This window comes from Alcanivorax sp., from assembly GCF_002733835.1.
Lineage (GTDB): Bacteria > Pseudomonadota > Gammaproteobacteria > Pseudomonadales > Alcanivoracaceae > Alcanivorax.
Map to the genome: position 1 here is coordinate 1 of NZ_NVWY01000019.1, position 49,527 is coordinate 49,527.

General features: G+C 57.8%; 50 protein-coding genes. 32 read left to right on the plus strand and 18 right to left on the minus strand.

Annotated elements, in window-relative coordinates; translation table 11 throughout:
* Positions 1-302 precede the first annotated feature (302 nt).
* The 4 genes from COA55_RS09860 to COA55_RS09875 form a co-directional block, all read right to left on the minus strand.
* Positions 303-1,955, minus strand: coding sequence for a DEAD/DEAH box helicase (locus COA55_RS09860; RefSeq protein ID WP_290501916.1), 1,653 nt, complete (start codon positions 1,953-1,955; stop codon positions 303-305).
* A gap of 249 nt (positions 1,956-2,204) precedes the next feature.
* Positions 2,205-3,017 carry a DUF4198 domain-containing protein gene (locus COA55_RS09865; protein WP_290501918.1) on the minus strand — a complete coding sequence of 271 codons (813 nt, stop codon included), beginning with the start codon at positions 3,015-3,017 and terminating at the stop codon, positions 2,205-2,207.
* A 25-nt stretch (positions 3,018-3,042) separates the two neighbouring features.
* Positions 3,043-3,534 (minus strand): DUF2271 domain-containing protein, encoded by a 492-nt coding sequence (locus COA55_RS09870; protein WP_063520469.1) that lies wholly within the window; start codon positions 3,532-3,534, stop codon positions 3,043-3,045.
* Between the two features lie 33 nt (positions 3,535-3,567).
* Positions 3,568-4,173 carry a PepSY-associated TM helix domain-containing protein gene (locus COA55_RS09875; RefSeq protein ID WP_290501921.1) on the minus strand — a complete coding sequence of 202 codons (606 nt, stop codon included), beginning with the start codon at positions 4,171-4,173 and terminating at the stop codon, positions 3,568-3,570.
* A 159-nt stretch (positions 4,174-4,332) separates the two neighbouring features.
* Between COA55_RS09875 and COA55_RS09880 the strand changes: the two genes are divergently transcribed.
* The 3 genes from COA55_RS09880 to COA55_RS09890 all read left to right on the plus strand — a co-directional run bounded on the left by COA55_RS09880 (position 4,333) and on the right by COA55_RS09890 (position 8,557).
* The gene (locus COA55_RS09880; RefSeq protein WP_063520471.1) at positions 4,333-5,049 is read left to right on the plus strand and encodes a response regulator transcription factor; all 717 of its coding nucleotides are present in this window, start codon (positions 4,333-4,335) and stop codon (positions 5,047-5,049) included.
* On the plus strand, positions 5,049-6,398 hold the full coding sequence (locus COA55_RS09885) for a sensor histidine kinase (protein ID WP_290501923.1): 1,350 nt from the start codon (positions 5,049-5,051) through the stop codon (positions 6,396-6,398). The genes COA55_RS09880 and COA55_RS09885 overlap by 1 nt, the downstream gene beginning before the upstream one ends.
* Before the next feature lie 212 nt (positions 6,399-6,610).
* The gene (locus COA55_RS09890; protein WP_290501973.1) at positions 6,611-8,557 is read left to right on the plus strand and encodes a ligand-gated channel protein; all 1,947 of its coding nucleotides are present in this window, start codon (positions 6,611-6,613) and stop codon (positions 8,555-8,557) included.
* Between the two features lie 80 nt (positions 8,558-8,637).
* On the opposite strand, the gene COA55_RS09895 is transcribed toward COA55_RS09890, so the two are convergent.
* Positions 8,638-9,054: a DUF4168 domain-containing protein gene (locus tag COA55_RS09895; protein WP_063520474.1), complete on the minus strand. Its 417-nt coding sequence runs from the start codon at positions 9,052-9,054 to the stop codon at positions 8,638-8,640.
* 295 nt (positions 9,055-9,349) lie between these two features.
* On the opposite strand from COA55_RS09895, the gene COA55_RS09900 reads away from it, so the two are divergent.
* Both COA55_RS09900 and COA55_RS09905 read left to right on the plus strand, forming a co-directional pair.
* Positions 9,350-9,877, plus strand: a complete 528-nt coding sequence (locus COA55_RS09900) for an outer membrane beta-barrel protein (RefSeq protein ID WP_063520475.1) — start codon at positions 9,350-9,352, stop codon at positions 9,875-9,877.
* A gap of 157 nt (positions 9,878-10,034) precedes the next feature.
* The gene (locus COA55_RS09905) at positions 10,035-10,745 is read left to right on the plus strand and encodes a phosphoadenylyl-sulfate reductase (RefSeq protein WP_290501926.1); all 711 of its coding nucleotides are present in this window, start codon (positions 10,035-10,037) and stop codon (positions 10,743-10,745) included.
* 230 nt (positions 10,746-10,975) lie between these two features.
* Here COA55_RS09905 and COA55_RS09910 read toward each other — a convergent pair whose 3' ends face one another.
* On the minus strand, positions 10,976-11,824 hold the full coding sequence (locus COA55_RS09910) for a metal-dependent hydrolase (protein ID WP_063520477.1): 849 nt from the start codon (positions 11,822-11,824) through the stop codon (positions 10,976-10,978).
* 149 nt (positions 11,825-11,973) lie between these two features.
* Between COA55_RS09910 and COA55_RS09915 the strand changes: the two genes are divergently transcribed.
* On the plus strand, positions 11,974-12,378 hold the full coding sequence (locus COA55_RS09915; protein ID WP_290501928.1) for a hypothetical protein: 405 nt from the start codon (positions 11,974-11,976) through the stop codon (positions 12,376-12,378).
* Between the two features lie 162 nt (positions 12,379-12,540).
* Here COA55_RS09915 and COA55_RS09920 read toward each other — a convergent pair whose 3' ends face one another.
* Both COA55_RS09920 and COA55_RS09925 read right to left on the minus strand, forming a co-directional pair.
* Complete coding sequence (locus COA55_RS09920) at positions 12,541-14,103, minus strand: MFS transporter (protein ID WP_290501930.1); 1,563 nt, start codon at positions 14,101-14,103, stop codon at positions 12,541-12,543.
* A 331-nt stretch (positions 14,104-14,434) separates the two neighbouring features.
* Positions 14,435-15,403, minus strand: coding sequence for a triacylglycerol lipase (locus tag COA55_RS09925; RefSeq protein WP_290501932.1), 969 nt, complete (start codon positions 15,401-15,403; stop codon positions 14,435-14,437).
* Positions 15,404-15,679: 276 nt separating this feature from the next.
* On the opposite strand from COA55_RS09925, the gene COA55_RS09930 reads away from it, so the two are divergent.
* Entirely contained in the window at positions 15,680-16,351 is a 672-nt protein-coding gene (locus COA55_RS09930; RefSeq protein ID WP_063519045.1) for a TetR/AcrR family transcriptional regulator, read from the plus strand.
* A gap of 357 nt (positions 16,352-16,708) precedes the next feature.
* Positions 16,709-17,728, plus strand: coding sequence for a lipase secretion chaperone (locus COA55_RS09935; RefSeq protein WP_290501933.1), 1,020 nt, complete (start codon positions 16,709-16,711; stop codon positions 17,726-17,728).
* A 78-nt stretch (positions 17,729-17,806) separates the two neighbouring features.
* Here COA55_RS09935 and COA55_RS09940 read toward each other — a convergent pair whose 3' ends face one another.
* Positions 17,807-18,319, minus strand: a complete 513-nt coding sequence (locus COA55_RS09940; RefSeq protein WP_063519043.1) for an outer membrane beta-barrel protein — start codon at positions 18,317-18,319, stop codon at positions 17,807-17,809.
* 187 nt (positions 18,320-18,506) lie between these two features.
* Here COA55_RS09940 and COA55_RS09945 point away from each other — a divergent pair, with 187 nt between their 5' ends.
* Positions 18,507-19,493: a hypothetical protein gene (locus COA55_RS09945; protein ID WP_290501934.1), complete on the plus strand. Its 987-nt coding sequence runs from the start codon at positions 18,507-18,509 to the stop codon at positions 19,491-19,493.
* A gap of 37 nt (positions 19,494-19,530) precedes the next feature.
* Positions 19,531-20,130 (plus strand): HAD family hydrolase, encoded by a 600-nt coding sequence (locus COA55_RS09950; protein WP_290501974.1) that lies wholly within the window; start codon positions 19,531-19,533, stop codon positions 20,128-20,130.
* Positions 20,131-20,163: 33 nt separating this feature from the next.
* On the opposite strand, the gene COA55_RS09955 is transcribed toward COA55_RS09950, so the two are convergent.
* The 3 genes from COA55_RS09955 to COA55_RS09965 are packed head-to-tail and all read right to left on the minus strand — an operon-like array spanning position 20,164 to position 22,259.
* Complete coding sequence (locus tag COA55_RS09955) at positions 20,164-21,519, minus strand: dihydroorotase (RefSeq protein ID WP_290501936.1); 1,356 nt, start codon at positions 21,517-21,519, stop codon at positions 20,164-20,166.
* On the minus strand, positions 21,509-22,039 hold the full coding sequence (locus COA55_RS09960; RefSeq protein WP_290501938.1) for a carbonate dehydratase: 531 nt from the start codon (positions 22,037-22,039) through the stop codon (positions 21,509-21,511). The genes COA55_RS09955 and COA55_RS09960 overlap by 11 nt, the downstream gene beginning before the upstream one ends.
* Positions 22,020-22,259: a hypothetical protein gene (locus tag COA55_RS09965; RefSeq protein ID WP_063521123.1), complete on the minus strand. Its 240-nt coding sequence runs from the start codon at positions 22,257-22,259 to the stop codon at positions 22,020-22,022. Before COA55_RS09965 ends, COA55_RS09960 begins: the two co-directional genes overlap by 20 nt.
* A 69-nt stretch (positions 22,260-22,328) precedes the next feature.
* Here COA55_RS09965 and COA55_RS09970 point away from each other — a divergent pair, with 69 nt between their 5' ends.
* The 15 genes from COA55_RS09970 (at position 22,329) to COA55_RS10040 (ending at position 35,272) form a co-directional block, all read left to right on the plus strand.
* Entirely contained in the window at positions 22,329-22,751 is a 423-nt protein-coding gene (locus tag COA55_RS09970; protein ID WP_063521122.1) for a TraR/DksA C4-type zinc finger protein, read from the plus strand.
* Between the two features lie 4 nt (positions 22,752-22,755).
* A complete protein-coding gene (gene zigA / locus COA55_RS09975) occupies positions 22,756-23,979 on the plus strand; it encodes a zinc metallochaperone GTPase ZigA (RefSeq protein ID WP_063521121.1) in 1,224 nt (407 codons plus the stop codon).
* Complete coding sequence (locus COA55_RS09980; RefSeq protein ID WP_063521120.1) at positions 23,979-24,599, plus strand: DUF1826 domain-containing protein; 621 nt, start codon at positions 23,979-23,981, stop codon at positions 24,597-24,599. The genes zigA and COA55_RS09980 overlap by 1 nt, the downstream gene beginning before the upstream one ends.
* A 9-nt stretch (positions 24,600-24,608) precedes the next feature.
* A complete protein-coding gene (locus COA55_RS09985) occupies positions 24,609-25,073 on the plus strand; it encodes a transcriptional repressor (RefSeq protein WP_063521119.1) in 465 nt (154 codons plus the stop codon).
* 28 nt (positions 25,074-25,101) lie between these two features.
* The gene (locus COA55_RS09990) at positions 25,102-25,506 is read left to right on the plus strand and encodes a MerC domain-containing protein (protein WP_063521118.1); all 405 of its coding nucleotides are present in this window, start codon (positions 25,102-25,104) and stop codon (positions 25,504-25,506) included.
* A complete protein-coding gene (locus COA55_RS09995) occupies positions 25,484-26,026 on the plus strand; it encodes a DUF2796 domain-containing protein (protein WP_082872508.1) in 543 nt (180 codons plus the stop codon). Before COA55_RS09990 ends, COA55_RS09995 begins: the two co-directional genes overlap by 23 nt.
* Positions 26,001-26,741, plus strand: coding sequence for an ATP-binding cassette domain-containing protein (locus COA55_RS10000; RefSeq protein WP_290501943.1), 741 nt, complete (start codon positions 26,001-26,003; stop codon positions 26,739-26,741). The genes COA55_RS09995 and COA55_RS10000 overlap by 26 nt, the downstream gene beginning before the upstream one ends.
* Entirely contained in the window at positions 26,731-27,969 is a 1,239-nt protein-coding gene (locus tag COA55_RS10005) for an ABC transporter permease (RefSeq protein WP_082872507.1), read from the plus strand. The genes COA55_RS10000 and COA55_RS10005 overlap by 11 nt, the downstream gene beginning before the upstream one ends.
* Positions 27,970-27,971: 2 nt before the next feature.
* The gene (locus COA55_RS10010) at positions 27,972-28,514 is read left to right on the plus strand and encodes a DUF3299 domain-containing protein (protein ID WP_063521448.1); all 543 of its coding nucleotides are present in this window, start codon (positions 27,972-27,974) and stop codon (positions 28,512-28,514) included.
* Between the two features lie 187 nt (positions 28,515-28,701).
* Entirely contained in the window at positions 28,702-29,580 is an 879-nt protein-coding gene (locus COA55_RS10015) for a branched-chain amino acid ABC transporter permease (protein ID WP_063521447.1), read from the plus strand.
* Between the two features lie 3 nt (positions 29,581-29,583).
* Positions 29,584-30,681, plus strand: a complete 1,098-nt coding sequence (locus tag COA55_RS10020; protein ID WP_063521446.1) for a branched-chain amino acid ABC transporter permease — start codon at positions 29,584-29,586, stop codon at positions 30,679-30,681.
* Positions 30,678-31,448 carry an ABC transporter ATP-binding protein gene (locus COA55_RS10025; RefSeq protein ID WP_290501945.1) on the plus strand — a complete coding sequence of 257 codons (771 nt, stop codon included), beginning with the start codon at positions 30,678-30,680 and terminating at the stop codon, positions 31,446-31,448. The genes COA55_RS10020 and COA55_RS10025 overlap by 4 nt, the downstream gene beginning before the upstream one ends.
* Complete coding sequence (locus tag COA55_RS10030; RefSeq protein ID WP_063539057.1) at positions 31,445-32,245, plus strand: ABC transporter ATP-binding protein; 801 nt, start codon at positions 31,445-31,447, stop codon at positions 32,243-32,245. Before COA55_RS10025 ends, COA55_RS10030 begins: the two co-directional genes overlap by 4 nt.
* Positions 32,218-34,059, plus strand: coding sequence for a long-chain fatty acid--CoA ligase (locus COA55_RS10035; protein ID WP_290501946.1), 1,842 nt, complete (start codon positions 32,218-32,220; stop codon positions 34,057-34,059). The genes COA55_RS10030 and COA55_RS10035 overlap by 28 nt, the downstream gene beginning before the upstream one ends.
* 22 nt (positions 34,060-34,081) lie before the next feature.
* Positions 34,082-35,272, plus strand: coding sequence for an ABC transporter substrate-binding protein (locus COA55_RS10040; protein ID WP_290501948.1), 1,191 nt, complete (start codon positions 34,082-34,084; stop codon positions 35,270-35,272).
* A 183-nt stretch (positions 35,273-35,455) separates the two neighbouring features.
* On the opposite strand, the gene COA55_RS10045 is transcribed toward COA55_RS10040, so the two are convergent.
* From COA55_RS10045 to COA55_RS10055, 3 genes are all read right to left on the minus strand, one after another.
* Positions 35,456-36,070: a GNAT family N-acetyltransferase gene (locus COA55_RS10045; protein WP_290501950.1), complete on the minus strand. Its 615-nt coding sequence runs from the start codon at positions 36,068-36,070 to the stop codon at positions 35,456-35,458.
* Positions 36,071-36,489: 419 nt separating this feature from the next.
* Positions 36,490-37,689, minus strand: a complete 1,200-nt coding sequence (locus COA55_RS10050; RefSeq protein ID WP_063520197.1) for an acyl-CoA desaturase — start codon at positions 37,687-37,689, stop codon at positions 36,490-36,492.
* A 10-nt stretch (positions 37,690-37,699) separates the two neighbouring features.
* Positions 37,700-38,818, minus strand: coding sequence for a ferredoxin reductase (locus COA55_RS10055; RefSeq protein WP_290501953.1), 1,119 nt, complete (start codon positions 38,816-38,818; stop codon positions 37,700-37,702).
* 769 nt (positions 38,819-39,587) lie between these two features.
* On the opposite strand from COA55_RS10055, the gene COA55_RS10060 reads away from it, so the two are divergent.
* Positions 39,588-40,010 carry a hypothetical protein gene (locus tag COA55_RS10060; protein ID WP_290501955.1) on the plus strand — a complete coding sequence of 141 codons (423 nt, stop codon included), beginning with the start codon at positions 39,588-39,590 and terminating at the stop codon, positions 40,008-40,010.
* A gap of 107 nt (positions 40,011-40,117) precedes the next feature.
* Positions 40,118-41,182: an NAD-dependent epimerase/dehydratase family protein gene (locus COA55_RS10065; RefSeq protein WP_290501957.1), complete on the plus strand. Its 1,065-nt coding sequence runs from the start codon at positions 40,118-40,120 to the stop codon at positions 41,180-41,182.
* Between the two features lie 86 nt (positions 41,183-41,268).
* On the opposite strand, the gene COA55_RS10070 is transcribed toward COA55_RS10065, so the two are convergent.
* Positions 41,269-41,976: an NAD(P)H-dependent oxidoreductase gene (locus COA55_RS10070; RefSeq protein ID WP_290501959.1), complete on the minus strand. Its 708-nt coding sequence runs from the start codon at positions 41,974-41,976 to the stop codon at positions 41,269-41,271.
* 121 nt (positions 41,977-42,097) lie between these two features.
* Here COA55_RS10070 and COA55_RS10075 point away from each other — a divergent pair, with 121 nt between their 5' ends.
* On the plus strand, positions 42,098-43,003 hold the full coding sequence (locus COA55_RS10075; RefSeq protein ID WP_290501961.1) for a LysR substrate-binding domain-containing protein: 906 nt from the start codon (positions 42,098-42,100) through the stop codon (positions 43,001-43,003).
* Between the two features lie 68 nt (positions 43,004-43,071).
* Here the strand turns inward: COA55_RS10075 and COA55_RS10080 are convergent, their stop codons facing one another.
* Positions 43,072-44,013, minus strand: a complete 942-nt coding sequence (locus COA55_RS10080; protein WP_063520441.1) for a hypothetical protein — start codon at positions 44,011-44,013, stop codon at positions 43,072-43,074.
* Between the two features lie 130 nt (positions 44,014-44,143).
* On the opposite strand from COA55_RS10080, the gene COA55_RS10085 reads away from it, so the two are divergent.
* Positions 44,144-44,773, plus strand: coding sequence for a TetR/AcrR family transcriptional regulator (locus COA55_RS10085; protein ID WP_290501963.1), 630 nt, complete (start codon positions 44,144-44,146; stop codon positions 44,771-44,773).
* A 102-nt stretch (positions 44,774-44,875) separates the two neighbouring features.
* Here COA55_RS10085 and COA55_RS10090 read toward each other — a convergent pair whose 3' ends face one another.
* Positions 44,876-45,295 (minus strand): CBS domain-containing protein, encoded by a 420-nt coding sequence (locus COA55_RS10090; protein WP_290501965.1) that lies wholly within the window; start codon positions 45,293-45,295, stop codon positions 44,876-44,878.
* A gap of 245 nt (positions 45,296-45,540) precedes the next feature.
* On the opposite strand from COA55_RS10090, the gene COA55_RS10095 reads away from it, so the two are divergent.
* The 3 genes from COA55_RS10095 (at position 45,541) to COA55_RS10105 (ending at position 49,445) form a co-directional block, all read left to right on the plus strand.
* Positions 45,541-46,389 carry a class I SAM-dependent methyltransferase gene (locus COA55_RS10095; RefSeq protein WP_290501967.1) on the plus strand — a complete coding sequence of 283 codons (849 nt, stop codon included), beginning with the start codon at positions 45,541-45,543 and terminating at the stop codon, positions 46,387-46,389.
* Between the two features lie 266 nt (positions 46,390-46,655).
* Entirely contained in the window at positions 46,656-47,363 is a 708-nt protein-coding gene (locus COA55_RS10100) for a DUF2726 domain-containing protein (RefSeq protein ID WP_290501969.1), read from the plus strand.
* Positions 47,364-47,534: 171 nt separating this feature from the next.
* Entirely contained in the window at positions 47,535-49,445 is a 1,911-nt protein-coding gene (locus COA55_RS10105) for a hypothetical protein (protein ID WP_290501971.1), read from the plus strand.
* The last annotated feature ends 82 nt before the right edge of the window (positions 49,446-49,527 follow it).

The following is a 49,527-nucleotide window of genomic DNA, read 5'->3' on the forward strand; positions in this document are numbered from 1 at the left end:
CTCCTACCGTCTGTACCCTTGGGTCAGATGCTCCTTTGGTCCCTCCACCCCGGCAAGTCCTGCATGGTTGCAGGAAGAGCATTCAAACATACAAGCACCGTTTAGGGTGCGAACCGAGCGAAGCGAGGACATCGTCCGGAGGACGATCAAAGCTAGAAGCTAGAAGCTGGAAGCCACAAAAAAACCGCACCCCTTCGGGCGCGGTTTTTTTGTAGAGAACTCAACGCTCAGCTGGGCCTCTCAATCACGAATTAACGACCTTCGTGTTGCAGCGTGTTGCGTGAAGCGTGCTGCGTCTCTTCTTACACCATTTCCAGATCCAGGGCCTGCTGGCAGACCCGCGCGGTGCGGATCACGTGCAGCTGCTTCGGCGACAGATCTTCCGGCAGTTCCACGGTGCTGTGGTCCTGGTGGATCTTGATCGGGCCGATCAGGCGGCTGGGCAGTTTGGCTTCGTTGGCAATAGCACCAACGATGTTGCCCGGCTTCACACCGTGGTCGTGGCCGACCTTGATCCGGTAGCGGCGCATGGTCTTGTCGCTGCGGCCCTTGTCGTTGCGGTGTCGAGGGTTGCCTTCCCGGCGGCTGCCCGCATGGGCGGATTCGCGACGGCGCGGCTCTTTCACCATTTTCGGTTCTTTCAGAATCAGCGGCTCACGCTTGAACATCATGGTGGCCAGGGCGGCCGCCATGTCGTTGTCGCTGATGCCCATGGCGTCACGCAGCTGGTTGACCAGCGCGCGGGCTTCATCAACGTTGGCTCCAGAGGTGAACCCGGCCAGCTGTTCCTGGAAGCGGGCAATGCGCTTGGCATTCAGGTCATCCACGGACGGCAGCGCCATCTTTTCGATGCTCTGACGGGTAATGCGCTCGATCTGACGCAGCACGTGTTGTTCGCGACGGGCCACAAACAGGATGGCGTCACCCTGGCGACCGGCACGGCCGGTACGGCCAATGCGGTGTACGTAGGCTTCCGGGTCGCCGGGCATGTCGTAGTTCACCACGTGGGTGATCCGCGGCACGTCCAGACCGCGAGCGACCACGTCGGTGGCGATCAGCAGGTCAAAACGCTTGTCTTTCAGGCGCTGTACGGTTTTTTCCCGCTGCTGTTGGGGAATATCGCCGTTCAGGGCTTCGGCACGCAGGCCGCGACGGTTCAGCTGCTCAGCCAGTTCCAGGGTGGCCTGCTTGGTGCGCACGAAAACCAGCACGGCATCGTGTTCTTCGGCTTCCAGAATCCGGCATACGGCGTCGAGCTTGTTCAGCCCGGCCACCGGCCAGTAACGCTGGCGAATGGTGGTTCCGGTGGTGGCGCCGCCATTGTCGATGCGAACCAGTTTGGGTTGCTTGAGGTGCTGGTCGGCAACCTTGCGAATAACCGGCGGCATGGTGGCGGAGAATAGCGCCAGCTGGCAGTCATCGGGAGTACGTTCGAGTACCCATTTCACATCGTCGATGAAGCCCATGCGGAGCATTTCATCGGCTTCATCCAGCACCAGGGCTTTCAGGTTGTTCAGTTTCATGGAGCCGCGTTCCATGTGATCCATGACGCGACCGGGGGTGCCGACAATAACCTGGGCGCCGCCGCGCAGGCCTTTCAGCTGGGTGCGGTATTCACCGCCGCCGTAAATGGGCAGAACCTGCAGACCTTTAATGTCTTTGGCAAATTCTTCACACGCAGTGGCGACCTGGATAGCCAGCTCGCGGGTAGGGGCCAGGATCAGCATCTGCGGTTCACGCAGGGTCGGATCCAGACGGGCCAAAAGGGGCAATGAAAACGCAGCCGTTTTACCTGTGCCGGTTTGTGCCTGGCCCAGAAGATCGTGTCCATCCAGCAACAGCGGGATGGCTTGCGCCTGAATCGGCGAAGGCTGCTCGAAGCCCTGACGGGCGATCGCAGTGAGCAGAACCTCGGGCAGGCCTAAAGAGGCGAACCCGGAACGGGAATCTGACATGTAGTACCTATGGATTAGGGGGAGGGGCCGAGTGAGGGTCGGCGAGGGCGCGGAGTATACGCAGGTAACGGGAGAATTGCACGTTTTTTCGCCAATTACCCGGGAGGAACGAAAGCGGGCAGGGCGGGTGGTTTACGGGGCGTCAGCGCGGGAATTCGTGCGAGGTGAAGGGGCTAATGGTACGGAATGACAGGGCTGGCGGGGAAGGTGTCGCCCGGCCCTGCCGGGCCGGGCGACGTCTGAGCGGGCTTACATGGGCAGGACTTCAACGGTGCCCAGATACTGCAGGTAGCGTTCAGCGGCTTTGGGGTTGCTGACGTTCTTGTCGCCGGTGCCGGCTTCCAGGAAATAGCGGCCGGCGGCGGGCCACTGAATGTTGACGATGCCCTTGTCATCGCTGGTGACGGACCAGTCTTCCTGGCTGTCACGGTAGCGGGTGCCGCCGGGAACCAGTTCCACCTTGATGCCGGCAGCCGGTTCGCCGTCCAGCAGCAGTTTCCACTGGGCGGTTTCGCCAGCGTAGAGGTCATTGGGGTGAGTCAGCAGTTCCAGCTCCAGGCCTTTGCCGGTGGGTTTCAGGCCGGTTTTATTGGGCGCGCCCAGGGTGGCATAGGTTTCCAGGCGGTTGAGCACTTCCAGCAGTTTGACGTCAGTGGCGCCTTTGGGCAGCTCTGCCAGCAGCTTGTCCGCGTCTTTGCCCCGGCTGCGCTGGCGTTCGCCATCCACTTTATAGGATACGAAATAGCCGGGCTGGGCCACACTGATCCGGTAGCTGCCTTCCTGTTCCAGCTGCACGTCAAACACGCTGCGGGTGTGCATTTTGGTGGCGTTGTCCACGGTGGCGGGCTTGCCGTCGGGGCCGGTGACTTGCAAACCGTCGACGGGGTAGGCCCGCTCGAAACCGAAGATCTCATTGGAGATGCTGGCATCCACGGTAATCCACTGAGGCTCGGACACCGTGGTGTGGCTGGGCAGTAGCCACAGCTTGTGGGCCTGGGCGGGCAGGGTGGTGGCCAGCACCAGGGCGGCCAGCGCGGCTTGATGGAAACGGACTCGGATCATGGTGGTGCTCCTTGAGTAGTCGGTGTTATTGAGAGACGGTCAGGGTCACGGTGCCCAGTTCGTCGGTGCCTTTAACCTGTTGCTGCTGCGGTGTTTCTTCGGCTGGCCACCGGAAGGGCAGTTTCACCACTTCGCGGCCCCCCACTTCCCGGGCGGCTTCCACTACCAGGGTGTACTCACCCGCAGGCAGCGATTGCAGGGCGTCCAGTTTGCTGAAATCCACGGTGTGCGTGCCCGGTGAGCGGGTGGCGCCGGTGAGGCCGTCATAGGGGGCGGACTGGCTGCGACCGGTGCGTCGCCACCACTGGCGGATATCCTTGAGCCATTTTTCCTGGTCGTCGTACCACAGCCCCAGCGGTTCCAGGGTGCTGCGATCGGCGTTTTCCACCCAGAAGGCCACATAGGGGGCGTGGTATTCGGCCACGCGCTTGCGGGGGACTTCCACGTCCACCGAAAAGGTATCCGCGAGGGCCTGGCTGGTTAGCAGGGGGAGCAGAGTGAGGTAACGCAAACGCATGGGAAGGTCCTTTCTTGTCTTACGTGGCGGTGTTTAGTGCATGAAAAACACGATCAACAGCCAGGGCAGCACCAGCCCGGCCACGGTGACCGGCCAGGTGGCCGGGCGCCGTTTGGCGTGAAGCATCATCAGGCCCAGGCCGGTGAACGCGAAAAGCAGGCTGGCCACGGCAAAAATATCGATAAACCAGATCCACACGGTGCCGGTGTGACGGCCTTTGTGCAGGTCATTGAAAAAGGCGATCCAGCCCCGGTCCGTGGTTTCTGCGAGTACCGTGCCGTTATTCATATCAATGGCGAGCCAGGCATCCCCGCCGGGGCGTGGCATGGGCAGGTAGATTTCGTCGGCGGCCCATTCCGGTTCCCCGCGGGTGTGCTGCAAATCCATTTTCTGCGCCAGCCATTGCTGGACGGCGGTGGGCAGCTGGCCGCTCTTTTGCTCCGCAAGCTCGGATAACAGCTCGGCGGGTAGCTCACCCTGATGTTCGCGGATGACCGGATCGGCGCTGATCTGGCTGGCGTGGTTGAGGGTAATGCCGGTCAGGCTGAACAACACCAGGCTGATCAGGCAGATCGCAGAGGTCACCCAGTGCCACTGGTGGAGTTGTTTCAGCCAGAAGGCTTTGCGTTTTTTATTCACGGTGGAGCTCAGGTCATTCACAACAGAGGGAGAGATGTTAATGAGAATGGTTATGTTTAAATACTGCTATCTTCGTAAAGAATGTAATGACTGGCGGGTTGCCTGAATTCTGTTCAAAAAAAGCTGGCCTAGATAAATGATAATTCTTATCATTCGTGAATGAATGCCATTGCTCAAATTCCCGCACGCTTGCTGGTTATCGAAGATGATTCGGTACTCAGCGGCCATCTGCACGACTACTTTTCAGAGCGTCACTACCTGGTATCGCAGTGTTCGGATGGGCCTGCGGGCCTGGAGGCTGCGGCCTCCGGCGATTATGACCTGGTGTTGCTGGATATCCTGTTGCCGGGACTCAATGGGCTCGAGTTGCTTAACGCCCTGCGTCAGCAAAGCCCGGTGCCGGTGATTGTGGTGTCTGCGTTGGGCGATGAACAGGCGCGCATTCAAGGCCTCATCAACGGGGCGGATGATTACCTCCCCAAGCCGTTCAGCATGGCCGAATTGGCGGTGCGGGTGGATGCGGTGTTGCGCCGGGTGGCGCTGGAACGTGTCCGACCGGAAGACGAAGGGCTGGAATCCGTGGGCAAGCTGGTGCTGCGTGACCATGACCTGGTGGCGCTTTATCGGCACACGAATCTGGGCCTCACCAATACCGAATTCCGTTTGCTGCAAGTATTGCTGGAACATCGTGATACGGTGCTCAGTAAGCCGTTCCTCTACCAGGCGGTATTACACCGCGGTTGCGGTCGCCATGACCGTAGCCTGGATCTGCACATCAGTCATGTGCGGCGCAAGCTGCGCGATGCCGGCGCTCCGGAGTCCGCGGTGCGAACAGTCTGGGGACAGGGCTATACCCTGATCACCGACGCTCTGTGATGTTGAAACGCTATTCCCTTCTTTGGCGCCTGGCGCTGGTTCTGGTGGTTGTTGCGGTGACTACCATGGTGGCAGGCACGCGCATTACCGGTGTCCTGCGCGATGATGCCCAGCGGCTGAACCAGCAGGCGATTGCCATTATGCAAGGTTATGCGGCGGCGGCGGAGCAGGCCTGGTTGACCGGCGGCCAGGCAGGAGTCGATCAGTGGCTGGCGGACATGAGGAGCCGTGAAGCGGGTGATATCGCTGTTATCAGTGCCACAGACCAGTCGCTGAGCAGTGTTCCGTTGACCGAGCAGGAACGGGCCGGGTTGCGCTTTCAGCGTGGCGTGGATAGCCGCATGAGTTTTCGTTACGGCAAAAAGATGCCCTACCTGGGCGTGCCGTTTCCCGTCGCGCCGGAACAGGGCAGCTTGCTGATGCAGTTGCCTCCCCGTTTGCGCCCGGGCACCTACTGGCCATGGGTCGAAAATCTGCTGCTGGTGGGGATGCCCACGTTGTCTGCGTTCCTGCTGGGTGGGCTGTTGTTCTGGCGTGCTCGTGTGCCCTTGAAAGCCCTGCAGGCGCAAGTGCTGGGCTTCAAGGATGATACCCAGGCACGTGTGCCCGGCCCGCTGGCAACACGCGGGGATGAGTTCGGGGAGCTGGCCCGCAGTTTCAATCATATGGCGGAACAGGTGTCCGGGATGCTGGATACCCAGCGCCAGCTGCTCAATGACATGTCCCATGAATTGCGCACCCCCTTGAGTCGTTTGTCGGTGGCACTGGAAAGTGACATGAGCGAGGCCGAACTGCGTCAGCGGGTGGAGCAGGAGCTGCACCACATGCGCACCCTGGTCGATGACACCCTGGCGCTGGGGTGGCAGGACACCGACACCGGCACCTCCGGCCTGGAATCTCTGTCGCTAACGGCGCTGTGGGACATGATTGTTGAAAATGCGGCGTTTGAAAGCGGCTGGGACAAGCGTCGTTTCCCCTGCGCGCTGCCGGACGATGCGTTGGTGTACGGCAACCTGAATGTGTTGGCCCAGGTGTTTGAGAACCTGGTCCGCAATGCCATTCGCCATTCCCCGGAGCAGGGGACCGTGCAATTGCTTGGGCAATGGGAAGAGGGAACCTGGCACCTGCAGGTAGTGGATCAGGGGCCGGGGGTGCCGGACGACAAGCTCGACCGAATCTTTGCCCCCTTTGTCCGTCTGGACGCCGCTCGGGCTGACCGTAGCGGCTTCGGGCTGGGATTGAGCATTGCCCGGCGTGCGGTGGAGCGGCTGGGCGGTGAACTGTGGGCACACAACGGCACCCCTGGCCTGTGTGTGCATTTGCGCCTGCCCGCCCCGCCACTTGTATAAATTGTAAATCTCCTTTCGTTACAAATAAGAATCAATATCATTCCGTTTCGTGAAGTGGATTCATTACTGCTTCCCGGGCCTTGTATGGCCTGTTTTCCGGGGGATCTGCATCGATTCTTCGCCGCTGGCCTGCCGGGCCGCGCGGTGAAAGGGGGCGGTTTGCACTCCGGTTTGATGTTGTTGCTTACCTTTGAGGAGTAAAGACCATGGGAATGCGTTTGGGGACTTTGGCGTTGGCACTGGCGGCTGCCAGTGGCGCCGGTTGGGCAGACGATGAGGTGCACGAGCTGGGGCAAGTGTCAGTCACGGCGGGTGGTTATGTTCAGCAGGTGGAAGATGCGCCGGCGTCGATCAGTGTGATTAACCGGGAGCAGATCGAAGAGCGCTTCTACCAGGACACCACGGACGCCTTGCGTGATGTCCCGGGCGTGATTGTCACCGGTGGTGGTTCCGGTGATCGCGGTAACGATATCGTGATTCGCGGCATGCCGTCCTCGTACACCCTGATCATGGTCGACGGCAAGCCGGTGTCCACCCGGGAAAGCCGTCCCAACGGCAGCGCCGGGTTCGAGCAGAGCTGGCTGCCGCCGCTGCAGAGCATTGAGCGTATCGAAGTGGTGCGTGGTCCCATGTCCACCCTGTATGGCTCTGATGCCATGGGCGGGGTGGTCAACATTATTACCCGCAAGGTTGAGAAAGAGTGGGGCGGTTCTGTACAGCTGGACGCCATCATCCAGGATGATTCGCGCTCCGGCGATAGCCAGCAGGGCAACTTCAGCCTGAGCGGCCCCTTGAAAGAAGACCTGCTCGGCCTGCAAGTCTATGGCGGTTTTTATAATCGCCAGGAAGACCTGTTTGTGGATGGCTACGAACAGAAAGACCTGCGCAACCTGACTGCGAAATTAAGCCTGACGCCCACGGATAATCATGATTTCTCCGTGGAGGCGACCCGTACCCAGGACAGCCGCCAGGGGCTGATGGGGCGTAGCGCTGCGTCCACCGGTTGTCGCGGTGGCTGTACCGACAGCTTTAGTGACCATAACCGTGAATCTTTCGCGCTGACCCACACTGGCCGCTGGGCTATCGGTACCTCCGATACCTATGTGCAGCGTGAAAAGGCGGAAAACGAAAGCCGCGAAATGACCATCACCAATACCAATGCCAAGACGGCGCTGGTGATGCCCATGGGTAATCATATGGTGACGGTAGGCGCCGATTTCACGGAAGAGAAGCTGGACGACAAAACCTCCAACCGGATCTCCGATCGCACTAACATTGAGTCATCCAAGTACGCCCTGTTTGCGGAAGATGAGTGGATGCTGACTGATACTTTCTCGGTCACTGCGGGGGCCCGCATGGATGATGATGAGAATTTCGGCACCCATGTTAGTCCGCGCCTGTATGGTGTGTGGGGATTCAGCCCGCGATGGACTGTGAAGGGGGGTGTTTCCAGCGGTTTCCGCTCTCCGTCGCTGCGTGAACTGACCCCGGATTGGGGGCAGGTAAGCCGTGGCGGGAACATCTATGGTAACCCGGACCTGGAACCGGAAACCTCGATTAACCAGGAGTTGGGCCTGTACTTCAACGCTGGCCGGGCGCTGATGGCTAACGTGACCGTGTTCCATAACGACTTCAAGGACAAGATTACCCGTATTACCTGCCCCATCAGCATCTGCCCGGACGGTCCGAACCAGTTTGGTTCCGATCCTACCTACCGGGTGAATGTGGATGAAGCGGAAACCCAGGGGGTGGAAGCGGCGCTGTCCACCACGTTGGCGCGGGTGGTGTCCATCAACCTGAGCTATACCTATACCGATTCCGAACAGAAATCCGGGGAATACAAAGGCGAGCCGTTGACTCAGCTGCCGGAACATCTGGCCAGCCTGAACGTGGACTGGCAAGCGACAGATACCGTGTCGCCCTGGGCGACCGTGCGCTATCGCGGCGAGGAAAGCCAGCCGACCACGGGGCCGTCCAGCAGCGCTATTATTGCGCCGTCGAATACGCTGGTGGATGCGGGGGTTGGTTTCCAGCTGACACCGCAGACCAAACTCAACACAGGCATTTATAACCTGGCCGACAAGGAAATCTTCTATGAAGAATACGGCTATGTGGAAGATGGCCGACGTTACTGGCTGGGTGTGGTAACCAACTTCTGAGGTCCGCCTGAGGCATTAGTACCTTATAGAAACAACAACGCCGGCAAATGCCGGCGTTGTGCGTTTTGTTGCGCTCAGGGTTACATTTTTTCCTGAATGCGCGTGCGGAAGTCCGCATCGTATTGGGCCAGTTGGGCAATCTGGTTATAGGTGCGCAATTCCAGGCCACTGTCCTTCACGGCTTCCACCATTTTTTCCTGTGCTTCCTTCTGCACTTTCATGGCTTCTTCAGGCTTGTCTTTTTTGGCCTGCAGTTCCTTGGCATATTTCTGCTGGATGCCGGACATGTCCTTCTGCGCATCGGCAAACGCATCTAGCTGTTTGTCACTGAACTCAGATGCCTTGGGCAGCTGCTGCATTTGCTGTTGCTGCATCTGTTGCTGCTGCTGGGCCTGCGGGGTTTGTGACGCGGGTGCACCGGGTTGCTGTGCGGCTACCGTGCCAGTGAAGGTGGCGGAAATCATCAGGGCGCCGAGCGCCATCATCCGTTTGCTCATGCTTCATCTCCTTGTCAATCGCCCCGAAACTGCCGGGGATTACGGTGTTACCGGAAAATGGCCGAAGCCAAATTACGGCGGCACTGGAAACTCCGACCGCCGTCAGCGTGTAAGTTCGGCCTGAAATGTTAAATCGTGATTCACAGTGAAGCAGTTCGCGTATGCGGTGTGGATCCAGCGCGCTGTTGAGTTCAGACAGTGCTTTCAATTCAGGCGGTTAATCGTTTCAATAAGGGGCAGGAGCGCTACGAATCTGAGACTAGCGGTCTATAACAATCATAACGAGGAGAGCAGGATGCTGAGTTCATTCCCTTTGTCTGCCCGCAACATCGCGCGTGGTGCAGTGTCAGTCGGATTGCTGGCAGGCGCCGTGGCGGTGCAGGCTGAAATGTATGCTGGGGCCCAGGTCAACCTGATGAAAATTGATCGCGGTGCGGTCAGCGATGCGCAACTCAGCGCGCTGACGGTGCGTGGCGGCATGGTACTGCACGAACTGGTCAGCGCGGAACTGCGTCTGGGGGCCGGCCTGAGTGATGATTCCTATCGCAATATCGATGTGGAAAACGACTTTTTCTACGGCGCCTATGCGCGGTTGACCCCGCCTCTGGAAGGGCCGGTGCAGCCGTACCTGATCGGTGGGTATGGTTATGTGGAAAATGATATCAATGGGACCACCCAACGGGACGATGGCAGTTCTTACGGGGGCGGCATCGATCTGGGCGTGGGCCAGCACTCCACGCTGAATGTCGAGTATCTGCGCCTGGTCGACAACGATTTCGGCAAGCAGGAGCTGATCGGGTTGGGTCTTAATTACTCGTTCTGATGGCTTGCCACGGGGTGGGGCGACGGTGGCGGCCTGGGGCCGGCCCATGTCGCCCATATCCCGTTTTGTTATAAAAGTATCACCATATATTCCTTTATATTCTTCCGCGAATTCCTATCATGGCACCTCGACATTCCCGTTTGAGGTGCTGTAGATCATGGGTAGTGCACAGCTGATTACACGTTTTGGTGACAATACCGCCGGCCTCTCCAAGGAGGCGCTGGAGGAGCTGAACCGTGTTTATCGCCCGCTGAGCTTTGCGGAGCGCATTCGTCGTGTCTACGAGGATTTTCCGCCGGATCGCATCATGGTGACCTCGTCCTTTGCGGCCACCTCTGCGTACTTTCTGCACATTATTTCGACCATCCGTCCTGAGCAGCCGGTGCATTTTATCGATACCGGCTACCACTTTGCGGATACCTTGAAGTACCGGGATTATCTGGTCGAGAAATTCGGTCTGCAGGTAGTCGATGTGACACCGGACCCGGATCACCATCAGGTCTCCCAGGAAAACCGCATGTGGGAAACCGACCCGGATCTGTGCTGCCAGGTGAACAAGGTCAACCCGCTGGAAGAAGCCAAGGAAAACTATGATCTGTGGATTTCCAGCCTGATGGGGTGGCAGACCGAACACCGTGCCGGCCTGGAAGTGTTTGAAGAGCGCCGGGGCATGATCAAGTTCAACCCGATGATTGATGTCACCAAGGAAGAGCGTGACGCTTACATCAAGGAGCACGACCTACCGTTCCACCCTCTGGTGGCGCAAGGGTTTGATTCCATCGGCTGCAGCCACTGCACCTTCAAGGGCGAAGGCCGTGAAGGGCGCTGGAAAGGCAACAAGAAAACCGAGTGCGGCATTCATATGTAACCGCTGGACGCCGGATGCCCGACGATGCACGCTTGCATTCAAAACCTGAAAACCTTGGCCGCCATGTTCTCTGCGCAAAATGCATTACCCGGTTATTGCCTGAATGATAGCCCTGACAATCCCTAAAAAGAGATGCTGCAATAACGACAACTCTGCGAAGAACCATAAAAAAAGCCCCGCCATGAGCGGGGCTTTTTATGGGAGTATCTGGAGAGCTTATGCAAGTGCTTTTACGCGGCGCTGTCCTTGCTGTAGCCATCCACATCACCGATCAGTCCGTCCATCTCTGCCAGAAACTCCCTGTTATCGTGGTCCCAGGGGTGGAAACCGGGTTTGAACCAATCCAGCCAGGGAATAATCACCCGCCGTAACCCGCCGGGTTTGAGCCACTGGAATTTGAATGACATCCACCAGTCTTTCAGGCTGAACAACTTGCCCGTTTTATACATATTGATCACATAGAACGGGTAAAACAGCGAGAAGAAAATTACCGTAGCCATCACCAGCCCGCTGGCGCGTAGTAACCAGGACTTGAAGCCCCGGCCGAAAACCGTGATGAAGACATCAAAGGCCACCGCCTTGTGTTCGGTTTCTTCCAGCGCATGCCAGTGCCACAGTTTCTGGTATTGCGGGTCAGAACCATCAATCAACTCGGGTTCGCGCAGTAACACATCTGCCAGGATCGCGGTGAGATGTTCCAGGGCGACAGTGGCGGAGAGCTGCATGGCATCGGGCAAGCGGTGAGAAATCAGATCCAGTAGCCGGGTGACAATGGCTTCCTGCTTGTCCACAGGCAGACCGGCCTTCACCATTTTCTGGTTGTAATCCTCATGTTCACGGCCGTGCATGGCTTCCTGGCCGATAAAATTACGGACGGCTTCCTGCAATTCAGGATCGTCGATCTGGTCGCGGTATTTGCGCACGCTATTGATGAAGAAGCGCTCGCCCTCCGGGAAAAACAGCGAGAGGGTGTTGAAGAACTGGGAGATGCCCGGGCCCTTGTCGTGCCAGTCGAGAACGGCGTTGTCCGGCACATGAAATTTCAGATTGCGGCGGACGGGCATGATGTGCATTTTCATTGTTATATCACCTTTATCCATGGTCCTGACGTCTACTAAACGCCTGTTGCCACTGAATTACAATTACACTGTGACAGTCAGATACGTAATTGAAACAATCAAGGGATAAACGGTAGGGCCGCAATGGGGGAGGCAGGACAGTGATGCGAATGGGGTGGCGGCTCTGGCTCAGTGCTGTGGTGTGTATGGTGGCAATCGCCAGTGCCTTTCATGTGTTTCTGCTGGATCGGGTGGGCGTGCCTGACAATGGACTTCGCGTGAGCGAGGCCACCAGGGAAGACGGTGGGATTGACTGGACAATCCGCCTTTATGACAGCGTGGGAAAAGGAAAGGGGCGGCGCCGCTGGCAGGCGGCAGGAGAGGGCTACCGCATTGATGTCCAGCGCCGTGGAGAGCATGGGTTCGCGCTGGATATTGCCTATCGGCCAGAGTCGCAAACGCGACATCACGTGCGCCAGCAGGTACGCCTGGCTGAAGGCCCCACTCTGGTGGCCGCCTTCGGTCAGGCTCAGGGTAGGGGTGAAACCCGCGTTATCATCGATCGGGTGAAATAACCCCCTGGGCGGGGGATGCCGTTCACTTGGACCTGAGGCCTTCGCGATGTAAACATCGCTTCCCTCAAATCCCTCAACTCCCTCAACTTTCGGGATTGCTGGAAAGTTATGCTGGCATGACGACGCTGTTGGCTCCGTGCGGCTGCTCTTAAGTGAACAGCATTACCCCTGGGAAGGGGCGTTTCCGGATGCCGTCTGTTCGTCGTGATTGTCGTTGTCTGGCGTCTTGTGGAGCATCACCACAACGCCGATCGCCGTTACCGTCAGTATGGCTGCACCAATGGCCGCATTGGCATGCAGCGCCAGATTGAAGCCGGTTTTGGCTGCCGCCATCAGCGGCTGAGCGACTTCTGCCGGCAGCTGGGCGGCGGCACCAATGGCTCCACCCAGTGTATCGCCTGCTGCCAGTGCCATCGTATCGGTTAGCCCTTTGGGCATGGCCGTCAACATGTGGCTGCGATAGAGCGCGGCACCAATACTGCCAATCACGGCAATGCCCAGTGCCATGCCCAGCTCGGTAGCCGTTTCCGACGTAGCGGAGGCGGCACCGGCTTTACGGGCCGGGGCAGCACTGACCACCATGTCCGTGCCGAGAATCATCATCGGCATCACCCCAATGCCCATGATGGTCATGCCTGCAATCAGCAAGGGAATGTGTGACGGGTTTTGCACCGGCAGCATTAGCAGCAGGCCGATCGCCGCCATCGCTAACCCGGCGCTGACCAGTTTCCAGTGGGGCAGCCGGCCCGCCAGCCTTGGTACCAGTAACGAGGCGGCGGTTTGCAGCACGGCAGGTGGCAACATCACCAGTCCGGACTCCAGCGGTGACAAATCCAGCACGCCTTGCAGGTACTGAAAGACCATCAACCAGGCACCGGATAACGCCAGGATGGTTAGCATCATGGCGGCCACGGAGGTGCTGAAGGTACGGTTGGCAAACAGCGTCATATCAAACATGGGATTAGGCAAGCGCTGCTGGCGGCGGACGAAAATCACCCCGACGAGCAATCCCGCCGCTATGGACAGCAGCGGGATCACCGCGATGCCGTTGCGCGCCATATCTTTCAGGCCATAAATCACGGCCAGTACCATGGCCACAGACAGCAGGGCGCTGGTCCAGTCCTGGGCGCCGGCTTCTTCATCCCGGAACTCTGGTAGCAACAGGGGGCCGCAGATCAGTAAGAGCACCATCACCGGCACGCCGAGCAGGAACACCGAACCCCACCAGAAAAATTCCAGCAATGCCCCGCCGACCAAGGGGCCGATGGCGCTGCCGACAATAAAACCGGTCATCCAGACGGTAATGGCCAGGGTGCGCTCACGCTCGACCTGGAACATGTTGCGCAGCAGCGACAGGGTGGACGGCATCAACGTGGCCCCGGCAATGCCGAGCAGGGCGCGGGTGGCAATCAGCATTTCTGCGCTGGTCGCAAAGGCTGCCATGGCAGAGGCAATACCAAAGGCGGTGGCACCGGTCAGCAGCAAGCGCCGCCGGCCAATACGGTCGCCCAGCGTGCCCATGGTCACCAGAAAGCCGGCGATCATGAAACCGTAGATATCCAGTATCCACAGCAGCTCCGCGCTGGTGGGCTGCAGGTCAGCGCTGAGATGCGGGGCGGCCAGATGTAGCACTGTCATATCCAGAGCCAGCAGTACGGTGGGCAGCATCAAAACAGCAAGCCCCAGCCACTCGCGGCGGGTGGCGGGTTGGTAAACGGTAGACATCATCTTTCCTCGTAGCAGGGGCTCCCTTGTCGTTCCGGGTGACGGTTTTTCGACACCGTGATGAGCGGAACGAAACAGCCGCAAAGCCTAAATCCTCAACCTGACTTGAGGTCAAGCGCTGGCAGTGTTCATGGGTGAGGCGTGCGGAGGCGAGTATATGACCTGCAAGTGAGAAATGGGTTTCATTTATCTGAAAAAGAAAATAACGCCTGCCTGTTGAGTGGGTGCAGCGATAAGTTTCACGGCAATGCGGTCTGACGCCATAGCGTAAAGCAGCATAAAAAAGGGCGCCAGATGGCGCCCCGAGCTCTCCCGATGAGTGTGTGGGGAATTACAGTCCCCGGTTTTTCAAACGGTTGGCGTGCTGACGAAAGACACTGGCCGGGTTGGTCTCAAAGGGGCTGGCCAGACCGGCCACCTGATTCACTTCATCAAGATGGTTCATACGGTAATCGTCTCGGATCACCAGGCCCAGGTGGCTGGAGCAGCTGGAGACCAGCCCGTCATTTTTTTCGCCCAGATAGAGCAGGGCAAGCAGGCCCATGCCGGCGTCGCTGATGTCTAACACGTTGGTCAGCGGTTTGGCGCCGGACCAGGAATAGTAGTTGACGCCGTTGCTGCCTTGCTCCGGAGCTTCGCCGCAGGCCTGTTGGGGAAGGCCTTCCGGGTAGTGGCTGTTGAATTCGCTGCTGCCCTTTGTGGAAAGGGAATACAACGCGGCCAGGGAATCCTGGTCGTATCCGCCGCCGGAAATCAGGTCGAGAAAGCCGACCGCCGCGTTGACGATATCACCCAGAAGTTCCGCGGTGAGCGGCAGGTTTTCCTGTACGCCCAGCAGGACATCGGCCATGCGTGCACCGCTGTGTGGTCCGGCTACAGAGGTGGCAGAGGCGACATACTGGGGGTAAACCGAGGCCACATAGCGTACCGTTGGGCCGCCATGGCTGTGCCCGATCAGGTTCACTTTCTGCGCGCCAGTGGCGGCGAGAATATCCTCGACCTGCCGGGCCAGTTGTTCGCCACGTATCTCGGTGCTGTTGGCGGCGGCAACCTGGGTCACATAGACTTCGGCACCGCTGCGTCGCAGTTCTTCCGGTATCCGGTACCAGTAGTTATAGCCAACAATATCGTCGAAACCGAATAAACCATGGCTGAGAACAATGGGATAACGGGTTTCGGTGTAGGTATCCTTGAATAGCCAGTCAAACCAGCCAGCCTGGGCTGGCATACTTATTGACAGGCTTAACAGGAACAGCATGGGGGTGAACGCTCTGGTGAGCGCCTTGAAAGGTGTAGTCATTGTGCTTTACCTGGCTCGTTATTGTTATCGGCGGTACTGCCGTTTCTGCGCCGAGCGTTCCCTGGTCAGGGAGTGTGAACACCTTAAGGCAGATGAAATCAAAAGTTAACACTGGTGTTAATATTAATCTGTTATAAGGAAATATTTTCCCGGTGTTAACTGTGCACGGTCTTTTCTGTCGGTAATTTTTATTGAAAACAGTGTCTTGTGGCGAGTTTGTGGCTATGTGGCGAAATGTCTGTACAGTAACATTAGTGTTAACAAGGGCGATTGGTGATGAATGAAGGAGTGGCGCAGCGCCGGGGGAGCGTGGCGGGCAACAGCAAGGCTGAAGCAACACGTGCGCGGATTTTGGCGGCGGGGCGCACGGTCTATGGCGAACAGGGCATGCATGGCACCACCGTGCAACGAATACTCAAGGAAGCGGGCATTTCCCGGCCGACCTTCTATAAGTATTTCGCGTCTGCGCCCGAGGTCGTCGATGAGATTGTGCAAAGCTGCAATGCAGAAGTGGAAGGGTTGTTTGTGAAAGTGTTTGCCCAGCCCCAGAAAGCCTTTTATGACTATCTGCCGATGGCCTTGAGTGGCTATTTGAACTGGGGGCGCTCACTGGGGCCATTGATGATTGCCCGTTTTCGGGAGCTGCATGATGTGTCTTCGCCGGTATCGCGTTACCGCGATGCGCATAACCAGCGCATTGTCATGATTCTCCACGAAGCCATGAAGGCCCATGGCCGGACACCGCCGGATGACCTGGCGTTAAAAACCCTGGTGCAGGGGATTGAGCATCTGGGATATCAGTTCTGTGCGGAAGCGGAACACACAGAGATGCCCCGTTATATCACCGTTATGGCCCGCCTGTGTGTGAGCATGCTGGGTCAGCGGGAAGACTGGGAGGCCATGTTGGCATCCCCGTTCTTCAGTCGGCTTATGGCGCTTGAGGACTAGGGAGTCTCTGAACAATTCCTTGCGTACTCAGCGTGGCCTGAAGGGTGCAGCTGTTGTGTTCTGTTGCGACGGACAGGGTGGTTCCCTTTCCTAGTGACAAAGCGCAGCAGATGGGCCCTTCAGGCCTCGCCCTACGGGTCTTCCACGCTGGCCCGCACTCGTTGTTGCGCTTTTTTGATGGATGGACATATCTCGATCCCAGTTAGGGGACACCTTCAAAATCGCGCCCTCTGTGCCCCGAATGGGGTATAGATTGCGAGCCAGCCTGAAAGACTGAGCATGCAAGGAGTTGTTCAGAGACTCCCTAGACGCCCGATTATTGAAAGTATTACGACATGACATAAAAAGGAGAACATCATGTCACGTATCCAGGGGGCTCTTGCCCTGCTCGTTGTGTTACTTGCGGTGTTTCTGGTCGGGGTTTTCTGGTCGCCCGTCGCGGTTGTTTCAGGTACCAGTGACAGGGCGCAGAACGTCGCGATCTCGCCCGGGACGGGTGCCCCGGATGCTGCGCACCCTGCCGACAGTTTCCAGGCGGCATTGAGCCACGCGGAAAACCTGGGGGCCATGCCGGCATCGCTGCGTGGCACCGAGGTGGACGGCCAGCTGCAAGCCGACGCGGGCGGTGAATTAGTGGTAACGCCGGACCTGCGTCGGGTGTTTGATTACTTCCTGTCCGCCCAAGGGGAAGAGTCTCTGGAAGAGTGTCAGGCGCGCCTGGCAAGTTATCTGCAAGCGTCTCTTCCGGCTCAGGCTGCGAACGAGGCTTGGCGGTTTTTTCAGCAATATATGGCACTGGGGCAGGCGATGGCGGCATTGCCGCCCCATGATGGTTCGCCTGCCAGCATTCGCACCGCGGTCAAGCAGCGTCACGATCTGCAAGTCGCTTACCTGGGCCAGCAAGCGGCGGAGGCATTCTACGGAATGGATATCGCTTACGACCGTTATATGGCGGACCGACAGGCCATTGTCGATAACCCTTCTCTCAGCGATACCCAGCGGCAACAGCAGCTCCAGGGGCTGACGCAATCGCTGCCGGCTGCCATGCAGAGCATGCTGGCAGAAACCCGTGGTCCGGCGCAGTTGGCAGCGCGCACTCAGGCGTTGCGAGAGCAGGGGGCCAGTGAGGCAGATATTCGTCGTTTACGGGAGCAGCAGTTTGGCGCGGATGGCGCCGCGCGTCTGGAGGCGCTGGACCAGCAGCGTGCGCAATGGGAGGCCCGCTATCAGGGTTATCGTGAACAACGCCAGGCCATTATCGACAGTGGGTTGTCGCACCTGGATCAGGAGACGGCACTGGCACGGTTGCGGCAGCAAATGTTCAGTGACCAGGAATTAAATCGGGTTGAGGCACTGGACAGAATCCAGGCCCGTTAGACCAGGGATTACTGCGCGGTTGTTATCAAACAAAAGGCCACACGGTGAACCGAGTGGCCTTTTTTTACCGGAAAAAAATCAGAACTGAAAGCGCAGCCCGGCGCCGAACATGTCGATCCCGGCATCGTTGTCAAAGTGCATGAACTCGCCATACACATACAGCTTGTCCATCAAATCAATGGTGGCGCCCACCCCGCCAAAGGCATCGGTGGAGGACTCATCATCCTTGAAGGACGGGTGTTTTACGTCGAAATCCGTGTTGGCTACACCGCCTTTGCCGTAGAGGCCCACGGGGCCAAGCTCAAAGCTGAGCAGGCCGGCAAAGGTGACTGCGCCACCTTCGATCTTGGTGCCGTTGTCGCCTTCCAGTTCACCGAAGTCGTAATAACCCACTTCTGCGCCCACCAGTTCGATGGGGCGCCAGCCCAGAAACAGGCCGCCGGAGGTATCGTCGTCATCAAACTCGACATTATCGATTTTTTCGTCGGTGCCGGAATTATAAATCCCTGCGCCAACATAGAAGCCCGCGTTGGCCAACGGGGCCACACTGAGAATGGCTGTGCCAGCCAGTACTTTTGTTAGGCGGTTCATAAGCATCACTCCCTGAAAAAAGTGTCTTCAGTATTACCCAGAATAGAGCCGGTGTGTATGGGGGGGGGCACATTGCGTTACCCCGGCCTGTGACTGACAGGAGGGGCTGGTATCAGTCGCCTGAATTTGCTTTCCTTGATGTCAACAGGGAACGGGGCTTCGGCACACGGGGCTGTGAGGGGAAGGCATGAAGGGAAGGGCGCTGCAGGCGCGTGGATGCCAGTGGATATTGCTGGCGAGTGTTGGGGCGGCGATGGCCGCGAATGTGTTTGCTGAGTCAACATCGGCAGATTTGCAGCTGGACTTGCGTACGGATGTGGGCTGGGAAAGTGACCACTTCCGTTACATGGGCAAGGATTTTAGTGAGTCGCTGCTGATGCAGACAGGGCAGACGGTTGATTTGACCCTTCTTACCCACAAGACCCTGCCCCATCGCTGCATGCTCGATTTCTCCCACGACTACTGTGAAGACCTCGGCCACCCGGATACCTGGGGGCGTTCGGTGGAGCCGGTGGTTTGTGCCGCGACCACGCCAGCCTCCCGTGCGTTGCTACCCGGCCAGAATGCCGACGCCAATCGGCTCTGCATTACCTTCCGCGGGGGCTTTTCGTACCCGGCGAACGGGGCGCCGGACCTTGCCAGCCATTACCGCGCCGAAATTGGTGAACCCGAAAGCGGGGCGGAGCCGGAAATTGTGGCGCTCACGGTGACTCTGACTCTGGACAGCGAACAGCCGTTGCACCGCTTGTCTCCTGGCTGTTATGGCGCGGTCTGTGTTGGCGATACCTTGTCCAGTGTGCAGGCGACCACCAAGGTGCCTTTGAATATTGTATCGGGACAGAGCGCCTGTGGCCGTGTGCGTAGCGATCAATGGCCGGTGGGGCTTTCCGCCCAGTTCAGGAACAGTCGCATTGCCCGGCTGGACGTTAACCCACCGTCAAACATTCGCACTGATACCGGTGTGGCGCTGGGCGAATCACCGGCTTTATATGAAATGTATCAGGGGGCGCTGGACGAGACCCTGGAGGCTGGCCCCGGCTCCTTGCCGGTAAAGGCGGTGTACTGGCAGGTCCCCGGCGAGAAAGGTTTGCAGTATGAACTGGACAGCGAGCTACAGATTACCGCCATGGCCTCGGGCGGTGAATCACTGATGGAGGATTGGCCGTGCCAATAGTGTCGTCATGGTTGCAACCGGCTAGCGAGTGGCTGCGATGACCTTGTCCGCAGCGAATGCCCGGTCCACGTTTAGTGGCGTTATTTTTGATCTGGATGGCACCCTGGTGGATTCCCGGCTGGATTTTGCGGCCATCCGTGCGCGTCTGAATTGCCCACCGGAGGTGGGGGTGCTGGAATTTATCGATACCTTGCCGGCCAGTGAACAGGCGGCGGCCCACGCCGTGGTGCTGGAGTATGAGCGCGCCGGAGCGGAACGGGCCACCTGGATACCGGGCGCACAATCCTGCCTTGAAAAACTGTCGGTGATGGGCATTCCTGCGGCTATTCTTACCCGTAATGCCCGTGTTATTGCCGAGCTCACCGTATCCCGGTTGAGTATTCCTGTGCAGCGAGTGCTGGCACGGGAAGATGCCCCGCCAAAACCCGCTCCGGATGGTCTGCTAGCGATTGCCAGGGAATGGGGTATGGCTCCGCCAAGCATTGCCTACGTGGGAGATTTTAAGTATGACCTGATGGCAGCGCGCAATGCGGGCATGGTCGGGGTTTATCTCGACACTGATGGTCTCAATACCCATGGCCACCTTGCCGACCGGGTCATTCGTCATTTTGATGAGCTGTTGGCTGAATCTCCGTGAGTGGCTCCTTTTGCTCCCTTTGCTCCCTTGGCGTCAGGCACGGTTCGGTTCCGCAGGCTGAGTGCTTGAGAGAAAGTGGATCGGCTTTCCGCTGGGCATGCCGATGGCTTCCTCGTCGGTCATGACAATCTGGCCGCCAATGATGGTTGCCGAAGGCCAGCCCTGCAGCATCATCCCGTCGTAAGCGCTCCAGCCTGAAGGCGATGCCAGCTTGCGGTCATCCACCGCTTGTTTACGTTGCATGTCCACCAGCGTCAGGTCTGCATCGTAGCCCACAGCAATGCGGCCCTTGCCCGCCATGCCGAACAGTCGGGCGGGCCCTGCGCACACCATGTCCACTAACCGAGACAGGCTGAGTCGCCCTTGATTAACGTGATTGAGCATCAAGGGCAGCAGCGTCTGGGTGCCGGTCATGCCGCTGGGGGAATCCGGATACGGTCGCTGTTTCTCTTCCCGGGTATGCGGGGCGTGGTCACTGCCGATGACATCCACGATACCGTTTCTCACGGCCTTCCAAAGCGCATCCTGGTGGCGCTGGTCTCGAATCGGAGGGTTCATCTGTGCCAGCGTGCCCAATCGTTCGTAGCATTGCGGTGCCGATAAGGTGAGATGCTGGGGTAACACCTCTACCGAAACCCGGGATTTATGCTGCTGCAGAAAAGCCATTTCTTCGGCGGTAGAGATATGCAGGACATGCAACGGGCGACCTGCTTCCGCTGCCAGTGCCACAATGCGCCTGGTGGCTAACAGGGCGCTTTCCTCATCTCGCCAGACAGGGTGGGCAATGGGATTGGCGGCCGTTTCGGCAAGGTGACGACGGGCCCGCAGGCGGGCTTCGTCTTCAGCATGAATGGCCACCCGCCGGCGGCCATGACGGAGTATGTTGCGCAACACGTTGTCGCTGTCGGCGAGCAAATCGCCGAATGAACTGCCCATGAAGATCTTCACGCCACTACAGGCGGGCAAGCATTCCAGCTCTGCCAGTTGCTCGGCATTGGCGGCGGATCCGCCGATATAGAACGCGTAATTACACCAGGCATCCCGTTCGGCAATCGCCACTTTGGCCTGTAAGTCTTCGCTATAGAGCGTCAAGGGCTGGGTGTTCGGCATTTCGAAAACACTGGTGATGCCGCCGAGCACTGCCCCGCGAGTGCCCGCTTCCAGCGTTTCCTTGTGGGTCATGCCGGGCTCGCGGAAGTGGACTTGGGAATCCACGGCGCCGGGCAGGAGATGCAGCCCACGGGCGTGGAGGGTGGTGTCGGCCTTGAAGGGCTCGCCAATGGCAACAATACGCCCGTCGCGACATGCCACATCCGTTTCTTCAGGGCCACCGGGTAACAGCACTGTCGCCCCTTTAATTAACAGGCTTGGGCTATCGTTATAGTTCATTCTGAATCCTTTTATAGCCCTGCACGAGTTGCAGATTGGTGTCGGACACGCTTTCTGAAAACGCGGTGATGTCTGTGTCAGGGCCAATGCGGCTGGTGGACGGGATATAGAAGTTCGCGGGGAGCGTCATGCCGTCGATAACCGCATTGTGGCGAATGGCGCAGCCATCGCCGATGGTGCAGTTGAACAGTACGCTGTTGAATCCCACGAAAACCCTGTCTCCGACCTGGCAGGGGCCGTGCACAATGGCGCGATGGGCAATAGAGGTGTGTTTTCCTATGGAGATAGGCCCTCCGTCCTTGGAGTGCATAACCACACCATCCTGAATGTTGGTGCCTTCGCCAATATGGATGGGGTGAAGATTGCCATGATCATCTGTCTCGTCGGCTCGAATCACGGCATAGGGGCCGATAAAGACATGGCGGTCAACGATGACTTTGCCGCAGATGATGGCGGTAGGGTCGATAAAGGCGTTCGAATGAATGGCCGGCAGGTCACCATTAGGGTTTCTTCGGATCATTCTTTACTCCTTGCTCGTTCAGTGCCCGGTTAAACCACTCCTTTGTTTGTTCCCAGTGTTTGCGGCCGTAAAGCTCGATGAACTTGCGGGTCATGTGGTCATTGTCGTTGTCCAGAGCGCTCAGCCTTTCGCGGATAAAGGCCTCACCAAGAGGAATCCCGCATATTTCGGTGATGCAGTGTCGCCACTCGGTATAGGAGCCGGGCAGGGGAAAGTGCATGGGTACTACTCCGCAAGGGTTGTTGATGATTAATGTAATGTTATAACATAACAAAACAAGGAGGGCATCATGCCTCGTATCATCAGTGAGAAAACGCTGTTGGCGATGACGCCGTCGCAATATATGAACACCAGCCAGCGGGCGTTTTTCCGCAACCGTCTTGTTGTCCTGGCTCACGATTGCGAACAACACATCGGCAGCGCCAGAAATAATTTGCATACACCGACCCAGGCAGACCCATTGGACGCCGCTGTCGAGGAGGAGAGCTGCCGCCATCAGCTACGCTTTATGGCCCGCGAACAAGCTTTGCTGGGGAAAATTCGTGCTGCCCTGAGGCGGCTGGAAAGCGGGGATTACGGTTACTGCAAAATCAGCGGTGAGCCCATTGGTCTGCCGCGGCTGCTGGCCCGTCCTACCACGGAATACTGTGCCGAGGTGAAGGCTCGCCTTGAACAGAATGAACGCCACTATGCTCATCAACGAACAGGATAGAAACATGACAAGTCAGCAAGCCAGCCCCATTCGCCAGCTTCCCGTTACCGTGCTGTCAGGGTTTCTCGGCGCCGGGAAGACCACTGTCCTCAACCATATTCTCAACAACCGAAGCGGCCTGCGCGTTGCCGTTATCGTCAACGACATGAGTGAAATCAACATTGATGCGGCACTGGTCAATCAGAACGTTTCGCTGAACCGGTCGGAAGAGAAACTGGTGGAAATGAGCAATGGCTGCATCTGCTGCACATTGCGCGAGGACCTGTTGGTGGAAGTGAATCGCCTGGCTCGGGAAGGTTCTTTCGACTATCTGGTGATTGAGTCCACCGGGATTTCTGAACCCTTGCCCGTGGCAGAGACCTTTACGTTTGAAGATGAAAACGGGGAAGGGCTGTCCTCCGTTGCCCGTTTGGACACTATGGTTACGGTGGTCGATGCGGTTAATTTCCTGCGGGACTATCGAAGTACCCGCACGCTTCAGCAGGAGCAGGAAAACCTTGGTGATGAAGATCTTCGTAATGTGGTGGATCTGCTGGTGGAGCAAGTGGAATTCTGCGATGTGCTGTTGATCAGCAAGACGGATTTGGTCACAGAAAAGGAACTGGAGGTGTTGCAGGCAACTTTGCGGCTGTTGAACCCGGATGCCCGGATTTTGCCCATTCGCCACGGCATGGTGCCGCTGGAAGCGGTGCTCAATACAGGGCGGTTTGACTTTGAAAAGGCCCAGCAGGCGCCGGGGTGGTTAAAGGAAATGCGGGGCGAGCATTTGCCTGAAACCGAGGAATACGGCATTAGCAGTTTCACCTATGAAGCCCGGCGTCCGTTCCACCCACAACGATTCTGGAACTTTTTGCAGCAGCCTTGGCCGCTGGGAACCTTGTTGCGCTCCAAAGGCTTTTTTTGGCTGGCCAGCCGCCCCCACTTTGCAGGTAGCTGGAGCCAGGCCGGTGACATTGTTCACCATGGCCCGGCCGGCATGTTCTGGAAAACCGTGCCGGAGCAACACTGGCCCAGCGATGAAGAATACCGCGCGCTGATCATGGAGAAATGGCAAGAACCTTTTGGCGACATGCGCCAGGAACTGGTGTTTATCGGCCATAACCTGCAGCCGGAGGAAACCCGCAAGGCACTGGACGCCTGCTTGCTGACGGAAGCGGAAATGCTTCAGGGCAAGGCGCTGTGGGAGCAGCTGGACGATCCGTTCCCGCAGTGGGAGGTGGCAGGGTGATGCAAGCTCAAACGGTCACCGCCACGCCGCCAGGCTGGCAAGGCGCACCGGAGGTGACTGTGCTCGCGGATATCTTCGAGGATGATGTGCAAGTGGCTGTGTGGGACCGGCCCAGCCCGGTGGGGCAGGATGTGGTGGCCCTGGCCTGCGAGCAACGGCTGGCGGTGAAAAGCTGGTTGGACATCACTCAGCTGGAAGCGGCCCTGCTGCGGTCCCTGCCGCACGAAACCTATGCCCCCTTGAGAGAGGACCTGTTCTTGTTAGCCGATATGGTTGCCTGTCTGTTCGGGGTTGGTGGCGTCGGGTTGCGGGTGACGGCGTTGCGCAAACCCATGTGCCCTCGTTTTCACGTGGACCGGATTCCGGTTCGCATGCTGTGCACCTATGGCGGGGCGGGCAGCCAGTGGTTGCCCTCCTCACGTGTGTCGGACCAGCTTTTAGCGCCTGGCTGTGACCAGAATGCGCTTTACCAGCAACAACACGTGGAGCAGTTGGAAGCAGGGCAGGTGGCCCTGTTCAAAGGAGAGACATGGCGGGATAATCCGGGAGCGGGCGTGGTCCATCGGTCCCCGCCCATGTCTCCCGGCCAGCAACGTTTGTTGGTCACTCTGGATATCTAGGCTGAAAACATGGCAGTGACTCGTACCGAGCAGATTCTTAACAGCGCTGAGCAGCAATGTCGCAAGCAGGGCGTGCGGTTGACGCCTCAGCGCAAGCAGGTCATGTCATTGATGCTGGAGCAGGGTGGTCCACAAACGGCCTATCAGCTGCTGGATCAGTTCAAGGCTCGTTACCAGAGCAACGCGCAGCCGCCCACTATGTACCGAGCGCTGGATTTTCTGGTTCAGCAAGGGTTGGCCCACCGGCTTAGCTCCACTAACCAGTATCTGGCCTGTGATCATATAACTTGCCAGCACGGTCACCGGGGAACGGTGTTTCTTTTGTGTGATCAGTGCGGCGGCGTTCAGGAAACCCCCATGGCGGGGGCGGCGGTGGACGCATTACAGCAGACACTGGATGAAGTGGGTTTTGTCATTCAGCGCGAGCCCCTGCTGGAAGTGCATGGACGTTGCGTGGATTGCGCGACGTCGTAAACAAACAATCGTTTTTCGGGAGACGATAATGCAACGTTTTCGTCTGGACGCGTTGGCCATCGGCCTGTCCAGTCTCTGTATGATTCATTGTGTCGCCAGCCTGGCGGGGCTCTTTGCTATTGGGCTGTTATCCGCTTTTGGCAATGTTGAAGAAGTCTTTCATCTGGTCATGCTGGCTGTCATTGTCCCGGTCAGCCTGCTTGCCATTGGCATGGGCTACCGTCGACATCGCCGGCTTTCGGTGCTGCTCCCCGGCGTGTTTGCCTTGTCGGGCCTGTGTCTGCTTACCGTTTTTGAAAGTGTTATGCATGGCAGCCTTTGGGAGCCGTTGCTGACAACGCTGATTGGAATCTGCCTGGTGGTTACCCATGTCGGTAACATCCGGGGCTGTAAAGACTGCGAGGTAAATCATGACAACTCGTTGGCAACGTAACAGTCTGGCCTGCTTGCTGCTGTCGTTCAGTTTGTCTGCCACCGCCGCAGAGGTGCACCAGCATGGCCTGGCCGAGGCGGCCGTGGTGGTGGAGGGGGAGCAGGTGACAATCCGTTTCCGAGCGCCCTTGATGGATATCCTCGGCACCGAGCAGCCGCCAGCAGACGCCCCGGCCCGGGCCCGTTATGGCAAGCGTCTGGCACAGGTGGCGGCGCCACAGCCTTCGCCGGCTGCACAGTGTGAACCGGTCAGTGCTTCCATCAGCTCCGTGGATACCCTGTTTCCGGAGCAGCAGGCGCATGATTCCCATGATCATCACGATCACGACGCGCACAGTCACCACCAAGATGTGGAGAACGAGTGGTTATTTTCCTGCGCGTTTCCTGAAAAATTAAACGCCGTGGAGCTACCGTTTCTGGGCATCTTCTCGAGCCTGACCACCGAAGTGGTGTTGCTGTTGCCCGCCGGGCAGAACGCCTTGCGTCTGGCGCCGGATGAAACCCGCATACCGCTGGAGTAATGCCGCAGTGGGCTTGGTACTGGAACTCAACGGCCTGGAATACCGCCATCCCGGTCAGGTTCGTCCCTTCTTGCAGGTGCCGGAGTTTGCCCTGCAGGCAGGGGAGCGGGTGCTGCTTCATGGTCCCAGTGGCTGTGGCAAAAGCACTCTGCTGTCACTGATTACCGGCATCCGGCCAATGCAGTGCGGGCGTGTTCAGGTTGCCGGCCAGGCTTTTTCTACGCTCTCCCAGCGTCGCCGGGACGCCTTTCGCGCCGATCACATGGGGGTTATCTTCCAGGCGTTCAATTTGCTGCCCTACCTGAGCGCCGTGGACAACGTTTGTCTTGCGGCCAGCTTCTCCCGCCTGCGCTGTGAGCGCGAAGCAGGGCGTCGCAAGGCGCAGAGACAGACTGCCGCCCGTGGCTTGCTTTCACGGCTGGGGCTGGATGACGGCACCGCTGACTTGCCGGCCTGGCAATTGTCTTTTGGGCAGCAGCAACGGGCGGCGGCAGCCCGCGCCCTGTTCGGCAAACCGGAGCTGATCATCGCCGACGAGCCGACCTCCGCCCTGGATAACCGCAGCCGCGATACCTTGCTGGCGTTGCTTTGTGAACTGTGCGAACAGTCCGGCAGTGCCTTGTTGATGGTGAGTCATGACGATCAGGTAGGGCACCACTTTCAGCGCAGTGAGGATTTCGCCAGCCTGGCCGGGGAGGGCAATCATGCTTGCTAAAGTGATGTTTGCCTCCCTGAAAACCCGGCGCACCTCGGCGTTGCTGATCGTGGTTGCCATTGCCATGAGCGTGCTGATGATCATCGGCATCGACCGGGTGCGTCATCAGGTGCGCGCCAATTTTGCCAGCACCATTTCAGGGACAGATCTGATCGTCAGTGCCCGTGGTGGGCCAATGAATATCTTGCTCTACAGTGTCTTCCGTCTCAGTGATCCCACCGCTGGCATCAGCTGGAACACCGTGGAGCATCTGGCCGCCCACCGGGATGTGAAGTGGTGGATTCCCATTGCGTTGGGTGATTCCCATCGCGGTTATCCGGTGGTGGCGACTAACGACAGCTATTTGACGCACTACCGCTACGGGCGGGATCAGCGCTTGACCCTGCAACGCGGGAGCTGGTTTGCCGGCGCCGACCAGGCCGTGCTCGGTAGCGCCGTGGCTACCCGGCTTGGCTATCAACAGGGTGAGCAGATTGTACTGGCACACGGTGCCAGCGGCCCGGCCATTGTGGAGCACGATAACCACCCGTTTACGGTGGTGGGTATTTTGGCCCCCACCGGTACGCCGGTGGATCAGAGTGTGCATATTTCCCTGGAAGGGATGGCCCTGATCCATCGTGGTGGCGCCTACTTGTCTGGCATGCCTGCCATGCCAGGGCAGGCAATGGACAAACCTGATTCGGTCAATGCGGTCATGTTGGGGCTGGAACGACGCATGGCGGTGCTGAGCCTGCAGCGGGAGTTGTCCCGTTATGATGGTGAGCCACTCACGGCCATTATCCCCGGTGTGCAGCTGCAACGGCTGTGGCGGATGACGGCGGCTGGAGAAAATGCCCTGCGGGCCACATCGCTGGCGGTATTGGCGGTGGCCTTGTTGGTGCTGGTGTCCACGGTGCTGGCGGCTCTGGAAGGGCGCCGTCATGAGATGGCTGTTCTGCGGGCAACAGGGGCGGGGCGGCTGGCCGTGTATACGGTGATTGTCGGCGAAAGCCTGTGCCTTACTGTGTTGGGCTGCGCGCTGGGTTTGGGCGTATTGTTTGTGGGGCAATGGGGGTTGGCGCCAGTGGCTTTGGCTGAATGGTCGCTGCGCCTTCCCGACAACTTTCTTGCGCTGCGGGAATTACCGGCCATTGGCGCTATTCTCGCGGCGGGCTCGCTGGCTGGTCTGATCCCGGCGGAAAAGGCTTTTCGCAATAGCCTGGCCGATGGCTTGACCCCAAGGAACTGATCATGCGTTTTTTGATTGCTGTTTTCTGTTTTACCTGCAGCCTGCCCTCCATGGCGGCCAATGAAATCGAGTGGGATGCTCTGGTGCCGCAGGACTATGATCCTTCGGAGGTTTACAGCACCCTGTTTGATCAGATCTATGGGGAGCAACAAGCCCCGGATGGGATTGCCGATGGCGACAGCCGTGGCGCGAAGCTGATGGACGCCATCGACAAGGCATGGCGTGAAGCGCCGCTGAAGCAGTCCCTGGATAATACCGAGGTGCGTTTGCCGGGTTACGGGGTGCCGCTGGATGGTGATGAAGAGTATGTCCGTGAATTCCTGCTGGTTCCGTATTTTGGTGCCTGTATTCATAGCCCGCCGCCGCCGCGCAACCAGATTGTGCTGGTGAAAATGGAAGGGCGCGGTGTGCCGCTGGATCTGGCGTTGGATGCCATGTGGCTGGAAGGCACCTTGACTGTCTCATCGCAAGATACCGAATACGGCACGGCAGGGTATGTGCTGGAAGGTAAAAGTGCGGAACCCTTTACGGGTTACCTCCGGTAACGGTTTATTCCTTTGCTGCCCTCTCTCTGGCAAAAAACCGCTTTTCCAGCCTGATCAGTGACGTTTTTCCCCCTATGTCTGAACTTGTTACATTTTACATACTGGAGAGAATGTAAAGCTTCAGATAGTCTCGAAAGAGCTGAATAAAAATACACCAGAACAATAAACCCCCCGGGAGAGAGGGACCATGGATATACTCCAGCTGCTGGTCAGCGGGGTCGCGAACGGCTGCATCTACGGGTTGCTGGCGCTGGGCTTTGTGTTGATCTACAAAGCGTCGGAAGCGGTGAACTTTGCGCAGGGTGACCTGATGATGCTGGGGGCCTTTCTGGGCATTACCTTCATCAATGCCGAGTATGCCGACCTGCCATTTCTGATAGGCATCACCCTGGCCGCCCTGATTTTAGGGCTCTTTGGTTACCTGCTGGATCGCCTGGTCCTACGCGCCATTTTTGGTCAGCCGCAGTTCGCCATGGTGATCCTTACCATCGCACTGGGCTTTCTGCTGCGTTTCGCCGCAGGTGTTATCTGGGGGCACGATCCGGCCTCCCTGCAAACGCCTTTTGTCGGCCGGGTGTGGGAAATGGGTGAGCTGATCATCCCGGTGGTGGATGCGGTGATCATCATTACCACTGTGGCCCTCACGTCCATTCTCTACTTCTTCTTTGCCCGTACCCGCCTCGGTGTGGCCATGCAGGCCAGCAGCCAGAACCAGATGGCCGCTTACTACATGGGCATTCCGGTGAAGCGGATCAACGCCATTGTCTGGGCCCTGTCCGGGGTGGTGGCCGCTATTGCCGGGGTCATGTTTGCTGCCAAAGGCGCCGTGGAGCCGTCGGTGGGGCTGCTGTTTGGTATCAAGGCCTTCGCCGCTGCGGTAATCGGTGGGCTGGGCTCCTTGCCCGGCGCGTTGCTGGGTGGATTGTTGGTGGGCATCGTGGAACCGTTCGCGGGCCGCTATCTGCCTTCCGGGGTCGGCCAGATTGCTCCCTATGTGCTGATGCTGCTGGTGCTGATTCTGCGCCCCGGTGGCCTGTTCGCACAGATCAGCCAGAAGAAGGTGTAGGCCATGAGTAATCGTTTTAAAAGCCGTTACGACGACGATATCAACCTGTTTGAAGGCCGCTGGCACCTGGCCCAGTACGCGATATTGGCAGCGTTGCTGCTGGCGGCGCCCTGGGTGCTTGGCAGCTACTATCTGGGCGAACTGACCGCCGTTCTGGTGTGGTCCCTGGCCGGCCTGGGGCTGATGCTGATCAGTGGTCATACCGGGCAGGTGAGTCTCGGGCATGCGGCCTTTATGGCCATTGGTGCCTTTACCAACTTGGCGTTGATGCAGCGTGGCTGGCATTTCATTCCTGCACTGCTGGCCAGCGCGGTGACCTCCGGAGTCGCCGGGGCCATCATCGCGCGGCCGATTCTGCGCATGAGCGGTATTTACCTGGCCATCGCTACTCTGGCACTGAGCATCATTCTTGAAGATGTGGCGATCATGGCCGAACCGGTGACCGGTGGGGTGGCAGGGGTGTTTGCGCCGCCCATCGAGCTGTTTGGTCTGGCGGTGGACCGTTACGCCACGCCCAGAGCCTTTTACTACATCTGCCTGGCGGTGCTGGTGCTGGTGACGCTGGGCTATCTGAACCTGCTGCGCAGTGGTTCCGGGCGCTCTTTCCTGGCGGTGCGCGACAGTGAAGTGTCTGCCCGCGCTCTGGGGGTGAATGTGACCCGGGCCAAAACCCTGGCGTTCAGCCTGTCCTGTGCCATTACCGGTCTGGCGGGGGCGCTTTATGGGCATCTGGCCCAGGCGGTGAACTATGAAAGTTTCCTGGTGCTGATCTCCATTACCCTGCTGCTGCAGGTGGTGATCGGTGGCCTGGGTTCGGTTCATGGGGCCTTTTTCGGTGCCATCGTGGTGGTGCTGCTGCCGCAGGTCATTGCCATTGCCCGGGATTATCTGGATAACGCGGCGGGCATCAAGATCGCGGCCTATCCGGGCATGGACACGGCCCTGTTCGCGCTGTTGATTCTGCTCATGGTGATTTATGAGCCGCGGGGGCTGTATGGCGTCTGGTTCAAGGTGCGTACCTGGTTGCAGCTGTTCCCGCTGTATCGCAAGGGCATGTTCCGCCGTACCCGAACCTACCTGAAAACGGAGCGCCAACGATGAGTCTGTTACAGGTCAAGGATCTCTCCATCTCTTTCGGTGGTGTTAAAGCGGTGGACGGTGTCAGCTTCGACGTGGAAGCCGGCGAAGTCTTTACCCTGGTGGGGCCTAACGGGGCTGGTAAATCCACCATCTTCAATCTAATCAGCCGCCTGTACGAACCCAGTGCCGGCCAGATCGTTTTCAATGGTCAGGACATTACCCGCCTGCCGGCCCATGACGTAGCCGGGCTGGGTATCGCCCGGACCTTCCAGAACATCGAATTGTTTGATCACTCTTCGGTACTGCAGAACCTGTTGATCGGTCGTCACTGTCGCCGTAATACCCGCTGGTTCGAAGAGCTGTTGTTCCTGCCCAAAGTGCGGCGCAGTGAACGGGAGCATCGGCTGCTGGTGGAGGAGGTGATCGACTTTCTCGATTTGGCCCCCTATCGCGACAAGCTGATTGCCGGTTTGCCCTATGGGGTGCGCAAGGTGGTGGAAATCGCCCGGGCGCTGGCCAGTGAGCCGAAACTGATTTTGCTGGATGAGCCGGCCTCCGGCCTCAGTGTGGAAGAAACCCAGAACATGGCCTGGTGGATCGAGGACATGCAGAAAGATCTGGGCCTTACCGTGCTGATGGTGGAGCACGACATGAGCCTGGTGTCACGGGTATCCGACCGGGTGCTGGCGGTGGCAGAAGGGCATCCGCTGGCCATGGGCACCGCTGCACAAGTGCAGGCGGACCCGAAAGTGATTGAAGCCTATCTGGGCTCGGAGGCCACATCATGAGTGACGCGGCAGAGAAAACCCTGAGCGCCCAGCCCCTGTTGCAGGTCAAGAATCTGGAAGCGTTTTACGGACCGGTGATGGCCTTGCGCGGGGTATCCATTGATGTCCACGAAGGCTCGGTGGTTGCCATCCTCGGTGCCAACGGTGCCGGCAAGACCACCCTGATGAAAACCATTTCCGGGGCGCTGGCGCCGCGCAAGGGCAGTGTCACCCTGGCGGGTGAGCATATCGAAGGCAGCGAGCCGGACAAGCTGGTGCACAAGGGCATTGCCCATGTGCCGGAAGGCCGTGAGGTATTCCCGTTTCTGAGTGTTGAAGAAAACCTGCTCATGGGAGCCTACACCCGTCGAGACAAGGACGGGATTCGTCAGGACATTGCCATGGTCTATGACTATTTTCCGATTCTTCAGGAACGTCGCAACCAGGCCGCAGGTACGCTTTCCGGTGGGCAGCAACAGATGCTGGCCATCGGCCGCGGGCTGATGTCGCGGCCGTCGGTGATGCTCCTTGATGAGCCCTCACTGGGGCTGTCGCCGCTGCTGGTACAGGAAATTTTCGCCATCGTTCGTCGCCTCAACAAGGAGCAGGGCGTAACCCTGTTGCTGGTGGAGCAGAACGCCCAGGTAGCGCTGAATACGGCGGACCATGGTTATGTACTGGAAACCGGCCGGATCGTGATGGATGGCAGCGCGCAGGACCTGCTCGCCAGTGACGATATTCGCGAGTTCTATCTGGGCCAGTCGGCGGGGGATGACCGACCGGAAAAACGTTGGAAACGGAAAAAGACCTGGCGCTGATGATGACTGAAAATAATACCACAACCACTCAGCTCCACGGTTGCGACACCGTGGTCAAACTCTGGCGCAAGCAATGCCTGGAGCGGGGCAATAATATTGCCCACCGCGAAAAGGAACTGGGCATCTGGCAGAGCCATACCTGGCTGGATTATTACGAGAAAGCCCGCGCCATTGGCGTTGCGCTGCTGTCGCTGGGACTGGAACGCGGTCAGCCGGTTTCGATTCTCAGTGAAGACAACAAGGAATGGCTGTACTGCGATCTGGGTATTGCCGGCGCCGGGGGTATCAGTAACGGCGTCTACACCACCGACAGCCCCGAGCAGTTGGCGTACCTGATCAACGACAGTGAATCGGCCTTCCTGTTTGTAGAAAACGATGAGCAACTGGACAAGTATCTGACCGTGCGTGATCAGGTGCCCACGCTGAAAAAAGTCATCGTCTACGACCGCAAGGGGCTACGGGATTTTGACGATCCCATGGTCATGTTCCTGGATGAGCTTTACGCCCTGGGTGAACAGATCCCGGATGCAGAAGCGCAGTTCAGTGCCAGCATTGCCGACAGTCAGCCGGACGATATCCGCATGCTGATCTATACCTCCGGCACCACCGGGGCGCCGAAGGGGGCCATGATCAGCCACCGCAATGTGCTGTTCCAGCTCGAGGCCGGTGAGCAGGTACTGGATGCCCATGAAGACGATGATCAGCTTTGCTTCCTGCCCCTGTGTCATATTCTGGAACGGCTGGTGTCGGTGGAGTTGCCCATCTACAAGGGCTGTACCGTGAACTTTGCGGAAAGCCCGGAAACCGTGTTCGAAAACCTGCGCGAAGTGTCGCCGAATACCTTCGCTGCCGTGCCGCGCCTGTGGGAAAAAATCTACAGCTCCATGATGACCCTGCGTGATGAAGCCACGGCTTTCGGGCGTTGGTGTTTCGACCGTGCCGTTGCTGCCGGGGAAGCCTGGCACTGTGACCGCAAGCGTTCGCCGCTGTCGGCCCTGCAGTACCAGTTCTGGAATCTTCTGGTGCTGCGCAATGTTCGGGATCTGATTGGCATGAACCGCCTGCGCCGGGGGACCACCGGGGCGGCTCCCATTGCTCCGGAACAGATCCGCTGGTTCCAGTCGTTGGGTGTGCCTTTGTTCGAAGGGTACGGCATGACCGAGACCACCGGTGTGGCCTCCCTTAACAGCATCAAACGCAAGAAGGTGGGTACCGTGGGCGAAGCGTTGCCGGGCACCGAGGTGCGTATTGCCGAGAACGGCGAAGTGCTGGTGCGTGGTGGCCATGTCTTCGCCGGCTACTGGCGGAAACCGGAAAAAACCGCAGAAGACATCCGTGATGGCTGGCTGCATACCGGTGACGTGGGGCGCCTGGAAGATGGCATGCTCACCATCACCGGCCGTCTCAAGGATATTATTATCACGGCGGGGGGCAAGAATATTACCCCGGCGGAAATCGAAAGCCGGATGAAATTCTCCCCCTATATTTCCGATGCCGTAGTGATTGGCGACAAGCGTAAATACCTCACCTGCCTGATCATGATTGATCAGGAAAATGTGGAGAAATACGCTCAGGATCGCCAGGTACCGTTCTCCAATTTCGCTTCCCTGTGTCGGGCCAAAGAGGTGCTGGACCTCATCGACAGCATTGTTCAGGACGTGAATAAACAGTTCGCCCAGGTGGAACAAATCAAGTATTTCCGCCTGATCGATGTGCTGCTCACCGCCGAGGATGAGGAGCTGACCGCCACCATGAAGCTAAAGCGTTCCTTCGTGGAGAAAAAACATAAGCACCTGATTGATTCCATGTATTGATGGTACGAGAGGAGAGTGCATCATGAAGAAACTCTGTCTGACGGCCCTGGCCGCCATAGCCCTTGTGGGCTGCAGTGACAACAAGGATGAAGAAAGTGCCGCGGCCGAGCCCGTGCGTGGCGTCACCGACACCGAAATTCGCCTGGGGGGCATGCATGACCTGTCTGGCGTGTTCGCCGCCTTCTCGTCGCCGGCGGTGCAGGTGGCCAACGACATGTTCGAAGAAGTGAACGAGCAGGGCGGCATTCATGGCCGCAAGATTCGTTATATCGTCGAAGACCATGCCTATCAGGTTCCCAAGGCAACGCAAGCGGTGAACAAGCTGGTCAGCCGCGATGAAGTCTTCGCCATGGTCATGAGCCTGGGGACGCCCCACAACCTGGCAGCATTCCCGATCATGGACCGTAACAACGTGCCCAGCATTCTTCCCCTGGCGCTTTCCAAGCCCATGGAAGAGCAGGGCGACTTCCGCTATCGCTACGTGTTCGGCCCCAGCTATTACGACGGTGTTCTTAAAGGTGTGAACAAGCTGGTGGAAACCGATGGCATCGAAAACCTGTGCGTGATGTATATCCCCTCCGACTTTGGTGAGGAAGTGAACCAGGCCGCCACCGACGCGGCTGCCAACAATGATGCCCTGAATCTGCTGGAAAGCTCCTCCCATCGTCCTGACGAAAGTGATTTCACCGGCACCCTGGCGCGTCTGCGCGATGCGGGCTGTGAGCTGGTGGCAGTGGCGCTGCCGGTGCGCCCGATCATCACTGTGGTGGCCACGGCCAAGCAGATGGGCTGGGATGATGCCAAGTTCATCGTCTCCCAGGCGGGTTTCCATTCCGCCGTTGCCGCTGCACCGGGTGGCGTCACCGAGGGGTTGTATGGCGTAGCGTCCTGGGAAGATATCGTCAGCCGCATGCAGCATGTGCCGGAAACCCAGGCCTGGGCGGATGAGTACAAGGAAACATACGGCGAGCTGCCCAGTGGTGGTGCTGTCCTGGGGCGCGTTGGCGCCATGGTCATGATCAACGCCCTGCGCGATGCAGGCCCGGACCTGACCACCGAATCCTTCCTGGATGCCATGGAGTCGCTCAAGTTCACCGACAAGGTGACCGGTGTCGATACCCAGATGAGCGAGACCAATCACCGCGCCGGCAGCGGGATCATCCTGTCTCAGGTGAAGGATGGCATCTGGCGGCCCGTTGCTGAAATGGAATAAGCCGCAATAGATGCAACAGAGACAACCACCGGCCCGCAAGGGGCGGTGGTTTTCAGTTTTTATCCTGTTTTTTTCTACGACTTTTCTCTCTGCGTTCTGAGCGCGCCCGCCACTGACAACCCTCCCGGTTCATCACTTTTCCGTTAAACAGCCGCGCTGCATTTTGGTAATCCACTCTGAACTTTAGGCTGAGTGACGAGGCTGTTTGCTCTGCCGCAGCATGGCCCAGTGTCGTACCGGGGTCCCGGGGATGTCATCTTCATGCACCACCTCAAAACCGAACCGTTGATAAAGGGACACATTGTTCGGGTTGTGGGTATCCAGGTAGCAGGGCAGTCCTTGCTCATCGAGCCGATCCAGCGAGGGTTGTAGCAGCGGCGTCGACAGCCCGCGCCCCTGTTGCGATGGATCGATACCGAGTAGCAGCAGGTACGCATGAGGCGCGCTGAGAACACGGTGGTGTACTGCCTGCATGGCATCGCCTGCCTGCATCTGGCGTTTTATCGCGCCCGGGCCTTGCTTTATCAGGGCGCGCACCGCGCCGAAGCGCAGCATATCGGCCACACTGTGTCGCAGGGCGGACGATGGCAGCCAGACAGCGGCGCCATCCTGTGGTTGTGGTGTGGTGTGCACCTGACCGTTTTGACAGGCGTGGGCAACCAGAAACCGGAAGGTAGGGTACGCCAGCGCTTCACGTTGCGTTGCGTTCGGGAAAAAGTAGGCAAACAGAGGGTCATGGAAAAAGGCCCGGCTGAACATGTGGGCGATGTCGTTGAGGGGCGGTTGGGATGTTGTCATTTAAGGAGTATCCGGCAGCGTCATGGAGGAGCATACCGGAAAAAGCAGGTTCATCGCGGAATTGAGTGATGAGCCGGTTTCAGGGTGGCTCTCATTATCCCGACATTGGCAATGCTGGACGCCGGATGCCCGACCGCTGACGCTTAGTCAAAATCGGAAAACGAAGTTTCCATGCCATGTTCGTAAAGTGAATGACCCCGTCATTCCATGAATAATCGCCCCCTGAGCATTCCTCAAAAGACGTAGTGACATAGCGATAACCTCGCAGACTATATGCGGCATCAGGCATCAGGCATCAGGCATCAGGCATCAGGCATGGAGAGCGTGGCAACCTGTGAGCTATTCACTCTAATCCGCAGTTAACCAAAGCACTGGACCGGTGCAGCCAGCTGCGTGCACCGGGCCAGGCGGGGCTACGTTCAGGAATGCGAGGCCTGGCTTTGGCTCCCTTCGTAGGGTTCACCGCCGCCGGGAAAGGCCAGCCGCAGGTTGTTCAGCCAGGTGGTGCCAAACTGTCGGAACAGGGAAGCGCTGTTGTACGGAATGCCGTAACGGTCTGCCAGCGCTCGCACCCGTGGGGCCACTTCCTTGTAGCGGTTGCTGCACATGTCCGGGAACAGGTGATGTTCGATCTGGTGCGACAGGTTACCGGACAGGATATGGAACAGCTTGCCGCCCTCGATGTTGCAGGAACCCAGCATCTGGCGCAGATACCAGCGACCACGGGTTTCACCTTCTACCTGCTCCAGGGTGAAGTTGTGGGCCCCGGCAGGGAAGTGCCCGCAGAAGATAATGGTGAATGCCCAGATGTTGCGGATCAGGTTGGCCACCGCATTGGCGCCGGCCACCATGCCGAACACCAGCAGGGGCGAGAAGGGCACATAGAAGGAAATCGGGATCGCCACCAGCGCCGCCGCCAGCGGCCAGGCGATGTAATCCTTGGCCACCTGACGCCATACCTTGTAGCCGATACGTTTTAACAGCGGCGTGAAATCCTTCAGCTTGTTCTTGCCTTTCAGGTGGTCATCAATGGCCTGTTCATGAACGGCCACGCCTTCCTCGAACAGCAGCATCAGCAGAATGAAATAAATTGGCTGCAGCAGAAATGCCGGCTTCCACTTCTGCATGGGCGTTACCCGCATGATGCCGTAGCCCACATCCAGGTCTTTTTCCAGCACATTGGTCCAGGTGTGGTGCACCACATTGTGGGAATGCATCCAGCGGTCCGACGGGCTCATGGTGTCCCATTCCCAGGTGTTGGACTGGATTTCCGGGTCTTTCATCCAGTCCCACTGGGCGTGTAGCACGTTGTGGGCGATTTCCATGTTTTCCAGAATCTTGGCGATGCCGAGCGCGAACACGCCCAGGCCCATGAGGGTGAGTGCCACCGGCCAGGTTGCCAGCGCGTGCCCCCAGGCGGGAATGAAAAACAGCGACAGGTAAATCACAAAGCGGGAGCTCACCGCCATGGTGCGCTGGGTCTTGATCACCTTGAGGATATAGGCGCGATCCCGGTCGCCCCGGGAATCAAATACCTCGTTGCGAATGGCTTCCAGCTCGTTGCCGAATTCTTCGATCTGTTCGTCGGTCAGGTCGACCGGGTATTGATGGGTTTTCATTATTCTTCCCTCACAAATCCAGTTCGCAGTCGCCGGCGGCGGCGCAGATGCAGGTTTGTACAATGCTGCCTGCCTCGTTCAGTACCTCGCCGGTGCGCAGGTCACGCACACAGCCGGACACCAGCGTGGTGTTGCAGGTATGGCAGATGCCCATGCGACAGCCGTGGGGCGGGTTCATTCCGGCCGCCTCGGCCACTTTCAGCAGCGGCGTGTCGCTGTCGCCGTCGGTTTCCACATCGCTCTGGGCGAAGCGCACCCGGCCACCCACCGCATCGGCGGGCACCTCGGTAAAGGGCGCACGGAATCGCTCCACATGCAGTCGGCGAATACAGCCGGCTTCTTCCATGCATTGCTCGATCGCTTCCAGCAGCGAAGGTGGGCCGCAGGCGTACACATCCCGGTCTTTCCAGTCCGGGCAGAGCGCATCCAGCTGTGCTGCAGAAAAACGGTTACGGCTCGGGTCCTCGCCTTCGCGGCTGTAAATCAGATGCAGGTGATAGCGATCGTTGTAGCGATCCATCGCCTTCAATTCCTTGCCCAGCACCACATCAAACTCGTGGGGCGCATAGTGGACATGGTGAGTATCGGGTAGGCGCCCCTGGGCAATCAGGCTGTTGATCATGCTGAACGCGGGGGTAATACCGCTGCCGGCGGTAATGAACAACGGCTGGATCGGCTGTGCATCGGGCAGGTAGAAATCCCCCTGGGGCAGGCCGATGGGCAGGTAGTCGCCCACCTTGATATTGCGCACGATGTGGTGGGAGATAGTCCCCTTGTCGATGGCTTTAACCGTGATCGTGAAGCAATCGTCTTCGCGCTCGGGGGGCGAGGAAATGGTGTAGGTGCGGGTGTAATGCTTGCCATCGGCAGGGATGCCCACTCGCACATGCTGGCCAGCCCGGTGCCCGCGCCAGTTCAGGCCGGGCCGCAGGGTGAGCGTGCGTGCGTCTTTGGTTTCATCCCACACTTTGACTACTCGGGCCTGCAGCTTGTGGGTGGTCCACAACGGGTTCACCAGTTCCAGGTAATGGGAGGTGCGCAGTGGCCAGGCAAAATAATCGGTGATGGTACTCAGTCGAGACCAGATGGACGATGATGCACCTGGCTCTGGCTGGGTGGGTTGACGCATAACAGTTCCTCTTTCGTTGTCATTATTCGAGGTTGTCGCTAACCCGGCATTGCAGGTGGTGTTGCAAGCGGGGGCATGGGGTGAACAGTGCCGCTGGGGCTGGCCGTCACAGTCCGTTCTTGTCCATATCGCTACCGGCAAAACCGCATCCCGGAGCGTTTGAGTATCCTCCTCTATCAAGTCCGCAGGCCAATGGCCTTAACCGAATCTGTACGCAAACCCTGTGCAGAAAAACACTGCTTACGCTGCGTTAATGAACATGTGTTCACATTGGACTTTAGCGTAAAACTACTGCTGCCATGCTGTCCAGCCTTTCTTGATTAGCGGTGCTAGGTTTCACTGGTGACGTGCCTGTGTGCCTGGGCGTTGAGGCCGAAAACAGGACGGAATGGTTAAGTTCCTATGGGAAAGTAAGAGAAGGCTTACAGACGCAGGTGGGGGATGTGGTGATAATTTAATCACCTGCTACGTAGAATTGCTGAAATAAATCCTGCGTATTCATTCTTATCTGGCAGGGGTGGTGTTCACTAACGGTGATCAAGGATGCATTTGCACCTTGCCTGACGCTGAACACAGTGAAACCGAATACTGCTGCTGGTTCCTCGTTTACCCCGGCCTTGCCCGGGGTTTTTATTGTCCGGGATAAGGGCGCTTTTCATCCTGTGGGCCATTGATGGCGGCTAGATTCAGCCCTCACGTTTTTCTGTTATGGGATATGCTAGTTGCTTACACCGCCGCTTACTCGATAGCACAACCCGACGGAGATTCCATGGCTAACCCGAAGCAACAATGGCTGCAGGCCTTCACCGCTGGTTTTATCGCCACTTTGCTGTTCCATCAGGGCGTGCTGGCCCTGTTCTGGCTGGGCGGTCTTATTCCTGCCTTTCCATGGAACATGACCCCGGTGCCACCACTGGGTGTGCCACAAGTGATGTCCCTGGCCTTCTGGGGTGGTGTGTGGGGCTTGCCGGTGTGGTGGATCATTCGCCGCTGGCAGGGCATGGAGTTCTGGCTCAGCGCCATCGTCATCGGTGCCATCGGCCCGACCCTGGTGGCGATGCTGCTGGTCTTCCCCATGAAAGGGCTGGACGTGAATGCCACCAAGGTCGTGGGAGGTTTGATTGTGAACGCTGCCTGGGGGCTGGGGTTGGCAGCCTGGATGCAGTTCAACCGGTGGCGGTGGAATGCGTGATCCGGGCGCACCACCGGCCATGGAAAGCAAATGGCTCGAACAGCCCTGGACGTTCTGTCCCCACATCGTGATAGCGTTAGCCCTCTTTTTCATGGCGGGAGCCAAGCATGCCCAGTAACACCCATACCGTGATGATTACCGGCGCCTCGGGCTATATCGCCAGCTGGATCGTTAAACTCCTGCTGGAAGCCGGCCACACTGTGCACGCCACTGTGCGCAACCCCGACAAGGCCAAAAGCGTGGATCACCTGAAGCGTCTTGCCGAATCGGCGCCCGGCACCCTGAAACTGTTCAAAGCGGATTTGCTGGATGCGGACAGTTTTGATGCGCCCATGCAGGGTTGCGACATCCTCATGCACACCGCCTCGCCGTTCGTGCTGGATGGCTTCACCGATGCCAACGAGGCCCTGGTGCGCCCGGCCGTGGAAGGCACCCGCAATGTGCTCAATGCCGCCAACCGTTGTGACACCCTCAAGCGTGTGGTGCTCACCAGCAGTGTGGCCTCGGTGTACGGTGATGCCACCGAGATGAAAGGCAAGAGCGCTTTCACCGAAGCGGACTGGAACACTACCAGCAGCGTCGACCACAACCCGTATCAATATTCCAAGGTGGCAGCCGAGCGCGAAGCCTGGAAAATTCATGATGCCCAGAGCGGTGATGCAGCCAGCCGCTGGGATCTGGTCACCATCAACCCGGGCATGGTGTATGGGCCGTCACTCACCAACGCCAGCCACTCCGCCAGTATCGGCACCCTGCTGGACATGGGGCGCGGCAAGCTGCGTACCGGTGTGCCGGACCTGCAATACGGCATGGTGGATGTGCGTGAAGTGGCCCAGGCACATCTGCTGGGCGCGTTTAATCAAAGCGCAGAAGGCCGCTATATCCTGGTCAGCGAATCCGTTTCCATGCTGGATATCGCCGCCATTCTGCGCAAGCAATTCGGTCGCCAGTATCCCTTCCCGATGATGAAGGTGCCCAAGCCGGTGGTATGGGCGGTCGGCCCGTTCATGGGCCCGGTGACCCGCAAGTTCATCAGCCGCAACGTGGGGTATCCATTGCACTTCGACAACACTCGCAGCAAAGCGCTGGGTGTGAACTACCGTGCAGCCAGCGAGACCCTCAAAGACCACTTCGAGCAGGTGTTGGAAGACGGGCTGGTGCGGCGGCGTTAAACCACGGACCCGCTTGCATGACGAATGGCCTGCCATCCCTGGCGCGGGCTTTCGTCATGCAGGTATTCTTCCCTCCGATGCTTAAATCAGCCCAGTGCGTAATCCGCTTGCGGCGTTTCGCTGGTAGCGCTCTGCAACTGCTCCACCAAGGCATCCACCTCCTGCTCGGCCTGGCGAATCGACGCGGCCAATCGTTCCCCGCCTTCTTCCTGATGTTCAACGGCAACGTAGTGAATGCGGGTAATGCCGATAAACTGCAGCACGGTAGTGAGGCCCGGTTCCAGATGATTCAGGTGGGCCAGATCGCCGCCGGGATTGAAGCCGGCGCCACCCCGTGACGACAGGATGACCGCGTGGCGACGGCGATCCGCCAGCAGCGGGGTGAACGGATCCTCCGGCCGGGTTTCGTCATAGTCCACCGTGCGGCCCATGCGCACGATCTGGTCCACCCATGCCTTCAGCGCAGCGGGCATCCCGAAGTTATAAAGCGGTGCGCCGATGACCAGCACATCGGCCGCAATCAGTTCATCAATCAACTGATCGCTTTCGGTCAGCACGTCTGCCATCCAGGGCTGCTGATGGGCGGCTGGCGTAAAGGCCGCTTCGATCCAGGGTTGGTCGATAATGGCTGGAGGGGTAGCGCCCAGATCTCGCTGGGTGACGGCGATGTTCGCCGAGGCCGCTTGCCAGCGGCTGATAAAGCGTTGCGTCAGGCGGCGGCTGATGGAGCCGTGGGCGTCTTGACCGGCAAGGCCGGGGCGGGCGCTGGCATCCAGTTGCAGAAGGTGTGTCATGGTGGCTCCTTGTTTTGTGAGTTGAACTCATTCATCGTTAAGCACAAGACAAGCCTAGTGGCGGGCAATAAGGCGCCACAAACGATCATTATTTTCATTAATGGATGAGTCTAATTCAGTTATGAGCCCTCGCCGGTTACCGTCTCTTTCTGCCTTGCGTGCTTTTGAAGCCGCCGCCCGCCATGAAAGTGCCAAACAGGCCGCCAGTGAGCTGTCTGTGACGGCCACGGCCATCAGCCACCATATTCGGGGCCTTGAGGAATCGCTTGGGGTGGCACTGTTCGTGCGCAAGCCCCGGCAATTGTTGCTGACACCGCAGGGCCGGGAACTGTTTCTGTCACTGGAGACGGCCTTCGACAGCATTGCTGAAGCGGTGGATCGCTTGAACGTGGCGCCGACCCGCCTGGCAGCAACGCTTTCCACCACGCCAGCGGTGGCCGTGCGCTGGCTGTTGTCGTGGGTCTGCATGCTGCGGGATGCGCACCCGGAAATAGACCTGCGCATCCATGCTTCTCATGAACCGGTTGCCCTGGATGGGGTCACCGCCGACCTGGCAATCCGTTATGGCGATGGCGACTGGCCGGGGCTGGTGGCGGAGAAGCTGTTCGATAACACTTTTATTCCGGCTTGCAGCCCTTATCTGAAACTGGACGACGTGGCGGACTTAACCGACCACCCACTGATTCACTTCCGCCCACAAGGCGCCTTGGCGGCTCCCATGGACTGGGCCGGTTGGCAAAAACGGGCCCAGGTGGCGGGGCTGGATGTCAGTGCCGGGCTGGTATTTTCCGACGAAACCCACGCTATTTCCGCCGCCATCGGCGGGCAGGGCGTGGCCCTGATGAGCCAAACCCTGATTGCCGATGAACTGGCTGAAGGGCGGTTGGTTCAGCCCTTCGGGCCGGAACTGGAAGGCAAACCGTTCTATCTGGTGTACCCGGAAAATCGGCGGGATGACCCGGTGATTAAAGCAATTCGGGATTGGGTGATGGGGGTGCCGGGGGGCTTGTGCCCGGCGGCAGGGTAGGCGGCTAATGTTTGTTGATCGCGGTTAGCAGCGCTACCGCATAGGGGAAACGACGAAGGGCCGTCCGGCTAATCCGTCGGCTTCCAGGTAACGTCACCCACCCAGCTGGGTTTTTTCGGCAAGGCCCAGCGGGGGATTCTGTCGGTAGCCCGCACCATCAGGTCCACCGGTACGTGGTAATACTTGTTGTTACGGTCCGCCATGATTTTCATGTGGGTGCTGATCAGGCGGAACAACAGATTGCTGCGGCCCGCTTCGGTGCGGCCACCGATTTTCTCGAACTTGGCGGTAGCCTGGTAAAGCTTTTCTTCCGGCAGCCCGGCGAGCACCACGTTATCACGCATCTTGTTGAGCAAGGGAAAGTGTACCGCCGCGCCCAGAATGATCTGTGGCTTGAGCAAGCGGCCCATGGTGCGCATCAGCGACATATTGATCCTGCTGCCCACCTTGCTCTGCCCGTACTGTTCCATGACGGCAAAGCCCACGCCAAGGTGGCGCGATTCGTCATCGTTGATCTTCGCGAACGCCTCATGGCATACCGGGTCCTTCACGGTATCGAGCAGGAACTTGCACAGGGCGCCATCCAGCGCCACCTCAAGAGCCGGAGTGATGGTCCCCAGAATCCGGTAATCCAGGTCATCCGCATAGCGCTCCATCCAGTCCACTACCAGGCGGATATTGTTGTTCGGTGGCGGCATGTTGCCGTCGGCGTCGAGCATGCCCCAGCGCTTCATCAGCGCCACTTCCGCGTTGGCATGGCGCTGTTCTTCGGCATAAAAATAGGTATAGATCTGCCGTAGCGTATCCGTGGGGGCGCTTTTCGCCATGGCGGCAAAGCCTCGCCCGCCGATGTGCTCAATCCACACCAGGTCCGCCATGAAATCACGCAGCCTGGGCCACTGTTCCTCGGTAATCAGTTCCGCCCCTGGTGCCTCCCAGTCAATGTCCGTGAGCGCCCATTGGGTGTTGCGGATCTTTACCAGCATCTGGTCCAGGTCGACGGTTGCCATGGTGTTCACTCCTGCAGTGACAGCGGATTGTGTCTGTCGTGGGCTGCATGCCTCACGTCTGCCCGGTGGTTGACAGCTTCCAGAATCAGCACCACAGTAATTCGAATATTTATTCGGGTTCAATTCGGTTATGGACAAGACGCGTAAGCCCAAGCAGGAACGCTCGAAGAAGACGGTCGAAGCGATTGTTGAGGCGGGGTTTATCTTTATTTCCCGGGAAGGGCGTGAGGCACTCACAACCACTAAAGTGGCTGATATTGCTGGGGTTAGTGTGGGCACACTCTACGAATACTTCAGCAACAAGGAGGAAATTCTGGATGCCATGTACGCCCGTTTCTCCGACGACGTGGTGGTCATGCTCAAGGAGGTCACCCCCGAGGTTATTCGGAAAAAACCGGACGAAGGCATCCTGCATATCCTGCAGCATCTCCGCGAGCTGCTAAGCCGCAACAACAAGCGCTACCTGCACTGTGCGGCTCTGCTCAGCCAGCATTTACCGCAGCAACATGTGGCACCGCTGCGGCAAGTGCTGGGCACGCTGTCCATGCAATACCTGTCCCGGAACCCGGAATACATCCACCTGCCCAACCTGCCGGTGATGAACTACATCATGACCCACGGCGGCATTGCGGCCCTGGTCCATCAGCTGAGCCATGACGACCCCATGGTGAGCTTCGACGAACTGTCCCAGGGGCTGGCGACCATGGCCCGCCACATGATCGAAGGCAGCCGGCGTGATGCCGGCCTTGATTCGCCGTGAAGCGTTGAGCATTACCTGTCGCATGCGCACCAAAACAAGACACGCATGCGCGTGTTTTGAGCACCAAAAGCGCGCAACTCCCTGCCATGGAGCTGCGGCAGGCTAGCTCGCCTTTTGGCACAGCTCGGCCAGCTTCTGGTCCAGCATATTGAGTATGTGGCGGCGGCTGATCACGCCCACCACCTTGTTGGCGGCATCCACCACCGGGTAGATCTTGGGCTTGGCGGCCAGCATCTGCTGGGCCAGGCTCAGCACGTCATCAGTGAGCGATACTGTCAGCACTTCGCTTTGCATCACGTCCTTAACCGTAGCCACGCGCTGGTTGTGATACACCACTTGCAGCGCCGCCTGCAGGCATTCGCGCTCACTGATCCAGCCCACCAGCGTACCGGCGTCATCGGTGACCGGGCTGCCCAGCATGTCCAGCTTGATCAGGTTGCTGGAGGCTTCCACCACCGGCATCTCCGGGTGAATCGTCGCAAAACGGGTGCTCATCAGGTCTTTGATGGATACAGAATCCATGGGGCTTACCTCTTGCTCTGGTCCGGGACCACAAAGGGTTCGGCCAGCGCTTTCGCCGGCCACCAGGCACGTTACTGCGGGAACCATGCCAACTTGCCGCAGACGATGCTGGCTCCCTTTTGTAGGAGCGCCACTTGAGGCGCGAACTTTTTACTCCCCTCCAAAAAAACGTTGCTTGACCTCAAGCCGACTTGAAGTGGCAAGCTAACCGCTAATATCAAGACACCGCCATCCGGAGAGTGAGCATGAACCGTTCAACAGAGACACCCGACAACCCGTCAACGCTGTGGAAAAGCGTGGGTGGGCGCAACTGGGTGGAATCCCAGCAACTGATTGATCACCTGTTCAAGCCCATCGAGGGGTTGCTGGCCAAGGCGGTGGAATGCCAGTCGCCACAGCGCGTACTCGATATCGGCTGTGGCACCGGCGGCACAACCCGTGCGATCAGCCGTTATAGGCGGGGTGAGGGGAGGGCAACCGGCGTCGATATTTCCGAGGTCATGATCGAGGCGGCGCGGCAGGGTGCGAAAAAGAACGGCGCAGAAAAGGTGAGCGTAGAGTTTATCTGCGGCGATGCAGAGACCTATGCTTTTGGTGAAAGCCAGTACGACATGCTGGTCTCGCGCTTCGGCATCATGTTCTTCGACGATCCCATCAAGGCCTTCCAGAACCTGAGGCGTGCCGCCACCAGAGATGCCCGTGGGCTGTTCGTTGCCTGGCGCTCTCCGCAAGAAAACCCCTTCATGACCGCCGCCGCCCGTGCTGCCAAATCCATGGTCTCATTGCCCCAGCAAGCCCCGGACGCCCCCGGGCAGTTCGCCTTCGCAGACGCTAAACGCGTGGAAAGCATTCTGGATTCAGCGGGGTGGAATCACATCCGCATCGAACCACTGGATTTCGAGTGCACCTTCCCCGAGAGCGAGCTGGTCGGCTACTTCTCCCGCCTGGGCCCGCTTGGCCGCGTTTTCCCGGACCTGGATGAAAAGACACAAGCCCGGCTGATTACCGTGGTCAGGGAAGCCTTCGAGCCCTTTGTGTTCGGCGATACCGTGAAATTTAACGCCGCCTGCTGGCAGATCAAGGCACGAGCATAGGAGATGTTGGAGCCCCACTAGAGGGGCGAACCCTCCCGTCTACCGCTTACCCCCAACACAGAAACAAAGCCCCTGAAGCTTATTCATTTATTTGCGCCCGAAGATTGTGTACATTCGGAACTGGATCACAAATAGAAAGATACCAATAACAACGGCTGGCCAGGGTGGCACGGCCTGAAGCGTGACTCAGGGGAAGGGATGCCAGTCCGGTTATCACCATATTCAGCACAACTGCGCCCGTTTAACGCCAAACGGGAGATAAGCCTGTGGAATTAGGCGTTCTACTGGCTATCGCCATTGGCGTTCTGCTGATCCTGGCCCAACAGAAACGGGCCGGCGGCGGAGCACCTACCTTCGGCTATCGCCGCAAACCTTATCTGCTTTCCAAAGCCGAACGCTCCTTCTACGGCGTGCTCGCTCAGGCCGTGGGCGACAAGGCCCTCATCTTCTCCAAAGTCCGCGTCGCGGATGTGCTTGCTCCCCAGAAAGGCCTCAACCGGGCCAATTGGCAACGCGCCTTCAACCAGATTTCCGCCAAACACCTCGATTTCCTCCTCTGCGACCCACAAGACTGCGCCGTAAAACTGGCCATTGAACTGGAGGATGCCAGCCATGGTTCAGCCAAACGGCTGAAGCGCGATGCCTTTCTGGATGGAGCTTGTGAATCGGCTGGGTTGCCGCTGCTGAGAATCAGGGCTGCCAGGGGGTACGGGGTGGCAGATATTCGTCAGCAGGTAGAGGCGGTTCTTTTTTCTGTGCAGTACGACTCGTCTCTGGAGAAACCAGAACAGCATGAAGGGCAGGGCGTTGAAGTAACAGTCAGTGAGCAGAAAGGGACAAACAAGCAGACCGAGCGACAAGTAGTTAAGCCGATAGAGGCTCTCACCGCAAAGGCCGGGGTCACACCTCACATTTCACGGATCTCCATGGCATTCTGGCATGGCTCTCGGGAAAGCGTTGTCAGCGGTTGGTAGCTCAATTGGCAAGCGAATACTTACTTTCTGGTACGGGGTGTGAAATGTGATGCCTGACCCCGTTTCTCGTGGCAGAGATAAAAGGTATAGAAAATGTGTCAATTGTTGTTTGGGGTGTTTATACGCTGATAGATATCAGTCGATATTTCTGAATGATTTATTGGGGTTTATATGGAAGTTATAGAGGAACTCGTAAGTATTTCGAAGCAGCTTCAAATTGATGGGGCTAATGAAGCTGAGACGAGGTTGAAAGTTATCGATAAAGTCCTTTTTGATGTTTTGAAATGGACTCATGAAGATGTGAATGTCGAAGAACGAGTTCTTGAAGATGGTAGTGCAACGTTTTCTGATTATGTGATTAGAACGGCTAATGTTGCTTTTGTGGTAGAGGCAAAGAAGGTTGGGATTCCATTTGAATCTTCTCCGAAATCAAGATGGCTGAAGTTGAGTACTACGAATCTAAAAGGAGCGCTGGGAGAAGCTGTTACGCAAGCAAGAGACTACTGTAGAAAGCTTGGTATTCAGTTTGCAGTGGTTACTAATGGAGAGCAATGGGTTGTTTTTCCAGCTAACAGAATCGATCAAGTTGCTTTTAATGAGTCATCCGCAATTGTTTTTAATTCGTTGAAGTCTGCATTGGTTGATGATTATTCTGATTTTTATGGGTTGTTGTCTAGGGAGGCTGTAGTTAATTCTAGTCTTGATAATAGTCTGCTCCACTATACAGAAGATCAGGTTGAGGAAAGGAGGCTTAGGAACTTTCAGAGATCTGGTTTTTCCGCTGAGAATAAAAACCCAATTTACCCCCTTATAGAAGAAGCGGTTACCCTCGCATTCTCGGATACAATTACAGAGATGGACCCGGCGCTTTTCGAGAAGTGCTATGTTAATACAGCTGATAGAGTTAAGTTTGATAGAAAGATAAATATGCATCTTTCAAAAAGTCAAAAAATATTTAATAAGACGCCAGTTCGGCCTCTTTCCGGGAAAAAAAAGGGAGACTTTAAGAATGTGCTTCTTAAGGCCCAAAAAAAATCTAAGCCTTTGGCGATTGTTATTCTTGGTACTGTTGGTGCAGGGAAAACAACTTTTCAACATTATACGAGGAATGTTTCATCTAGGGATATATTTGAAAAAGAGATTGATGGGTTTCATCCTCAGTGGCTTCGGGTTGATTTTCTCAAATACACCGAAGATTGCTCTCCCGCCGAGTTTATCTACGAGTCCTTGATGGATATGATCGTTGATAGTGAAGAGCTTTGCGATCAAGGAAATTGTGTTGACTTGGCATATGAAAAAGATATTAAAGCGCTGAGGATGACAACTAAGAGAGGGGATAATGCTGAAAATCTGTTTAATAATGCTGTTTCAGATTTGTTGGTTAGCGACTATAAAAAGAAAAAACCCTACGTGAAAAAGATACTTTCATATGTGGGTGGCCGTGTTCCTGTTTATCTGGTTGTAGACAATGTTGATCAGCTCAGTGAGGAGGTGCAGTCTCGAATTTTTTCAGAGTCCATTAGTTTGGCCGATAAACTGGGCGTCAATATTGTTATATCCATACGAAGCTCGACATATGTGAAACATAGAAATTCATCTTCTTTTAATGCCTTCGACTTTGATCCTATCTTGATTGAGCCTCCAAAAGTTGAATCTGTAATTTCAAAAAGGTTTTTTCTTGCGAGAAATATAGTCGAAGGAGATAAGGGGGATTTTACAGCGGAGAATGGAAGTCATGTCATTGTGGATGATCTCGCTGTTTTGGTTGAGTTGGTCCAGAGCTCTGTTTTGGGGACAGAGGTAGGAAATCTCTTGGATGTTTTGGCTGCAGGCGATATTCGGAATGCTTTAAGAATGACTAGGCATTTTCTCGAACATGGTTATTCAAACTCAGGGAAGGCTTATAGTATTTATAAGCAAACAGGGGCCTATGTTCTTCCTAAGCATGAGGCTCTTAGAGCAATCCTCTTGGGGAGTCACGCGGTATACTCGGAGGATTTTTCTCTTATAGGAAACCCCTTTGACTCTCGACTTGGTAGGGTTAACCTGCAAATGACAAGGCTTTTTGTAGTGGTCAACTAATTCCGGACAGTGATTTAGGTTTTTCTTCGGCCACCGCAGGGGCTATTCCGCCGTTGTAGCTGTGTGGCCTGTGGTGATTGTA

Excerpts from the sequence above, each read along its gene's own strand:
- COA55_RS10070 (WP_290501959.1), bottom strand. The coding sequence starts at position 41,976 with ATGACACACCTTCTGCAACTGGATGCCAGCGCCCGCCCCGGCCTTGCC.
- COA55_RS10030 (WP_063539057.1), top strand. The coding sequence starts at position 31,445 with ATGAGTGACGCGGCAGAGAAAACCCTGAGCGCCCAGCCCCTGTTGCAG.
- COA55_RS09985 (WP_063521119.1), top strand. The coding sequence starts at position 24,609 with ATGGCAGTGACTCGTACCGAGCAGATTCTTAACAGCGCTGAGCAGCAA.
- COA55_RS10080 (WP_063520441.1), bottom strand. The coding sequence starts at position 44,013 with ATGGCAACCGTCGACCTGGACCAGATGCTGGTAAAGATCCGCAACACC.
- COA55_RS09925 (WP_290501932.1), bottom strand. The coding sequence starts at position 15,403 with ATGACTACACCTTTCAAGGCGCTCACCAGAGCGTTCACCCCCATGCTG.
- COA55_RS10040 (WP_290501948.1), top strand. The coding sequence starts at position 34,082 with ATGAAGAAACTCTGTCTGACGGCCCTGGCCGCCATAGCCCTTGTGGGC.
- COA55_RS09880 (WP_063520471.1), top strand. The coding sequence starts at position 4,333 with ATGAATGCCATTGCTCAAATTCCCGCACGCTTGCTGGTTATCGAAGAT.
- COA55_RS10010 (WP_063521448.1), top strand. The coding sequence starts at position 27,972 with ATGCGTTTTTTGATTGCTGTTTTCTGTTTTACCTGCAGCCTGCCCTCC.
- COA55_RS09955 (WP_290501936.1), bottom strand. The coding sequence starts at position 21,519 with ATGAACTATAACGATAGCCCAAGCCTGTTAATTAAAGGGGCGACAGTG.
- COA55_RS10000 (WP_290501943.1), top strand. The coding sequence starts at position 26,001 with ATGAAACCCGCATACCGCTGGAGTAATGCCGCAGTGGGCTTGGTACTG.
- COA55_RS09995 (WP_082872508.1), top strand. The coding sequence starts at position 25,484 with ATGACAACTCGTTGGCAACGTAACAGTCTGGCCTGCTTGCTGCTGTCG.
- COA55_RS09970 (WP_063521122.1), top strand. The coding sequence starts at position 22,329 with ATGCCTCGTATCATCAGTGAGAAAACGCTGTTGGCGATGACGCCGTCG.
- COA55_RS10020 (WP_063521446.1), top strand. The coding sequence starts at position 29,584 with ATGAGTAATCGTTTTAAAAGCCGTTACGACGACGATATCAACCTGTTT.
- COA55_RS09990 (WP_063521118.1), top strand. The coding sequence starts at position 25,102 with ATGCAACGTTTTCGTCTGGACGCGTTGGCCATCGGCCTGTCCAGTCTC.
- COA55_RS10085 (WP_290501963.1), top strand. The coding sequence starts at position 44,144 with ATGGACAAGACGCGTAAGCCCAAGCAGGAACGCTCGAAGAAGACGGTC.
- COA55_RS09940 (WP_063519043.1), bottom strand. The coding sequence starts at position 18,319 with ATGAACCGCCTAACAAAAGTACTGGCTGGCACAGCCATTCTCAGTGTG.
- COA55_RS09895 (WP_063520474.1), bottom strand. The coding sequence starts at position 9,054 with ATGAGCAAACGGATGATGGCGCTCGGCGCCCTGATGATTTCCGCCACC.
- COA55_RS09920 (WP_290501930.1), bottom strand. The coding sequence starts at position 14,103 with ATGTCTACCGTTTACCAACCCGCCACCCGCCGCGAGTGGCTGGGGCTT.
- COA55_RS09860 (WP_290501916.1), bottom strand. The coding sequence starts at position 1,955 with ATGTCAGATTCCCGTTCCGGGTTCGCCTCTTTAGGCCTGCCCGAGGTT.
- COA55_RS09965 (WP_063521123.1), bottom strand. The coding sequence starts at position 22,259 with ATGCACTTTCCCCTGCCCGGCTCCTATACCGAGTGGCGACACTGCATC.
- COA55_RS09915 (WP_290501928.1), top strand. The coding sequence starts at position 11,974 with ATGGGGTGGCGGCTCTGGCTCAGTGCTGTGGTGTGTATGGTGGCAATC.
- COA55_RS10015 (WP_063521447.1), top strand. The coding sequence starts at position 28,702 with ATGGATATACTCCAGCTGCTGGTCAGCGGGGTCGCGAACGGCTGCATC.
- COA55_RS10025 (WP_290501945.1), top strand. The coding sequence starts at position 30,678 with ATGAGTCTGTTACAGGTCAAGGATCTCTCCATCTCTTTCGGTGGTGTT.
- COA55_RS09960 (WP_290501938.1), bottom strand. The coding sequence starts at position 22,039 with ATGATCCGAAGAAACCCTAATGGTGACCTGCCGGCCATTCATTCGAAC.
- COA55_RS10060 (WP_290501955.1), top strand. The coding sequence starts at position 39,588 with ATGGCTAACCCGAAGCAACAATGGCTGCAGGCCTTCACCGCTGGTTTT.
- COA55_RS09980 (WP_063521120.1), top strand. The coding sequence starts at position 23,979 with ATGCAAGCTCAAACGGTCACCGCCACGCCGCCAGGCTGGCAAGGCGCA.
- COA55_RS10105 (WP_290501971.1), top strand. The coding sequence starts at position 47,535 with ATGGAAGTTATAGAGGAACTCGTAAGTATTTCGAAGCAGCTTCAAATT.
- COA55_RS09885 (WP_290501923.1), top strand. The coding sequence starts at position 5,049 with ATGTTGAAACGCTATTCCCTTCTTTGGCGCCTGGCGCTGGTTCTGGTG.
- COA55_RS09935 (WP_290501933.1), top strand. The coding sequence starts at position 16,709 with ATGTCACGTATCCAGGGGGCTCTTGCCCTGCTCGTTGTGTTACTTGCG.
- COA55_RS09950 (WP_290501974.1), top strand. The coding sequence starts at position 19,531 with ATGACCTTGTCCGCAGCGAATGCCCGGTCCACGTTTAGTGGCGTTATT.
- COA55_RS10050 (WP_063520197.1), bottom strand. The coding sequence starts at position 37,689 with ATGAAAACCCATCAATACCCGGTCGACCTGACCGACGAACAGATCGAA.
- COA55_RS10005 (WP_082872507.1), top strand. The coding sequence starts at position 26,731 with ATGCTTGCTAAAGTGATGTTTGCCTCCCTGAAAACCCGGCGCACCTCG.
- COA55_RS09900 (WP_063520475.1), top strand. The coding sequence starts at position 9,350 with ATGCTGAGTTCATTCCCTTTGTCTGCCCGCAACATCGCGCGTGGTGCA.
- COA55_RS10095 (WP_290501967.1), top strand. The coding sequence starts at position 45,541 with ATGAACCGTTCAACAGAGACACCCGACAACCCGTCAACGCTGTGGAAA.
- COA55_RS10055 (WP_290501953.1), bottom strand. The coding sequence starts at position 38,818 with ATGCGTCAACCCACCCAGCCAGAGCCAGGTGCATCATCGTCCATCTGG.
- COA55_RS09870 (WP_063520469.1), bottom strand. The coding sequence starts at position 3,534 with ATGCGTTTGCGTTACCTCACTCTGCTCCCCCTGCTAACCAGCCAGGCC.
- COA55_RS10065 (WP_290501957.1), top strand. The coding sequence starts at position 40,118 with ATGCCCAGTAACACCCATACCGTGATGATTACCGGCGCCTCGGGCTAT.
- COA55_RS09865 (WP_290501918.1), bottom strand. The coding sequence starts at position 3,017 with ATGATCCGAGTCCGTTTCCATCAAGCCGCGCTGGCCGCCCTGGTGCTG.
- COA55_RS09905 (WP_290501926.1), top strand. The coding sequence starts at position 10,035 with ATGGGTAGTGCACAGCTGATTACACGTTTTGGTGACAATACCGCCGGC.
- COA55_RS09890 (WP_290501973.1), top strand. The coding sequence starts at position 6,611 with ATGCGTTTGGGGACTTTGGCGTTGGCACTGGCGGCTGCCAGTGGCGCC.
- COA55_RS09945 (WP_290501934.1), top strand. The coding sequence starts at position 18,507 with ATGAAGGGAAGGGCGCTGCAGGCGCGTGGATGCCAGTGGATATTGCTG.
- zigA (WP_063521121.1), top strand. The coding sequence starts at position 22,756 with ATGACAAGTCAGCAAGCCAGCCCCATTCGCCAGCTTCCCGTTACCGTG.
- COA55_RS10090 (WP_290501965.1), bottom strand. The coding sequence starts at position 45,295 with ATGGATTCTGTATCCATCAAAGACCTGATGAGCACCCGTTTTGCGACG.
- COA55_RS10045 (WP_290501950.1), bottom strand. The coding sequence starts at position 36,070 with ATGACAACATCCCAACCGCCCCTCAACGACATCGCCCACATGTTCAGC.
- COA55_RS09930 (WP_063519045.1), top strand. The coding sequence starts at position 15,680 with ATGAATGAAGGAGTGGCGCAGCGCCGGGGGAGCGTGGCGGGCAACAGC.
- COA55_RS09910 (WP_063520477.1), bottom strand. The coding sequence starts at position 11,824 with ATGAAAATGCACATCATGCCCGTCCGCCGCAATCTGAAATTTCATGTG.
- COA55_RS10075 (WP_290501961.1), top strand. The coding sequence starts at position 42,098 with ATGAGCCCTCGCCGGTTACCGTCTCTTTCTGCCTTGCGTGCTTTTGAA.